The 44,054-nt window shown below is 59.5% G+C and carries 42 protein-coding genes, 1 tRNA gene and 5 pseudogenes; 26 read left to right on the top strand and 22 right to left on the bottom strand.

Annotated features, from left to right (window positions below; translation table 11 throughout):
* From BFQ00_RS02165 to BFQ00_RS02150, 4 genes are all read left to right on the top strand, one after another.
* A partial coding sequence (locus tag BFQ00_RS02165; protein WP_065932500.1) for a substrate-binding domain-containing protein occupies positions 1 to 923 on the top strand: 923 nt, incomplete at its 5' end.
* Entirely contained in the window at positions 920 to 2,419 is a 1,500-nt protein-coding gene (gene araG, locus BFQ00_RS02160; protein ID WP_065932495.1) for an L-arabinose ABC transporter ATP-binding protein AraG, read from the top strand. The genes BFQ00_RS02165 and araG, both read left to right, overlap by 4 nt.
* A gap of 19 nt (positions 2,420 to 2,438) precedes the next feature.
* Entirely contained in the window at positions 2,439 to 3,404 is a 966-nt protein-coding gene (gene araH / locus BFQ00_RS02155) for an L-arabinose ABC transporter permease AraH (RefSeq protein WP_065887792.1), read from the top strand.
* Between the two features lie 187 nt (positions 3,405 to 3,591).
* A complete protein-coding gene (locus tag BFQ00_RS02150) occupies positions 3,592 to 4,395 on the top strand; it encodes an IclR family transcriptional regulator (protein ID WP_065932494.1) in 804 nt (267 codons plus the stop codon).
* Here the strand turns inward: BFQ00_RS02150 and BFQ00_RS02145 are convergent, their stop codons facing one another.
* Positions 4,396 to 5,448 (bottom strand): NAD(P)-dependent alcohol dehydrogenase, encoded by a 1,053-nt coding sequence (locus BFQ00_RS02145; RefSeq protein ID WP_065932499.1) that lies wholly within the window; start codon positions 5,446 to 5,448, stop codon positions 4,396 to 4,398.
* A 181-nt stretch (positions 5,449 to 5,629) separates the two neighbouring features.
* Here BFQ00_RS02145 and BFQ00_RS02140 point away from each other — a divergent pair, with 181 nt between their 5' ends.
* Positions 5,630 to 6,523, top strand: a complete 894-nt coding sequence (locus BFQ00_RS02140) for an AraC family transcriptional regulator (protein WP_065932493.1) — start codon at positions 5,630 to 5,632, stop codon at positions 6,521 to 6,523.
* 60 nt (positions 6,524 to 6,583) lie between these two features.
* On the opposite strand, the gene BFQ00_RS02135 is transcribed toward BFQ00_RS02140, so the two are convergent.
* Complete coding sequence (locus tag BFQ00_RS02135) at positions 6,584 to 8,248, bottom strand: electron transfer flavoprotein-ubiquinone oxidoreductase (RefSeq protein WP_065932492.1); 1,665 nt, start codon at positions 8,246 to 8,248, stop codon at positions 6,584 to 6,586.
* A gap of 506 nt (positions 8,249 to 8,754) precedes the next feature.
* Between BFQ00_RS02135 and BFQ00_RS02130 the strand changes: the two genes are divergently transcribed.
* The 13 genes from BFQ00_RS02130 (at position 8,755) to BFQ00_RS02070 (ending at position 19,836) form a co-directional block, all read left to right on the top strand.
* Positions 8,755 to 9,504, top strand: a complete 750-nt coding sequence (locus tag BFQ00_RS02130; protein ID WP_024076934.1) for an electron transfer flavoprotein subunit beta/FixA family protein — start codon at positions 8,755 to 8,757, stop codon at positions 9,502 to 9,504.
* Positions 9,505 to 9,506: 2 nt separating this feature from the next.
* Positions 9,507 to 10,436, top strand: coding sequence for an electron transfer flavoprotein subunit alpha/FixB family protein (locus BFQ00_RS02125; protein WP_065898126.1), 930 nt, complete (start codon positions 9,507 to 9,509; stop codon positions 10,434 to 10,436).
* A gap of 72 nt (positions 10,437 to 10,508) precedes the next feature.
* Positions 10,509 to 11,324, top strand: coding sequence for a substrate-binding periplasmic protein (locus BFQ00_RS02120; protein ID WP_065932491.1), 816 nt, complete (start codon positions 10,509 to 10,511; stop codon positions 11,322 to 11,324).
* 9 nt (positions 11,325 to 11,333) lie between these two features.
* A complete protein-coding gene (locus BFQ00_RS02115) occupies positions 11,334 to 11,696 on the top strand; it encodes a DUF4398 domain-containing protein (RefSeq protein WP_083208133.1) in 363 nt (120 codons plus the stop codon).
* A complete protein-coding gene (locus BFQ00_RS02110; protein ID WP_065932490.1) occupies positions 11,693 to 12,496 on the top strand; it encodes an OmpA family protein in 804 nt (267 codons plus the stop codon). Before BFQ00_RS02115 ends, BFQ00_RS02110 begins: the two co-directional genes overlap by 4 nt.
* Before the next feature lie 649 nt (positions 12,497 to 13,145).
* Entirely contained in the window at positions 13,146 to 14,585 is a 1,440-nt protein-coding gene (locus BFQ00_RS02105) for an aminotransferase-like domain-containing protein (RefSeq protein ID WP_065895461.1), read from the top strand.
* 94 nt (positions 14,586 to 14,679) lie between these two features.
* The gene (locus BFQ00_RS02100; RefSeq protein WP_065932489.1) at positions 14,680 to 15,171 is read left to right on the top strand and encodes a translation initiation factor 2; all 492 of its coding nucleotides are present in this window, start codon (positions 14,680 to 14,682) and stop codon (positions 15,169 to 15,171) included.
* Between the two features lie 160 nt (positions 15,172 to 15,331).
* Positions 15,332 to 15,586: a YkgJ family cysteine cluster protein gene (locus BFQ00_RS02095; protein WP_065887801.1), complete on the top strand. Its 255-nt coding sequence runs from the start codon at positions 15,332 to 15,334 to the stop codon at positions 15,584 to 15,586.
* Between the two features lie 41 nt (positions 15,587 to 15,627).
* Positions 15,628 to 16,233 (top strand): START domain-containing protein, encoded by a 606-nt coding sequence (locus BFQ00_RS02090; RefSeq protein WP_065932488.1) that lies wholly within the window; start codon positions 15,628 to 15,630, stop codon positions 16,231 to 16,233.
* Between the two features lie 79 nt (positions 16,234 to 16,312).
* Positions 16,313 to 16,573, top strand: coding sequence for a hypothetical protein (locus BFQ00_RS02085; protein WP_065887803.1), 261 nt, complete (start codon positions 16,313 to 16,315; stop codon positions 16,571 to 16,573).
* Between the two features lie 217 nt (positions 16,574 to 16,790).
* A complete protein-coding gene (locus tag BFQ00_RS02080) occupies positions 16,791 to 17,132 on the top strand; it encodes a ribonuclease E inhibitor RraB (RefSeq protein WP_057721151.1) in 342 nt (113 codons plus the stop codon).
* 453 nt (positions 17,133 to 17,585) lie between these two features.
* On the top strand, positions 17,586 to 19,004 hold the full coding sequence (locus BFQ00_RS02075) for a circularly permuted type 2 ATP-grasp protein (RefSeq protein ID WP_065887804.1): 1,419 nt from the start codon (positions 17,586 to 17,588) through the stop codon (positions 19,002 to 19,004).
* Between the two features lie 28 nt (positions 19,005 to 19,032).
* The gene (locus BFQ00_RS02070) at positions 19,033 to 19,836 is read left to right on the top strand and encodes a transglutaminase family protein (RefSeq protein ID WP_065887805.1); all 804 of its coding nucleotides are present in this window, start codon (positions 19,033 to 19,035) and stop codon (positions 19,834 to 19,836) included.
* A 125-nt stretch (positions 19,837 to 19,961) separates the two neighbouring features.
* On the opposite strand, the gene BFQ00_RS02065 is transcribed toward BFQ00_RS02070, so the two are convergent.
* Positions 19,962 to 20,768, bottom strand: coding sequence for a c-type cytochrome (locus tag BFQ00_RS02065; protein ID WP_065932498.1), 807 nt, complete (start codon positions 20,766 to 20,768; stop codon positions 19,962 to 19,964).
* Between the two features lie 647 nt (positions 20,769 to 21,415).
* Here BFQ00_RS02065 and BFQ00_RS02060 point away from each other — a divergent pair.
* From BFQ00_RS02060 to BFQ00_RS02050, 3 genes are all read left to right on the top strand, one after another.
* Positions 21,416 to 22,621, top strand: coding sequence for an acetyl-CoA C-acetyltransferase (locus tag BFQ00_RS02060; RefSeq protein ID WP_065932487.1), 1,206 nt, complete (start codon positions 21,416 to 21,418; stop codon positions 22,619 to 22,621).
* A gap of 16 nt (positions 22,622 to 22,637) precedes the next feature.
* Complete coding sequence (locus tag BFQ00_RS02055) at positions 22,638 to 24,785, top strand: 3-hydroxyacyl-CoA dehydrogenase NAD-binding domain-containing protein (RefSeq protein WP_065932486.1); 2,148 nt, start codon at positions 22,638 to 22,640, stop codon at positions 24,783 to 24,785.
* An 84-nt stretch (positions 24,786 to 24,869) separates the two neighbouring features.
* Positions 24,870 to 25,601 carry an amidotransferase gene (locus tag BFQ00_RS02050; RefSeq protein WP_065932485.1) on the top strand — a complete coding sequence of 244 codons (732 nt, stop codon included), beginning with the start codon at positions 24,870 to 24,872 and terminating at the stop codon, positions 25,599 to 25,601.
* On the opposite strand, the gene BFQ00_RS02045 is transcribed toward BFQ00_RS02050, so the two are convergent.
* From BFQ00_RS02045 to BFQ00_RS02035, 3 genes are all read right to left on the bottom strand, one after another.
* Positions 25,579 to 26,550: a magnesium and cobalt transport protein CorA gene (locus BFQ00_RS02045; protein ID WP_065895469.1), complete on the bottom strand. Its 972-nt coding sequence runs from the start codon at positions 26,548 to 26,550 to the stop codon at positions 25,579 to 25,581. The genes BFQ00_RS02050 and BFQ00_RS02045 overlap by 23 nt on opposite strands.
* 74 nt (positions 26,551 to 26,624) lie before the next feature.
* Positions 26,625 to 27,347 carry a lysophospholipid acyltransferase family protein gene (locus BFQ00_RS02040; RefSeq protein WP_065932484.1) on the bottom strand — a complete coding sequence of 241 codons (723 nt, stop codon included), beginning with the start codon at positions 27,345 to 27,347 and terminating at the stop codon, positions 26,625 to 26,627.
* A 384-nt stretch (positions 27,348 to 27,731) separates the two neighbouring features.
* Positions 27,732 to 28,424, bottom strand: a complete 693-nt coding sequence (locus tag BFQ00_RS02035; RefSeq protein WP_065932483.1) for a crotonase/enoyl-CoA hydratase family protein — start codon at positions 28,422 to 28,424, stop codon at positions 27,732 to 27,734.
* 320 nt (positions 28,425 to 28,744) lie between these two features.
* Here BFQ00_RS02035 and BFQ00_RS02030 point away from each other — a divergent pair.
* Positions 28,745 to 28,834 (top strand) — tRNA-Ser (locus BFQ00_RS02030).
* Positions 28,835 to 29,025: 191 nt separating this feature from the next.
* On the opposite strand, the gene BFQ00_RS02025 is transcribed toward BFQ00_RS02030, so the two are convergent.
* Positions 29,026 to 29,637, bottom strand: a complete 612-nt coding sequence (locus BFQ00_RS02025; RefSeq protein ID WP_065932482.1) for a hypothetical protein — start codon at positions 29,635 to 29,637, stop codon at positions 29,026 to 29,028.
* Between the two features lie 29 nt (positions 29,638 to 29,666).
* Positions 29,667 to 29,909: pseudogene (locus BFQ00_RS29875) on the bottom strand (site-specific integrase); the annotation flags it as partial.
* A 556-nt stretch (positions 29,910 to 30,465) separates the two neighbouring features.
* Here BFQ00_RS29875 and BFQ00_RS02020 point away from each other — a divergent pair.
* Positions 30,466 to 31,137, top strand: a complete 672-nt coding sequence (locus BFQ00_RS02020) for a hypothetical protein (protein WP_065932481.1) — start codon at positions 30,466 to 30,468, stop codon at positions 31,135 to 31,137.
* Positions 31,138 to 31,263: 126 nt separating this feature from the next.
* A pseudogene (locus BFQ00_RS27545) lies at positions 31,264 to 31,595 on the top strand (DNA adenine methylase); the annotation flags it as partial.
* On the opposite strand, the gene BFQ00_RS02010 reads toward BFQ00_RS27545, so the two are convergent.
* The 11 genes and pseudogenes from BFQ00_RS02010 to BFQ00_RS27540 form a co-directional block, all read right to left on the bottom strand.
* Positions 31,542 to 32,069, bottom strand: a complete 528-nt coding sequence (locus BFQ00_RS02010) for a GNAT family N-acetyltransferase (RefSeq protein WP_242527090.1) — start codon at positions 32,067 to 32,069, stop codon at positions 31,542 to 31,544. The pseudogene BFQ00_RS27545 and the gene BFQ00_RS02010 overlap by 54 nt on opposite strands.
* A 135-nt stretch (positions 32,070 to 32,204) precedes the next feature.
* Positions 32,205 to 32,378 (bottom strand): hypothetical protein, encoded by a 174-nt coding sequence (locus tag BFQ00_RS29560; RefSeq protein ID WP_165386121.1) that lies wholly within the window; start codon positions 32,376 to 32,378, stop codon positions 32,205 to 32,207.
* Between the two features lie 563 nt (positions 32,379 to 32,941).
* Positions 32,942 to 33,523, bottom strand: a complete 582-nt coding sequence (locus BFQ00_RS02005) for a DedA family protein (RefSeq protein ID WP_065932497.1) — start codon at positions 33,521 to 33,523, stop codon at positions 32,942 to 32,944.
* A 215-nt stretch (positions 33,524 to 33,738) separates the two neighbouring features.
* Positions 33,739 to 33,975 (bottom strand): annotated as a pseudogene (locus tag BFQ00_RS30280) (methyl-accepting chemotaxis protein); the annotation flags it as partial.
* A gap of 36 nt (positions 33,976 to 34,011) precedes the next feature.
* Positions 34,012 to 34,743: pseudogene (locus BFQ00_RS30275) on the bottom strand (PAS domain-containing protein); the annotation flags it as partial.
* A 534-nt stretch (positions 34,744 to 35,277) separates the two neighbouring features.
* Positions 35,278 to 35,547, bottom strand: coding sequence for a short-chain dehydrogenase (locus BFQ00_RS01995; protein WP_065932478.1), 270 nt, complete (start codon positions 35,545 to 35,547; stop codon positions 35,278 to 35,280).
* 448 nt (positions 35,548 to 35,995) lie between these two features.
* Complete coding sequence (locus BFQ00_RS01990) at positions 35,996 to 36,331, bottom strand: hypothetical protein (protein WP_065932477.1); 336 nt, start codon at positions 36,329 to 36,331, stop codon at positions 35,996 to 35,998.
* A 303-nt stretch (positions 36,332 to 36,634) separates the two neighbouring features.
* The gene (locus tag BFQ00_RS01985; RefSeq protein WP_065932476.1) at positions 36,635 to 37,213 is read right to left on the bottom strand and encodes a DUF4337 domain-containing protein; all 579 of its coding nucleotides are present in this window, start codon (positions 37,211 to 37,213) and stop codon (positions 36,635 to 36,637) included.
* A gap of 54 nt (positions 37,214 to 37,267) precedes the next feature.
* Positions 37,268 to 37,633, bottom strand: coding sequence for a DUF2784 domain-containing protein (locus tag BFQ00_RS01980; protein WP_065932496.1), 366 nt, complete (start codon positions 37,631 to 37,633; stop codon positions 37,268 to 37,270).
* A 49-nt stretch (positions 37,634 to 37,682) separates the two neighbouring features.
* On the bottom strand, positions 37,683 to 38,039 hold the full coding sequence (locus tag BFQ00_RS01975) for a helix-turn-helix domain-containing protein (RefSeq protein WP_065887819.1): 357 nt from the start codon (positions 38,037 to 38,039) through the stop codon (positions 37,683 to 37,685).
* Positions 37,993 to 38,244 (bottom strand): annotated as a pseudogene (locus tag BFQ00_RS27540) (type II toxin-antitoxin system RelE/ParE family toxin); the annotation flags it as partial. The pseudogene BFQ00_RS27540 and the gene BFQ00_RS01975, both read right to left, overlap by 47 nt.
* A gap of 227 nt (positions 38,245 to 38,471) precedes the next feature.
* Between BFQ00_RS27540 and BFQ00_RS01970 the strand changes: the two are divergent.
* A complete protein-coding gene (locus tag BFQ00_RS01970) occupies positions 38,472 to 39,158 on the top strand; it encodes an HAD-IA family hydrolase (RefSeq protein WP_065887820.1) in 687 nt (228 codons plus the stop codon).
* A 196-nt stretch (positions 39,159 to 39,354) separates the two neighbouring features.
* On the opposite strand, the gene BFQ00_RS01965 is transcribed toward BFQ00_RS01970, so the two are convergent.
* Positions 39,355 to 40,101: a 3-oxoacyl-ACP reductase family protein gene (locus tag BFQ00_RS01965; RefSeq protein WP_065932475.1), complete on the bottom strand. Its 747-nt coding sequence runs from the start codon at positions 40,099 to 40,101 to the stop codon at positions 39,355 to 39,357.
* Positions 40,102 to 40,207: 106 nt separating this feature from the next.
* On the opposite strand from BFQ00_RS01965, the gene BFQ00_RS01960 reads away from it, so the two are divergent.
* Positions 40,208 to 41,137, top strand: a complete 930-nt coding sequence (locus tag BFQ00_RS01960) for a LysR family transcriptional regulator (protein ID WP_065932474.1) — start codon at positions 40,208 to 40,210, stop codon at positions 41,135 to 41,137.
* 111 nt (positions 41,138 to 41,248) lie between these two features.
* Here BFQ00_RS01960 and BFQ00_RS01955 read toward each other — a convergent pair whose 3' ends face one another.
* A complete protein-coding gene (locus BFQ00_RS01955) occupies positions 41,249 to 41,977 on the bottom strand; it encodes an aspartate/glutamate racemase family protein (RefSeq protein WP_065932473.1) in 729 nt (242 codons plus the stop codon).
* A 13-nt stretch (positions 41,978 to 41,990) separates the two neighbouring features.
* A complete protein-coding gene (locus BFQ00_RS01950) occupies positions 41,991 to 43,520 on the bottom strand; it encodes an NCS1 family nucleobase:cation symporter-1 (RefSeq protein WP_065932472.1) in 1,530 nt (509 codons plus the stop codon).
* Positions 43,521 to 44,054 lie beyond the last annotated feature (534 nt).

Raw genomic sequence — 44,054 nt, 5'->3', positions numbered from 1 at the left:
CCGCTGAAGAAGTGAAGATCGGCTTCCTGGTCAAACAGGCCGAAGAACCCTGGTTCCAGACCGAATGGGCCTTCGCCGAGAAAGCCGGCAAGGAGCACGGTTTCACCGTGATCAAGATCGCCGTGCCGGATGGCGAGAAAACCCTGTCGGCCATCGACAGCCTGGCCGCCAACGGCGCCAAGGGCTTTGTGATCTGCCCGCCGGATGTGTCCCTCGGCCCGGCGATTGTCGCCAAGGCCAAGGTCAACGGCCTCAAAGTGATGGCCGTGGATGACCGCTTTGTCGATGCCAAGGGCAACTTCATGGAGGACGTGCCGTACCTGGGCATGGCCGCGTTTGAAGTGGGCCAGAAGCAGGGCGCCGCCATGGCCGCCGAAGCGAAAAAACGCGGCTGGGACTGGAAGGACACCTACGCGGTGATCAACACCTTCAACGAACTCGACACCGGCAAGAAACGCACCGACGGTTCGATCAAATCCCTGGAAGAAGCCGGCATTCCCAAGGACCACATCCTCACCGCCGCGCTTAAAACCCTCGACGTGCCCGGCAGCATGGACGCCACCAACTCGGCCCTGGTCAAGCTGCCCAGCGGCGCGAAAAACCTGATCATCGGCGGCATGAACGACAACACCGTGCTCGGTGGCGTACGTGCCACTGAAAGCGCCGGCTTCAAGGCCGCCAACGTGATCGGCATCGGCATCAATGGCACCGACGCCATCGGCGAATTGAAGAAAGCCGACAGCGGCTTCTTCGGCTCGATGCTGCCAAGCCCGCATATCGAGGGCTACAACACCGCGCTGGCGATGTACGAGTGGGTCACCACCGGTAAAGAGCCCGCCAAATACACCGCCATGGACGAAGTGACCCTGATCACCCGCGCCAACTTCCAGGAAGAACTGACCAAGATCGGGCTGTGGAAATGACCGCTGCGGCCCTGCGTTTTGACGGTATCGGCAAAACCTTCCCTGGGGTCAAGGCGCTCGATGGCATCAGCTTCACCGCGCACCCGGGGCAAGTGCACGCCCTGATGGGCGAGAACGGTGCGGGTAAATCGACGCTGCTGAAGATCCTCGGCGGCGCCTATATTCCCAGCAGCGGCACGGTGCAGATCGGCGAGCAGGTCATGGCCTTCAAGAACGCCGCCGACAGCATTGCCAGCGGCGTGGCGGTGATCCACCAGGAGCTGCACCTGGTGCCGGAAATGACCGTGGCCGAGAACCTGTTCCTCGGGCATCTGCCGTCGCGTTTTGGCGTGGTCAACCGCAGCGTGCTGCGCCAGCAGGCGCTGGCGTGCCTCAAGGGCCTGGCCGATGAAATCGATCCCCAGGAAAAGCTCGGCCGCCTGTCCCTGGGCCAGCGCCAATTGGTGGAAATCGCCAAGGCGCTGTCCCGTGGCGCCCACGTGATTGCCTTCGATGAGCCGACCAGCAGCCTCTCTGCGCGTGAGATTGATCGCTTGATGGCGATCATTGCGCGCCTGCGCGATGAGGGCAAAGTGGTGCTCTATGTCTCGCACCGCATGGAAGAAGTGTTCCGTATCTGCACTGCGGTGACGGTGTTCAAGGACGGGCGCTTCGTGCGCACCTTCGAGGACATGAGCGCACTGAGCCACGACCAACTGGTGACCTGCATGGTCGGCCGCGATATCCAGGACATTTACGACTATCGCCCGCGCGAGCACGGCGAAGTGGCCCTCAAGGTCGACGGTCTGCTCGGTCCCGGCCTGCGCGAACCGATCAGTTTCAACGTGCGCAAAGGCGAAATCCTCGGCCTGTTCGGCTTGGTGGGGGCAGGGCGCACGGAACTGTTCCGCCTGCTCAGCGGCCTGGAGCGTGCCAGTGCCGGCAGCCTGGAGTTGTGCGGTGAGCCGCTGCAGTTGCGCTCACCGCGCGATGCCATCGCAGCCGGCGTGCTGCTGTGCCCGGAAGACCGCAAGAAGGAGGGCATCATTCCGCTGTCCAGCGTTGCTGAAAACATCAACATCAGTGCCCGGGGCGCGCATTCGGCGTTCGGCTGGCTGCTGCGTGATGGCTGGGAGAAGGGCAACGCCGACGGGCAAATCAAGGCCATGAAGGTCAAGACGCCGAGCGCCGAGCAGAAAATCATGTACCTGTCCGGCGGCAACCAGCAGAAGGCCATTCTCGGCCGCTGGCTGTCGATGCCGATGAAAGTGCTGCTGCTGGATGAACCCACACGCGGTATCGATATCGGCGCCAAATCGGAGATCTATCAGATCATCCACAACCTCGCGGCCCAGGGTATTGCGGTGATCGTGGTGTCCAGCGACCTGATGGAAGTCATGGGCATTTCCGACCGCATCCTGGTGATGAGCGAAGGCGCCCTCACGGGTGAGCTCCCTCGCGACCAGGCGGATGAAGCACGACTGTTGCAACTGGCACTTCCGCGTACGCGGGCTTGAAGAACAAGAGGGCGCAGGTATGTCTCAGGTAAAAACGGCAAAAGGCTTCTGGCCAGGGTTCAATCAACGCAAGTTTCTCGATGACTGGGTGATGCTGTTGGCCGCCTTGGGCATCTTCGTGCTCAGTGCGCTGTTCATCGACAACTTCCTTTCACCCCTGAACATGCGCGGCCTGGGCCTGGCGATTTCCACGGTGGGCATCGCCGCCTGCACCATGCTGTTCTGCCTAGCTTCCGGGCACTTCGATTTGTCGGTGGGCTCGGTGATCGCCTGCGCCGGCGTGGTGGCGGGCATCGTGATCCGCGACACCGACAGCGTGATGCTCGGCGTGTCGGCGGCCCTGGCCATGGGCCTGGTGGTGGGGCTGATCAACGGCATCGTCATTGCCAAGCTGCGCATCAACGCGCTGATCGCGACCTTGGCGACCATGCAGATCGTGCGCGGCCTGGCCTACATCTTCTCCAACGGCAAGGCGGTGGGGGTGATGGATGAAGGCTTCTTCGTGTTCGGCAACGGCCAACTGATGGGCGTGCCGGTGCCGATCATCATTACCGTGTTGTGCTTTGTGTTCTTCGGTTGGTTGCTCAACTACACCACCTATGGGCGCAACACGATGGCCATCGGCGGTAACCAGGAAGCGGCGCTGCTGGCGGGGGTCAACGTTGATCGCACCAAGATCATCATCTTTGCCGTACACGGCCTGATCGGCGCACTGGCCGGGGTGATCCTGGCCTCGCGCATGACCTCCGGCCAGCCGATGATCGGCCAGGGTTTCGAACTGACCGTGATATCGGCGTGCGTGCTGGGCGGGGTGTCGTTGAGCGGTGGTATCGGCATGATCCGCCATGTGATTGCCGGGGTGTTGATTCTGGCGATCATCGAGAACGCGATGAACCTGAAGAACATCGACACGTTTTACCAGTACGTGATTCGCGGTTCGATCCTGTTGCTGGCCGTCATCATCGACCGCATGAAGCAACGCTGATCCCAGGCCATATAAGGATCAAAATGTGGGAGGGGGCTTGCCCCCGATGGCGGTCTATCAGTGGACAGAGGTGCAAGCTGACCCACCGCTATCGGGGGCAAGCCCCCTCCCACATTGGATGCCCTGTGTTCAGAAGGGCAGCTTTTGCCATAATGGCGCCGTTTTCGTACTTCCCAATAGGCCCGATATGCAGGAAAACGCTCACTTCCCCGTCAAAGACACCGCCCCCACCGGCACCCAGACCCTGCTGCGTGGCCTGGGCGTGGTGCAGGCGGTGGCGGCCGGTGCGCGGGATCTGAAAGAGATCGCCCGCCGTATCGGTACCACCCGCAGCACCACCCACCGCCTGGCCAGTTGCCTGGTGGATGAGCGTTACCTGCGGGTGGTACCGCAAGTCGGTTACCTGCTGGGGCCCAAGCTGATCGAACTGGGGTTCCAGGCGCGCGAAGAACTGCCGCTGGTAAACCTGGCCGTGCCCTATTTGGACGAGTTGTCGGCCCTCACCGGCGACACCATCCACCTGGCGATTCGCGAATACGACGAAGTGCTCTACCTGCACAAGAACCCCGGCCGCAACGGTCCGGAAATGCGCTCGCGGGTGGGCCATCGCATGCCGCTGGCGCGCACCGGCATCGGCAAGGCGTTGATGCTCGATGACAGCGTGGAGGAATGGCAGCGCCTGTACGACGTCAGCCTGCCGGCGGGGGGCAAGAACCTGCAATGGCCGCAGCACCCCGAGCAGTCCTGGGCGCAGTTCGAGCAGCGCATGCATGAATACGTGGTGGGCGGTTATGCGTTCGATCTGGAAGACAACGAACCGTCGATCCGTTGCGTCGCGGCACCGGTGCGCGATGCCAGCCGGCGAATCGTCGCCGGCATCAGCATCGCCAGTACCGTGCCCTACATGCCGCTGGAGAAAATGGCCGAGCTGATCCCTGTGATCAAACAGGTCGCGGCCCGGCTCTCGGCACAACTGGGCGCGAAGGCCTGATCAGGCCTTCAGGGTCGCCATGTCGATGACGAAGCGATACTTCACATCGCCGGCGATCATGCGGGCGTAGGCCTCATTGATCTGGCGGATGTCGAGCATCTCGATGTCGCAGGTAATCCCGTGCTCGGCGCAGAAATCCAGGACTTCCTGGGTTTCGGCAATGCCGCCGATCAACGAGCCGGCCAGCACTTTGCGGCCCAATACCAGTTTGGCGGCATTGACGGGCGGGTCCACCGGCTCGATCAGGCCGACCAGGATATGCACGCCGTCAAAGCGCAGCACGTCGAGGTAGGGGTTCAGGTCGTGCTGCACCGGGATGGTGTCGAGCAGGAAGTCGAAATGCCCGGCGGCGGCTTTCATCTGTTCGGCATCGGTGGACACGATCACATGGTCGGCACCCTGGCGACGGCCTTCTTCGGCCTTGCTCGCCGAGCGCGTGAACAGCGTCACTTCGGCGCCCATGGCCTTGGCGAACTTGATACCCATATGGCCCAGGCCGCCCATGCCGAGAATCCCGACCTTGTCACCGGCCTTCACGCCATAGTGTTTGAGCGGCGAGTAAGTGGTGATGCCCGCGCAGAGAATCGGCGCAGCGCTGGCCAGGTCGAGCTTGGCCGGGATCTTCACCACGAAGTGTTCGCTGACCACGATGCTGTCGGAGTAACCGCCCATGGTGTTGCTGCCGTCCACGCGGTCCGGGGTGGCGTAGGTCATGGTCGGGCCTTCGAGGCAGTATTGCTCCAGATCCGATTTGCAGGCGTCGCAGTGGCGGCACGAATCGACCATGCAGCCCACGCCCACCAGGTCGCCGACTTTATGGGAGGTGACGCTGGCGCCGACGGCAGTGACCTTGCCGACGATTTCGTGGCCGGGCATCAGCGGGTACACCGCGATGCCCCATTCGTTGCGCGCCTGGTGGATATCGGAGTGGCACACGCCGCAGTAAAGAATCTCGATGGCCACGTCATCGGCGCGCGGGCTGCGGCGTTCAAACGACATGGGGGCGAGGGGAGTGGTGGCCGACTGGGCGGCGTAACCGATCGCGGTGTACATGAGGAAACCTCGCAAATGCATTGAAAAGTGAGGCGGGCCATTTTCCTCACCGACCTTGCGTGCGGCCATGGCGATTGCTCCGAGTCTCATGCCTATTCGTCCGACAGTGCCCCTTGTTTGGATGCAGGTGGCGCCAGACCTGCGATGATGTTCTTATCCCTTTTTCGCGAAGTTTTTTGCCATGCTGTTGACCCGCCATCTCGACGCTAACGCCACCCTGGTTTCCTTGATCGAGGGGCTTGCCTCCCGCGACGGCTTTTCGCCGACTCACTTGCCTGGCGTAAAGGTGTTGCGTGCCAGTTGCGACGTGGCGCGTGGGCCGCAGATCTACGAGCCGAGCCTGATGTTCGTGGCTCAGGGCAGCAAGGTCGCCTATCTGGGCCCGCGTACGCTGGAGTACGGCGCCGGTCACTACCTGATCCAGGCCATGCCGGTGCCGTTCGAGTGCGAGACCTTTGCCATGGCCCCCGGAGCGCCTTTGCTCGGCGTGACGGTCGGGATTGATCGCGTGGTGCTGGGGGAATTGGTCATGGCGATGGGCATGCAAGCCGGACCACCGCCGGCGGCGCAGACCCTGGAGTCGATGAGTTCGGTGGTGCTCGATGACGCCATGCGCGGGTGCGTCGAACGCCTGTTGCAGTGCCTGCACGATCCGCTGGAGAGCCGGATCATGGGGCCGGCGCGGGTGCGTGAATTATTGTTCACCGCGTTGCGTGGGCCACAGGCCGATGTGTTACGTGCATTGGTGGAACAGCAAGGGCAGTTTTCGCGGATTGCCACGTCCCTGAACCACCTGCATGCCCATTACGCCGAACCGCTGAATATCGAGACGCTGGCCGGTTTTGCGCACATGAGTGCGTCGACCTTCCACGAACACTTCAAGCGCTGCACCTTGTTATCGCCGGTGCAGTATCTCAAGCGCCTGCGGCTATTGAAGGCCCAGCAACTGCTGCTGGTGGAGGGGGTGAGCGTGGCGCAGGCGGCGCATGGCGTGGGGTATCAGAGTACGTCGCAGTTCAGTCGCGAGTATAAACGCTACTTCCTGCGTAACCCCGGCGAAGAACGGGCCGCCTGAATCTTGCTGACACTCTGGCGTCAAAATGTGGGAGGGGGCTTGCCCCCTCCCACATTTGATTTACATATTCGGGTAAGTCGGCCCACCCGCACCTTCCGGGGTCACCCAGGTGATGTTCTGCGAAGGGTCCTTGATGTCACAGGTCTTGCAGTGCACGCAGTTCTGGGCGTTGATCTGGAAGCGCTTTTCGCCGTCTTCTTTAGTCACCACCTCATACACGCCGGCCGGGCAGTAACGCTGCGCCGGTTCATCGTAGAGCGGCAGGTTGGTGCCGATCGGGATACTCGGGTCTTTGAGCTTGAGGTGGCACGGCTGTTCTTCTTCGTGGTTGGTGCCGGAGATGAACACCGAGCTCAGCTTGTCGAAGCTCAGCTTGCCGTCGGGTTTGGGGTAGTCGATCTTCTGGCTGTCCTTGGCCAGCTTGAGGCAGGCGTAGTCCGGCTTGATGTCGTGCAGGGTGAAAGGAATTTTGCCGCCAAAAATGTTCTGGTCGAGCCAGTTGAAGCCGCCGCCGACGATGGCGCCGAATTTGTGCACCGCCGGGCCGAAATTGCGGCTGGCGAACAGTTCTTCGTACAACCAGCTGGCTTTGAAACCGTCGACATACGCGGTCAGTTCGTCACCGCCTTCGGATTCGGCAAACAGGCGGTCGGCTACCGCGTCGGCGGCGAGCATGCCGGACTTCATCGCGGTGTGGCTGCCCTTGATCTTGGCGAAGTTCAGGGTGCCGAGGTCGCAACCGATCAGCGCGCCACCCTTGAAGACCATCTTGGGCAGCGAGTTCAGGCCGCCTTTGCAGATCGCGCGGGCGCCATAGCTGATGCGCTTGCCGCCTTCCAGGTATTGGGCCAGCACCGGGTGATGCTTGAGGCGCTGGAACTCATCGAACGGCGACAGGAAGGTGTTGCTGTAGGACAGGTCCACGATCAGGCCGACCACCACCTGGTTGTTTTCCAGGTGATACAGGAACGAGCCACCGGTGTTCTCGTTACCCATGATGTCCAGCGGCCAGCCGGCGGTGTGCACCACCAGGCCCGGCTGATGTTTGGCCGGATCGATTTCCCAGATTTCCTTGAGGCCGATGCCGTAGTGCTGGGCATCGGCGTCGCTGTCCAGGTTGAAGCGCTGGATCAGTTGCTTGCCGATATGCCCGCGGCAGCCTTCGGCGAACAGGGTGTACTTGCCGCGCAGCTCCATGCCCGGGGTATACAGGCCTTCTTTGGGCTTGCCTTCGCGGTCCACGCCCAGGTCACCGGTGATGATGCCGCGCACCACGCCGTTTTCATCGAACAGCGCTTCCTGGGCGGCGAAGCCTGGGTAGATTTCCACGCCCAGGTTCTCGGCCTGCTGGGCCAGCCAGCGGCACAGATTGCCCAGGGAAATAATATAGTTGCCTTCGTTGTGCATGGTCTTGGGCACAAAGAAGTCGGGAACCCGGGTGGAGGTATCGCTGCTGCGCAGTACATAGATGTCGTCACGCACCACCGGCGTGTTGAGCGGGGCGCCGAGTGCTTTCCAGTCCGGGAACAGTTCGTTCAGGGCGCGTGGTTCGAACACGGCACCGGAGAGGATGTGTGCGCCCACTTCGGAGCCTTTCTCGACCACGCAGACGCTGATTTCCTTACCGGCTTCGGCGGCCTTCTGCTTCAGTCGGCAGGCGGCGGACAGGCCCGCCGGGCCGGCGCCGACGATGACCACGTCGAATTCCATGTATTCGCGTTCCACAGGCTATCTCCTACTCAAGGCTCAACAGGCTTTTTTTCTAATGGGTGGAGGTTCGGTAGTGTCATGCGGCAACGGCACGACTCACCTTTCTCTCTAGGTGGCGCATTATATCTACACCACTGGCAGCGTCCAATACAAACGTTTGTTTGAATTGCCCGCAGGCTAGGTAAATCAAAGCAACGCGGCTTATGACTGACCATTTTGCCGTATTGACCAGAATAGGCGTTCCGGTCAATATACGGTCGGTTTTGCGCTGACCGTAGGCAGACTGCAGGTTTCAAGAGCACGTCCAAAAGCAAGACAGGTGACGCGTGCCCGGACACTGGCGCGCAGTTTACATGCTGCGATAAAGAATGACCTCTCAGTCACCCCTGACGAACGGTCATCACTTCCCGTGAGCAAGGTCATCCGCCGAGGTTTTTGGAGGTGCCCTTGTGTGCCGATGAGCATCAACCGCCAGGTTCGCCTAGGCGACTTTCTTTTCACCGGAGAGTAACGAGGAATCCATGAAGGTTCTTGTAGCTGTCAAACGCGTTGTCGATTACAACGTGAAAGTTCGCGTCAAGGCGGACAATTCCGGCGTCGACCTTGCTAACGTCAAGATGTCGATGAACCCATTCTGTGAAATCGCCGTGGAAGAAGCCGTACGCCTGAAAGAGAAAGGCGTGGCGACCGAGATCGTCGTGGTTTCCATCGGCCCCACCACTGCCCAGGAGCAATTGCGTACCGCCCTGGCGCTGGGCGCCGACCGCGCCATCCTGGTCGAGTCCGCCGAAGAGCTGACCTCCCTGGCCGTGGCCAAGCTGCTCAAGGCCGTTGTCGACAAGGAACAGCCGCAACTGGTGATCCTTGGCAAACAAGCCATCGACAGCGACAACAACCAGACCGGTCAGATGCTGGCTGCACTGACCGGTTACGGCCAGGGCACCTTTGCTTCCAAAGTGGAAGTGAGCGGCGACAGCGTTGCGGTCACCCGTGAGATCGACGGCGGCGCGCAGACGGTTTCCCTGAAACTGCCGGCCATCGTCACCACCGACCTGCGTTTGAACGAGCCGCGTTATGCGTCCCTGCCAAACATCATGAAAGCCAAGAAGAAGCCGCTTGAAGTGCTGACTCCGGACGCTTTGGGCGTTTCCACCGCCTCCACCAACAAGACCGTCAAAGTCGAAGCGCCGGCTGCACGCAGCGCCGGCATCAAGGTCAAGTCGGTGGCTGAACTGGTCGAGAAACTGAAAAACGAAGCGAAGGTGATCTGAACATGACTATCCTCGTAATCGCCGAACACGATAACAAGGTGCTGGCCCCGGCCACCCTGAATACCGTGGCCGCTGCCGCTAAAATCGGTGGCGACATCCACGTACTGGTAGCCGGTCAGGGCGCTGGCCCGGTGGCTGAAGCCGCTGCGAAAATCGCCGGTGTGAGCAAAGTGCTCAACGCCGACAACGCTGCTTACGCGCACCAGTTGCCGGAAAACGTTGCGCCGCTGGTTGCAGAGCTGGGCGCCGGCTACAGCCACATCCTCGCTGCCGCCACTTCCAACGGCAAAAACATCCTGCCACGCGTTGCCGCGCAGCTGGACGTTGACCAGATCTCCGAGATCATCTCGGTCGAAAGCGCCGACACCTTCAAGCGCCCGATCTATGCCGGTAACGCCATCGCCACCGTGCAGTCCAACGCTGCGGTCAAGGTCATCACCGTGCGCGCCACCGGCTTCGACCCGGTGGCCGCTGAAGGCGGTTCGGCTACCGTTGAAGCCGTCGCCGCTGCCCATGACGCTGGCACTTCCAGCTTTGTCGGCGAAGAGCTGGCCAAGTCGGATCGCCCGGAGCTGACCGCTGCCAAGATCGTCGTTTCCGGCGGGCGTGGCATGCAGAACGGTGATAACTTCAAGCACCTGTACGCCCTGGCCGACAAGCTGGGCGCAGCGGTCGGCGCGTCCCGCGCAGCCGTTGACGCAGGCTTCGTACCCAACGACATGCAGGTCGGCCAGACCGGCAAGATCGTTGCGCCGCAGCTGTATATCGCGGTCGGTATCTCCGGCGCGATCCAGCATTTGGCCGGTATGAAAGACTCCAAGGTGATCGTTGCGATCAACAAGGACGAAGAAGCACCGATCTTCCAGGTGGCTGATTATGGCCTGGTGGCGGACTTGTTCGAAGCCGTTCCCGAGTTGGAGAAGCTGGTCTAATCCAGTCGCTTCACTTATAAAGAGCCCGGTCTTGTGACCGGGCTTTTTTTTGACGTGTAGGAGCACCTCGCCATGCAACTGCGTTCCCTGATCCCGCTGCTGGGCCTTACGCTGCTGCCGACCTTGTCGCTGGCGGCCGGCAAGTGCGAGCGCCTGGTCATTACCGGCAGTCCGGATGCACCGCCGTTGCTGTGGCGCGACCCGCAGGACCCGACTCACCTGATCGGCGCCACCGCCGATGTGCTGCAACAAGTAGCCACGGACCTGGGCCTGAAAATCGACCTGCTTTACGGCGGCAAGCGCTCCATGGCCCTGGAGGAAGTGCGCAGCGGGCGCATGGATATCCTCGCCGATGCGCCGTTGAACCTCGGCGAGCTGGAAAACCTCGACTACATCCACCCGGCGTTGATGCAGATCGATTACCTGGTGTGGACACGCAGGGACTCGCCCCTGGTCTACACCACCGCTGCCGACTTGCACGGCCATAAGGGCGCCGCCTCGGAGCGCGCTCGCCTGAGTGCCGGGTTTGATGCCTTTGCCGGTGAGCAGTTGACCTTGCAGCGTCTGCCCAACCTGACGCCAGCCTTCCAGAAACTGTTGCTGGGGGAGGTGGACTATGTGCTCGCCAGCCGCTATTCCGGCATGGCCATGGCCCAGACCCTGGGCATGAACAATGACCTGGTCGCGCGCGAAGTGCCGATCGACCGGCCCGGCCTGTACCTGGCCATCTCCCACAATTCGGCCTGCAATGATCCGTGGCTGCGCGGACAGCTGGCCAAAAAGATGACAGAATTGCCCGCGTCCGGTGCCGCGGAAGCCGCGTTGCAGCGCAATCTCGAGCGCTGGAAGGCGCAATTGCAACAACCCGTCGGTACCCCAACAAAGTAGGGATTTTCAGTGACTCTTCGACCTCTTTTCGCGGCCCTGGCCGTTGTCGCCCTGGCGGGATGTGCCACCGATCCTGCGCCGATTGAACAAATGCGCCTGACCCAGCAAGCCCTGGAGCAAGCCAACGCAGTGGGCGCCAATACCGATGAATCGCCCGAGCTGAAACTGGCCGAAGAAAAATTTGCCAGAGCCCAGGGCAACATGGCCGACCAGTCCTACAAACACGCCCGCATGCGCGCCGAACAGGCTGAACTGGATGCGCGTCTGGCCGAGGCCAAAGTGCTGACCGGCAAGAGCCAGGAACAATTGAACGTGGTCAACACGCGCATCGCGCGCCTGCGCAAGCAGTTGCAGCTGGGAGAAGCCCAATGATCCGTGGTGTGAGTGTGGCGTTACTGCTGAGCAGCGCGGTGCTGGGCGGCTGTGCCAGCCAGCCCAGTAGCGAGCAGGCGTTGCAACAGGCCGGCAATGACTTTCAGTCGGTCAAGGAAGACGCCAATGTATTGCGCTTCGCGCCCAAGGATGTGATCCGCGCCGGGGAGTCCCTGGCGCGTGCCGATCGCCTCTCCAGCTACTGGGGCAGCGGCGCCGACGTGGTGCATTACGCCTACCTGAGCCAACGCTACAGTGCCATCGCCCGGGAACACACCGAGCAGGGGCTGAACGCCGAGCGCCTTGCCAAACTCGAGCTGGAACGCCAGCGCTTGCAATTGGCCTTGCGTGAAAGCAAGTTGGCCAGCGTGCAGCAGCAGGGCAAGTGGGTCGAACAGCAAATCGCCAGCCTGACCACCCAGACCGAGCGCGGCCTGGTGATGACCCTGGGCGATGTCTTGTTCGATACCGGCGAAGCCGAGTTGCAGAATTCGGCCAACCGTACGGTGTTGAAGGTCGTGCAGTTCCTGCAACTGAACCCCAGGCGCAAGGTGCGCATCGAGGGCTACACCGATGATACCGGGGGCGAACGCGACAACCTGAACCTGTCCCGTGACCGTGCCCAGTCGGTGGCAGATGTGCTGATTGACCTGGGCATCGACGAAAAACGCATCCAGGTCGAGGGGTATGGCGACAAGTACCCGGTGGAGGCCAATGCCTCCGAGCGTGGCCGTGCGCAGAACCGCCGGGTGGAAATTGTGTTCTCCGACGAAAAAGGCCAACTGGGCGCCGCTCGCTAAGAACCAGGCCCGGATCAAAATGTGGGAGGGGGCTTGCCCCCGATTGCAGGGGGCCAGTCACAGATGTGCCTACTGACACTCCCTCATCGGGGCATAGGCATCTACACAACTCTGTAGCGCCCAACCGTAACCACGATGCGAAGCGAGTCGCTCTTGATCTTGATCTGCTTTTGATCTTGATCTCAGGCGCCCCGTTAAACCACGCTGGCCGAACGCAGGCTTGAATCCGTGGGCAACCCGGCAGGACGCCGGGTTAGCCGCACTGGGCCATGGATGGCCCATTGCGGCGGCCCACGGATTCAAGCCTGCGTTCAGGCACACCGAGCCTGGGCGAGGTGCCGAGTGGTGGGGCAAGAGCGTTTTGCTTACTTTTGCGCTTTTCAAAAGTGAGCCGCCGTAAGGGCGGAACCCATACCAGCCGTGACCGCAGAAACGGATATGTACTCGGTCCAATCCAACATCCTGGTCGGCCAGAGGCCGCCATCGGGGGCAAGCCCCCTCCCACATTTCGTCAGGTGTACGCCCTTACAGTTTTTTCTGTCACTGCGGCCCGTGCTCGACTATTGTGGCAACTGTCCCCGTACACTTCTAAACTGTGCCGGTATGTTTCACACAAAAATAAAATACCCGTGAAATCGAGTGCTGCGTCATGACCAATCTGTTGCTCTACCAACGTATTGCCCAGCAATTGGCTGAGGACATCCGGCGGGGTGTCTATCAGCCGGGGGAGCGCGTGCCTTCGGTGCGCAAGATGAGCTCCCAGCTCAATGTGAGCCATGCCACGGTGCTGCAGGCCTATGCCAACCTGGAAGACCAGGGGCTGATCAGGGCGCGGCCGCAATCGGGCTATTACGTGCACCAGACACCGGCACTCACGGCGCCGACGCCGGATATCGCACGGGTTGAACGTCCGGGGTTGGTCACCCGCAGCAGCATCATCCAGCAAGTGTTGGTCGAGTCGCGCCGCGAAGGCGTATTCCCCCTGGGCGCGGCGGTGCCGAGTGTGGATTACCTGCCGGTCCGGGCGTTGCACCAGCAACTGGCCAAGGTCACACGCTTCCAGAGCCCGCGCGCGTTCAGCTACATGTTCAGCCCCGGCTTTGAACCGCTGCGCCGCCAGGTGGCGATTCGCATGCGCGATGCCGGTGTGGTGGTGGACCCCTCCGAAGTGGTGATCACCCACGGCTGCGTCGACGCGTTGCAGATGTCCCTGCGCGTGCTGACGCGCCCCGGCGATCTGATTGCCGCCGAGTCACCGACCTATTACGGTTTGCTGCAACTGGCCGACCTGCTGGGCCTCAAGGTTATCGAGATCCCCAGTGACCCGGCCACCGGCATGAGCCTTGAGGCCCTGCAACTGGCCGCCAACCAGTGGTCCATCAAGGCGTTGGTGCTGACCACGCGCTTGAGCAATCCCTTGGGCGGGACCATGCCCGAAGAGCGGCAGAAACAGTTACTGCGCCTGGCCTCGGATTTCGATATCCAGATCGTCGAGGACGATATCTACGGCGAGCTGATGTTCGAACTGGGTCGCACCAAGGCCCTGAAAGCCTATGACCGTCTTGACCGGGTCATCTATTGCTCGAGTTTTTCCAAGACCTTGTCCCCCGGCGTGCGCATCGGCTGGATGATTGCCGGCAAGTACCAGCAGGAAATCCAGCGTCTGCAGATGTTCAGCACCCACTCGGCGTGCAGCGTCACACAGATGGGCGTTGCCGCTTACCTGGAGAATGGCGGTTACGACCGGCACCTGCGTTACATCCGCCAGGAATACCGCAAGAACCTCAGCGCTTTTCAACTGGCGGTGCAGCAGTATTTTCCGGAAGGCACACAGATGACCCGCCCGACCGGCGGCTTTATTTTGTGGGTCAGTTTGCCAGGAAGGGTCAATACCCAGGAACTGCACGTGCGCGCCCTGCAACAGGGCATCAGTATCGCACCGGGGCTGATCTTCAGTAATACGGAACAGTTCAACCACTGTATCCGGCTCAATTGCGGCACCCCGTGGAACCGCGAAGCAGAGCGTGCGCTGATGACCCTGGGAATGCTGGCCAGCCAGTTGTGCCAGGAGACGGCGGCGGGTATTTGAGGGGGGTAAAAGGGGACAGGATTGATCTCCATGCTTGTCATAATCCGCACAACAAGCGAGCATATGGCCTTCTGCCGTTAATGCTGTTGGCGATATGACCTCTATTTTTCGCGTTGTCTGGATAGTTGGCTTGTTAGGCCTGTGCAACGCTGGCACTGCGCTGGCGGCATCGCCGGTCGCGCAATCCCAGCCCGCCGCAAGCGCCGGGCAGGACGCCGCCGGGCAAAAGCCGGCACCGGTAAAGAAAGCGCCGCAGACGAAGAAAAAAACCGCCAAGTCAAAAAAGCGCGCACCCGTGGCGAGCAAGTCCAAGTCCGCTCGCGAAGTCGCCCAGACCAAACTGCCACCGGCACAGTTGGACCTGTCGTTGCCATCGAACATGGTCAGGCTGTTGCAACCCATCGGCACCATGCCCAAGCCCAAGAGCGTGCCGTTGTTGCCGCCAATGTTCAGTGAAAAACCTTCCGACAACAGCGCATTCCAGATCAATGGCCGCTTGCTCAGCAACGAGATGAAGCTGCAATTGCGTAACGATGAGCGGCGTGATGTGGAAGGTGCCGCGCTGGATTTCGAATTCAAGCGATAAACGTTCGATCATCGGTGACCCACGGCCCTGACCATCTGTCGCAGACTGGTCAGTCATCTTTGTTTTGTGCGAAAAACCCCTGTAGGACCATTTTAAAACGGCTGTTTAAGGGCGTACTCTAGCCCGGCCATCCCATTGAGTCGTCGAGGACCTGCTGGTCATGAAATGCCGTGAAGGCTGTGGCGCTTGCTGCATCGCCCCCTCCATCAGTTCGCCGCTGCCGGGAATGCCCCAGGGCAAACCTGCGGGCGTTCGCTGCCTGCACTTGTCGATCGAACAACTGTGCCAGTTGTTCGGTCAACCGGAGCGGCCGGCAGTGTGCAGCGATTTCAAGGCAGATATCGACGTCTGCGGCAACGACCAGGCCGATGCGATCCGCTTGATCGGCTGGTGGGAGCAGATGACGGCGGCTTGATGGGCTTTACTATCGGAACTTCAACAATAAGGAATACATCGATGGGTTCGCTGAAACGAATGGCTGTGGTCTGTGGTTTTACAATGATGTTCGCCGGTGCTGCCCAGGCCGAGGACTGGCAAGTGGCCAAGGACGAGGACGGGATCAAGGTGTCCCTGAGTGAAGTGGCCGGTTCCAAGTACAAGGCCTATCGCGGGGTGACGGTGATCAAGGCGCCAGTGGCGAAGATCGTTGCGCTGCAGGAGGACGTAGCAGGCGCCTGCAAGTGGATTCATGAGTGCAAATCGCAAAAGCTCGTCGACAAGAAAGGCGATGAGGCCTGGACCTACACCCAGTTCAAGGCGCCGTTCCCGGTGACGGACCGTGATTCGTACATCCATGTCACCACCACAAGGTCCGCTGACGGTACCGTCACCCGCAAACTGGAGGGTGTGCCGACCTACAAGCCTGAAGAAAAAGGCTATGTGCGGGTCGCCCAGGTGCAAGGTGCCTGGACACTGGTGCCCAAAGGCGCCAACGAGACCGAAGTGACCTACCAGGTGCACACCGAGCCGGGCGGCAGCGTGCCGTCGTGGCTGGCCAACAAGTTTGTGGTGGACGCACCGTTCAACACCTTGAAAGCCCTGAAGGAACGCGCCGAGAAGTAAGCGCGGCGAATCCTGTGCCTCCTGCCTTGAGTGGAACGTTTGGTGAGCCCTCAAGGTCCAGATAGATGTGAGCCCACACATGGGTTTTATCGAGGAGGCACCGATGCCGAAGTGGAACATTTCTTTCATCAATGACCGTGGTGAGCCGGTAGTCGAGCAATTTGACTGCGATCATGAGCCGACGCTGGAAGAGGCCGCACAGATGGTGCGCATACGCGTGTCGCCGGTATTGGAAAAGCTGGACCTCAACGATCTTGCCGATCGTGTTCCCGATCCTACGGTCAAGAGCTTGCACGACCAAAATGGTATCAAAGACCTCAGGGTCGAACCCGCCGCCTGAATATTCCCTGCATGCCATCTTTGCGCCTCTGGTGCAGGTGGTAGCTTCGCGCTACTCTGCAATCGAGATCAGCGAATCAATCGCTCAGGTCTGGTCTTGTCAGCTACATGCTTGTTTTCCTGCGGTGGTCATTGCCGTGGTACCCGCGCCAGTAGCGCGCGGGCTTCAGCTTCAGGAAGCACGGAAAGTCTATCCATCAGTCTGAGGAGGACGTTTCATGAGCACAGCCTATCAAGAAGACATCAGCACCAACGTTCTGCGCCGCATGAAAGAAGGCGGCTTCGACTTCTCACGCTTTCACCCCATCGAGTTCTACGCCATTTTTCCTGATGAAGAACGGGCGCGCAGGGCTGCGGGTCGATTTCGTGGAGAATCGCTGAACGCCCAGGTCAGCGCACGCGACGATGGTGCCTGGTACCTGGAGTTGAGCAAAATCATGTCTGCAACCTACGACGGTATAGGAGACTTCGAGCAGGACTTTGAGGCAGTGGTAGAGCCGCTTGGCGGGATCATCGAAGGCTGGGGCGTCAAGCAGGAGGTGCGTGGGTTACCCATGTAGCGTTTATGAGCAACACAGCACATCGGCTGACCTTTGGGTCGGCCGATTTTGTTTGAGCTGCCCGTCAATGTTCGCAACGTGCAGCGCGCTTTGTGTGCGCCCAAAAAAAAGCCACCCGAATAGGGTGGCTGAAAGGGAAGATCGAGGAGCCGATCAGTACACGAGTTGACACGGTACTGGCTGTGCAAAGGGTTTAGCTGTAGGACATGTCCTTTTCAGCCGATGGAGACGATTATCCGCAGGTGCGGGCGGGCAGTGAAATCAACTCTGACTATGCTGGTGATAGTCAGAGGTCGCATCGCCATGAAGCGTGCGGCGAAACTCCGGTGATTACGCGCACCAGGACGGTGCAGCGAGAATCCCAGGGTTGTCCAGGTTTTTGATTTTCAAGTGTTTATGCCGCTGGCACGGGCCTTGCGAAGGTCCTTGCGTCCGGGTGACAAGGAGTACGGCATGATCCGCACTTATTACGATGAAATGTACGATGGGGCAGGGCAGGTCCGGCCCCATTATCGCCAGTTCGCCCGATGGTTGGCCGATACCCCTGCCGAACTGCTGGCCCAGCGTCGGCGCGAGGCCGATTTGCTGTTCCATCGTGCAGGGATCACCTTCACGCTTTATGGGGACGAGCAAGGGACCGAGCGCTTGATTCCCTTCGACACCATCCCCCGCAGCATCCCGGCGAGCGAATGGCGAACGGTCGAGCGCGGCTGTATCCAGCGGGTCAAGGCGCTGAACATGTTCCTCGCCGACCTGTACCACGAACAACGCATCATCAGGGCCGGGATCATTCCCGCCGAACAGGTGCTGGCCAACGAGCAATACCAGTTGGCCATGCAGGGCCTGAACCTGCACCGTGATCTGTATTCCCACGTCTCCGGGGTCGACCTCGTTCGCGATGGCGACGGCACCTACTACGTACTGGAAGACAACCTGCGTACGCCGAGCGGCGTCAGCTACATGCTTGAAGACCGCAAGATGATGATGCGCCTGTTCCCGGAGCTGTTCGCGGCCCAGCGTATTGCGCCGATTGATCATTACCCCAACCTGTTGCTCGACACCCTGAAAAGCGCCAGCCCCCTGGATAATCCCAGCGTGGTGGTGCTGACCCCGGGGCGCTTCAACAGTGCGTTTTTCGAGCATGCCTTCCTCGCCAGGGAAATGGGCGTGGAGTTGGTGGAAGGCGCCGATTTGTTCGTGCGCGATGACCGCGTATTCATGCGCACCACCGACGGTCCCAAGGCGGTGGACGTGATCTACCGCCGTCTCGACGACGCGTTTCTCGACCCCCTGGCCTTCAACCCGGCCTCGATGCTCGGCGTGCCGGGCCTGCTGGCCGCCTACCGTTCGGGCAATGTCGTGTTGGCCAATGCCATCGGCACCGGGGTGGCGGATGACAAATCGGTCTACCCCTTCGTCACCGAGATGATCCGTTTTTACCTGGATGAAGAACCGATCCTGCAGAACGTTCCGACGTTTCAATGCCGTAAGCCCGACGAACTGTCCCACGTCCTGGCCCACTTGCCCGAGTTGGTGGTCAAGGAAACCCAGGGCTCCGGCGGCTACGGCATGTTGGTGGGCCCGGCGTCCACGGCGGCGGAAATCGAGGCGTTCCGCGCACGCATCAAGGCCAAGCCCCACGCCTATATCGCCCAACCCACCCTGTGTTTGTCCACCTGCCCGACGTTTGTTGAAAACGGCATCGCGCCGCGGCATATCGACCTGCGCCCGTTCGTGCTGTCCGGCAAGGAAACACGCGTGGTGCCCGGTGGCCTGACCCGCGTAGCGTTGCGCGAAGGTTCGCTGGTGGTCAATTCGTCCCAGGGCGGCGGCACCAAAGACACCTGGGTGGTCGAGGATGACCTGTGTTGATTAAAAACTGTTCCCCCCTGGAGGCGGCATGAGACTCTCCATCAGCCACGAAACCACTTACCGCTACGAAGACCAGGTGCGCGCCAGCATCCAGTATCTGCGCCTGACGCCCCACGACAGCGAGCGCCAGCACGTGCTCAGCTGGCAGCTTGACCTGCCGCGCCCTGTGCGGGCGCAAGTGGACCCGTTCGGCAACATTTTGCATGTGCTGACGCTGGACGAACCTCACGACTCCATCATTATCGGCGCCCGTGGCCAGGTGGATATCGACGAGCTGCGCGAGGCCGAACATGAGAGCCAGTCGGCCTTTCCGTTCCTGCGCTGCACGCGCCTGACCGAGCCCGACGAAGCCCTGCGCGGTTTTGCCCGGCAGCACTGCCATCAGCGGCGTGACCGCACGGCCCTGATCGACCTGATGCAGGCCTTGAACCAATCGATGCGCTACACGCCGGGCGCCACCCAGGTCGACACCTGCGCGGCTGAAGCCTTCGCCGGCCACGCGGGCGTCTGCCAGGACCATACCCATGCGTTCCTGGCCTGCGCGCGCAGCCTGGGCATTCCGGCGCGGTATGTATCAGGGTATTTGTACACCGAAGACACTACGCACCTGGCCAGCCATGCCTGGGCCGAAGCCTGGCTGGATGACGCCTGGTACAGTTTTGATGTGACCAACCAGTTGGCCCGGCCGGAGCGGCACTTGAAGCTGGCCGTGGGCCTGGACTATCTGGATGCCTGCCCGGTGCGCGGCATGCGCCGTGGGGGCGGGCATGAGCAGATGCATGCCAAGGTGTTCGTGGCGCCGACTCCGGTGATCTCTGTCCAGCAACAATAATCAGCGACTGAACGCAGTTCAAATGTGGGGCTTGCCCCCGATGGCGGAGTGTCAGTCACAGCATCTGTGTCTGACCCCCTGCCATCGGGGGCAAGCCCCCTCCCACATTTTGATCTGCGCAACCCTCAAGGCTGTTGCTTGCGCCCCGCCATATGCCGCAAGTACCCCACCAGCAGATCCAACTCGTCGTCCGGCAACACACTGGCCGCAAACGCCGGCATCTTCGCCTGCGGCCAGTGCCTCAGGCTCTGCGGGTCGCGAATGTACCGCTTGAGGAAATCGCCGCTGAAATATTCAGTGGGGTTGTAGGGAATATTCAGATCCGGCCCCACCTGTGCATCGCCGGCCTCATTAAGGCGGTGGCAGGCCAGGCAGTTCTTCTGAAACAGCGCAAAGCCTTGATTGACCGGGTCATCCGCCGGCAACGTCGGGTCGGGCAACAAGGCGGGGAAGCGCTCGGCGACCGTCTGTAATTGCTTGATCCTGGAGATCTGGAAGGGCCACTGCTCCGGGCTGACATGCCCTGCCTGCGGGTCGGTCCACACCAGATAGAACGGCCCGGCGCTCGGTTTGCCTGGCGTCAGGGCGGGCCAGGGATGGGCCGGGTCTTCCACTGCCAGCCAGGCGCGCGCGCCGTTTTTTTCCAGCAGCGGCGCGGCGGCCAGTTCAGCGGCAAAACCGTCAAGGGCGACTGCTTGCAGATGGCTCGCAGGGTTCAGGCCCTTCAGGAGAACCGCCAAAGGCACTGCGCGATAGGTCATGGTGCGCTTGTAGGAAACATCATCGACAACCTGCACCGTCTGCGCGTCGGGGTGCTTGAGCAGGTCCGTGGTCTGCCAGGTCTTGCTGGCGTGGTCCAGTTCAATGGTCAATTGCGCGGCCCAGGCGGGCAGGGCCAGCAGCAGGGCAACGAAGGCGAGGATCGATTTCAAGGGATAGTCCGGGTTCGCAGTGGCGGAAAAGGCACGATAGCGCAAATCCGCACGCAAAAAGACAGCCCCCGCAACGGGACCGCTATTCGCAATGTCCCGGCAGGTGCTGCCAAAAGCTGCAGTCCCGACGCTGTGGGTGCGCGCAACAGGTCGCTCGCGTCGTCACCCGATAACCTTGGTTAAATTGGGCAAGATCAGAATCAGTGTGGTGGCGAACAGAATAAGTCCCGCCTGACGTACTTTCGAATGTTTGAACATGGCTGACTGCCTTTTGTTGTTATTCCTGAGCGTCAAATGCGTGCCTGTTAATCAAGTATCGCGATCTGGCGTGACATTTTTCTTACAGCGGCTCCAGCAAAACCCGGCAGCAGCTTCTTACAGATTCAACCTTAGAGCCCTCGTTCTTCGGCGCTTAGATCCATTTCATATCAACTAATCACGTTTTCTGCTTAAAACGGCATGAGGCCTAGTGCCATCTTGGCGCCAACCCCAAGGCTAGACAGCTAAAACGATTAACCCGGGGTTTCCCATAGCTGCCTACCGTTCGTCCGAGCGAGGGGGTCAAAAGCAATGAGCGCATCCGTCATTGAAACCGTGTCAATCGGGCCTAAGGTAAGGGCATACGCCCACTGTGGTTCGAGGACATCATGACCCAAGCTTTGATCTTTGATGCGATACGCACGCCCCGTGGCAAGGGCAAGGCCGACGGTGCCCTGCACAGCGTCAAGCCGGTAAACCTTGTCGCCGGTTTGCTCACCGCGCTGGCGCAGCGTTGCGACCTCGACACCCGCCAGGTGGATGACATCGTCCTCGGGTGCGTCACCCCGGTGGGCGATCAGGGCGCCGATATCGCCAAGACCGCCGCGCTGGTCGCGGACTGGGACGTCAGTGTTGCCGGCGTGCAGATCAACCGCTTCTGCGCCTCGGGCCTGGAGGCGGTAAACCTGGGGGCAATGAAAGTACGCTCCGGATTTGAAGATCTGGTGGTGGTCGGCGGCGTCGAATCCATGTCCCGCGTGCCGATGGGCAGCGACGGTGGCGCCTGGGTACTCGACCCGCAAACCAACCTGCACAGCCACTTCACGCCTCAGGGCATTGGTGCCGACTTGATCGCTACCCTGGAAGGCTTCACCCGCCAGGACGTGGACACCTTTGCCCTACAGTCGCAGCAGAAAGCCGCCAGGGCGCGGGCAGACGGTTCCTTCAACAAGTCGCTGATCGCGGTGCAGGACCAGAACGGCATCGTGCTGCTGGACCATGACGAATTCATTCGCGGCGACTCAACCCTCGAGGGCCTGGGCAAGCTCAAGCCCAGCTTCGAAATGATCGGCCAGATGGGTTTTGACGCTACCGCGCTGCGGGTCTACAGCCATGTGGAACGCATCGACCATGTGCACACGCCGGGCAACAGCTCCGGCATCGTGGATGGCGCCGCGTTGATGTTGCTCGGCTCCGAGGCCAAGGGCCGCGAACTGGGCCTGCAACCACGGGCGCGCATTGTCGCCACGGCCGTCACCAGCACCGACCCGACCATCATGCTCACCGGCCCTGCACCGGCCACCCGCAAGGCGCTGGCCAAGGCCGGCCTGCGCGTCGAGGACATCGACCTGTTCGAGGTCAACGAAGCGTTCGCGTCGGTCGTGCTCAAATTCATCAAGGACATGGGCATCGACGCCGCCCGCGTCAATGTCAATGGCGGCTCGATCGCCATGGGCCACCCCTTGGGCGCCACCGGCTGCGCGATCCTCGGCACCTTGCTCGACGAGCTGGAGGTGCGTCGGCAGCGCTACGGCCTGGCCACCCTGTGTGTCGGCGGTGGCATGGGTATCGCCACCATCATCGAACGCCTTTGAGCCCAAGGACACTGTCATGACCGACGCCATTCGTTACGAAAAAGGCCAGGACCAGATCGTGGTGCTGACCCTCGACATGCCCGGCCAAAGCGCCAACACCATGAACGCGGCCTACCGTGAGGCGATGGCGGCCACCATTGCGCGCCTGGAGGCGGAAAAGGACACCCTGGCCGGGGTGATCATCACCTCGGCCAAGAAAACCTTTTTTGCCGGCGGCGACCTCAATGAGCTGATCCAGGTCGACAAAGCCCACGCCAAGGCGTTCTACGCCGACGTCGGCGTGTTGAAGGCCCAACTGCGCAGCCTGGAAACCCTCGGCAAGCCGGTGGTGGCCGCGATCAACGGCGCGGCCCTTGGTGGTGGCTGGGAGATTTGCCTGGCCTGTCATCACCGCATCGCGCTGGACGATACGTCCGTGCAGCTCGGCTTGCCGGAAGTCACCCTGGGCCTGTTGCCGGGTGGCGGCGGGGTGGTGCGCATGGTGCGTTTGCTGGGCCTGGAAAAAGCCCTGCCGTATCTGCTGGAAGGCCAGAAAGTGCGGCCGGTGCAGGCATTGCAGGCGGGCCTGATCGATGACGTGGCGGCAGATCGCGACGAGCTGCTGGCCAAGTCGCGCGCCTGGATCCTGGCGAATCCACAGGCCAGGCAGCCGTGGGACAACAAGGGCTACCAGATTCCCGGGGGCACCCCGTCGAACCCGAAAGTCGCGCAGATGCTCGCCATTGCGCCGTCGATTCTGCGCAGCAAGACCCAGGGCTGTTTCCCTGCACCGGAGAAAATCCTCTGCGCCGCCGTGGAAGGCGCACAGGTGGATTTCGACACCGCGCACCTGATCGAAACCCGCTATTTCACCGAGCTGGTGACCGGTCAGGTGGCGAAAAACATGATCGGCACCTTCTGGTTCCAGCTCAATGAAATCAACGCCGGCCGCTCGCGACCACAAGGTTTTGCGCGGTATGTGACGCGCAAGGTCGGCGTACTCGGCGCCGGCATGATGGGGGCGGGCATTGCTTACGTCAGTGCCTGTGCGGGCGTTGACGTGGTGCTCAAGGACATCAGCCTGGCCGCTGCCGGTAAGGGCAAGGCCCATTCGGCGGCGTTGCTGGACAAGAAAGTCAGCCGTGGGCAACTGACCGCCGAGCAGCGGGAAACCATCCTGGCGCGGATTCACCCTGCACAGGATGACGCCGACCTGGCCGGCTGTGATTGGGTGATCGAAGCGGTGTTCGAAGACCGCGAACTCAAGGCCAGGGTATCGGCCGCCGCACAACGCGTGGTCGGTGCAGACGCGGTGATCGCCTCCAACACCTCGACATTGCCCATCAGCGGCCTGGCGAGTGCGGTGCCCGACCCTGGCAAATTCATCGGCCTGCATTTCTTCAGCCCGGTGGACAAGATGGCCCTGGTGGAAATCATCAAGGGCGCCCACACCAGCGACGAAACCCTGGCTCGGGGTTTCGACTTCGTACTGCAAATCAAGAAAACCCCGATTGTGGTCAACGACAGCCGCGGCTTCTTCACCTCGCGGGTATTCGGCACATTCACCAACGAAGGCATCGCCATGCTCGGCGAAGGCGTGGCCGCGCCGATGATCGAGACCGAAGCGCGCAAAGCCGGTATGCCGGTAGGGCCGCTGGCGGTGTCCGATGAAGTGTCCCTCAGCCTCATGAGCCATATCCGACAGCAAACCGCCAAGGACCTGCAAGCGCAGGGCAAGGCAGCGCCGACCCATCCGGCGACGGCGGTGATCAATCTGCTGGTCAACGACCACAAGCGCACGGGCAAAGCCGCAGGTGGCGGTTTCTATGACTACCCGGCAGGCGCCCGGAAGCGCCTGTGGCCCGAACTCAAGACGCGGTTCGAACAGCCCGATAAACAGATTTCGCCCCAGGACGTGCGCGATCGCTTGTTGTTTATCCAGGCCATCGAAACCGTGCGCTGTGTGGAGGAGGGCGTGTTGATGTCCACCGCCGACGCCAATATCGGTTCGATCTTCGGCATTGGCTTCGCGGCCTGGAGTGGCGGCGCGCTGCAGTTTATCAATCAGTACGGCCTGGACGACTTTATCGCCCGGGCGCGCTATCTGGCCGAGCAGTACGGGGAGCGTTTCGCGCCACCGGCGTTGTTGCTGGAGAAAGCGGCACAAGGCGCAACCTTTTGCTGATCAACCAGGGGCTTGCTTTGCAGATACCTTTCAAGGCACGCTCTGGGGTGTTCAATATTCCCATCGCCGTGTCAGGTATTTTTTATGTCGCTACGCGTCTGCATCCTGGAAACCGATATCCTGCGTCCGGGCCTGATCGATCAGTACCAAGGCTACGGGCAGATGTTCAAGCGCCTGTTCGCCAAGCAGCCGATTGCCGCCGAGTTTGTGGTGTACAACGTGGTGCAGGGTGAATACCCGCCGGATGACGAAGTGTTTGACGCGTACCTGATCACCGGCAGCAAGGCCGACTCGTTCGGCACCGACCCATGGATCCAGACCCTCAAGACCTACGTGCTAAAGCGCTATGAGCGCGGCGACAAGCTGTTGGGTATCTGCTTCGGCCACCAGTTGCTGGCGTTGCTGCTCGGCGGCAAGACCGAACGCGCCAGCCAGGGCTGGGGCATGGGCATCCACGATTACAAGCTCGATGCCAAGGCGCCCTGGATGAGCCCGGAAGTGCCGGAGCTGACGCTGTTGATCAGCCATCAGGACCAGGTCACCACATTGCCGGAAAATGCCACGGTCATCGCCTCGAGTGAGTTTTGCCCCATCGCGGCGTATCACATTGGCGACCAGGTATTGTGCTTCCAGGGCCACCCGGAATTCGTGCAGGACTATTCCCGCGAACTGCTTGAGATTCTTCAGACAACCCTGGGCGAAAAGGTCTACACCAACGGCGTGGCCAGCCTTGAGCGCGACCACCACGGCGCGACCGTGGCGGAATGGATGATGCGCTTTGTGGCGCACAAACCTACAGCCAACCCGACCGTTTGAAGCTCGCCCACAGGCTGGTGCAGCCCACCGCAATAAACCCGAGCACTGCAAAGTAGCCGTAGTGCCATTGCAACTCGGGCATGTTCTGGAAATTCATCCCATAAATTCCCGCCACCGCCGTGGGGAACGCGAGGATCGCCGCCCAGGCGGCGAACTTGCGCTGCACCACACTCTGGCGCGAGGCCTCCAGCAGCACGCCAAGCTCGATGGTCTGGCTGGCAATATCGCGCAGAGTCGTCAAGTCTTCCATCTGCCGCGTGACATGGATCTGCACGTCACGGAAGTAGGGGCGCATGTTCTTGTCGATAAACGGAAAGCTCAGCTTCTGCAACTCCTGGCTGATCTCCACCATCGGCGCCACATAGCGCTTGAGCCGCAGCACGTCGCGGCGCAGGCCGTGGAGGTTCTGAATATCGCGCTCGCTCAGGGAACTGCACAGCACATTGCGCTCCAGTTCATCGATCTCGGCGTGGATCGCTTCGCTGACCGGCTGGTAGTTTTCGGTGACGAAATCCAGCAAGGCATAGAGTACGAAATCTTCCCCATGCTCCAGCAACAACGGACGTGCCTCACAGCGCTGGCGCACAAAACCGTAGGACGCCGAATGCCCGTTGCGGGCGGTGATGATGTAGCCATTGCCGGCGAAGATATGGGTCTCGATAAACTCCAGCTTGCCGTTCTCGCGCACCGGTGAGTAGGTGACGATAAACAGCGCGTCGCCGAAGGTTTCCAGCTTCGGGCGACTGTGTTTTTCCATGGCGTCTTCGATCGCCAGTTCATGCAGGTTGAACTGGTGCTGCAGGTTGGTCAGTTCCTGGGCACTGGGTTCTTCCAGGCCGATCCACACAAAGTGGCCGGGTTTGGCGGCCCAGGCCGCACCTTCGTCGAGGGTGATATCCGTGACTTTCTTTCCGGCGCTGTAGACGGCGGCGGCAACGACTCTACCCATGGTGCTGATCACTTCTTATCTAGAGGACAGGTGTTGGGCAGCTTAGCGTGAATGGCGTTCCCTGAAGTGATCGTTCAAGCGCCTTGCAGTTCGCGATCCATCTGCGCAATGCACGCATCCATCTGCGCCTGGCACGCCAGCATCAACCTCGGAACGTCGTCCGCCGTCATCCCCACAGTAGGAATCGGCGCCAACGAACGTATGAGCACCTCGCCACTGTTCCAGCGATTAAGGCGCATATGCGTGACATAGTTACTGACACACACCTGCACGATCGGCACACCGGCCGCAATCGCCATATGGAACGCGCCCTTTTTGAACGGCAACAGACCTTTGCCGAGGTTGCGCGTGCCTTCCGGAAATACCCAGATGGACGTGTCTTCATGCTGCAGGGTGCGGGTCGTGGTGAGCATGGCACGGCGTGCCTTGTGCGCATTGCCGCGGTCGATCAGCACATTGCCGGCCAGCCAGAACAACTGGCCGAACAACGGCACCCACTTCAGGCTCTTTTTGGCGATGCATACCGTGCGACGCGGCACCACGGTGCCCAGCACGAACAGATCATAGTTGGACTGGTGGTTGGCGATCACCACGCAGGTGCCGGGCTTGTTGCGCAGCGAGTCGACCTCCGTCCTCACCTTCAAGCGCAGTATCCACATGGCGGGCAGTGCATAGAGGCGGGCGCAAAGGCGACTGTTGTCAGGATTGAACGGGCGGCATACCCCTATGAGCACGCCCACTATCCCGGCGAGCATAAAGTGCAGGCCCATCAACAACATACGTAACAGAAAAAGCATCGACACGGCCCATCGAAACAAAAGGTGGCGCAGTGTACGGATGTGCACTGTATTCGGCAATTGCCCCTAAAGACGTAGGAGATAGGCGATGTTTAAGCGCATGTTTCAACATAGGCCGATAAAGGCTGTCTAGAGCGGCGCAGGCTGTTTCGGCTTTGGCTGTAAGAAAAAGCCCGACTCAAGGTTGTAATGTCGTTCAGTTAAGTAAGGCTTTTTGTAGGAGCGAGCTTGCTCGCGAAAAACCACAGGCGCCGCGTTCATTCAGGAAGCACGCGTTATCGTTGACGTTTTTCGCGAGCAAGCTCGCTCCTACAGAGGGCGATGTAGGCTTAACTGAACAGCATTACAACTCGAGGTCGAGCTTTGGCACAGCAGGTTCAGGCATTACATCAGCACATGACCTTGATCCTGGATAATTGCATCGTCCAGCGTCTCCAGCAGCGCCTTGCGCACCTTCAGCTTGGTCTGCTTGTGCGCGTTCATATTGATCTTCTTCAACTGCCGCGCCGCTTCCAGTGCCGCCGCGTGCAATTCTTCCGGCGCCACCACCTTGTCGAGGAAGCCCGCCTGCAAGGCGCCTTGCGGGTCAAACATCTCGGCATTGATCACCGAGCGATGAAACGCCGACTTGCGCAGACGGTCCCGCGCCAACTCGATACCGGCGTGGTGCATCGTCATGCCAATCGCCACTTCATTCAGGCCAATGCTGAACGGACCCTCAACGCCAATTCGATAATCCGCCGACAACAGCAGGAACGCGCCCTTGGCCACCGCATGCCCAGGGCACGCCACGATCACCGGAAACGGATGCGACAACAGGCGACGCGCCAGCGTCGAGCCGGACGTCACCAGGCCGATGGCGTCTTTAGGGCCGGCCGTCATCACTTTCAAATCATAACCACCCGACAGAATGCCCGGCGTGCCCGTGATGACCACCACTGCCCGATCCTGCTCCGCCTGATCCAGCGCCGCATTGAACGCACTGACCACTGCCGGAGAAATGGCATTCACCTTGCCGTTGCTCAGGGTCAGGGTCGCGATACCGTCTTCGAGATGGTAGGCAATCAACTCACTCATGACGCGGTTCCTTATAGGGCTTGTTATAGAAGAATGCAGCAAACGTTACCCAGCGCGCCCGCGCGGGTAAAGCGCCGTGACTGACTGCCCAGTCAGGCTTTTGCTTCACAGCCGGCAGCAGAGCGCCTGAAGCAGGGCACCACAACCAGCGTAGACCATCCCAATCCATGCCCGAGATTGGCACAATCGCCATCGCCCGCAGACCCCGTTCCGGCATAACCGTCTAACCGCATGAAAATTCTGAAAAAAACCTTTGCCATCAGAAAGGCTTTCGACTACATTAGCGCGCCTCGACAGACTGAACTGGTTTGCCGAGATACGGTGAAGTGTCCGAGTGGCTTAAGGAGCACGCCTGGAAAGTGTGTATACAAGAAATTGTATCGAGAGTTCGAATCTCTCCTTCACCGCCAAATTTGAAACGACTAAACCCCTGAAAACATTGAAGTTTTCAGGGGTTTAGTGTTTTCAGGGGTCAAAAAACGCCTATATAGGAACATTCATGGGAACAAGCGATGCCCACTGATTGATGAGAGGGCCGCGCTGAGGAGCGCATTTGGGTGGTGAAAGGACAATCTGGGAACATGGATAGGGCAGAAAAAATCTAATCGAAGGCAAAGGGGAATTCCCAGGCGCAACCGTCTTTCAAACGATCAAACAGCCCTTGCTGGTCGTCCAACGAGCTATGGTCGGCCAAATCCAGGTAATAATTCAGCCCGTCATGCACGTAGTAAACGAGCCATTCGCCCGTTAACGCCCCCCTCTTTTTTCTCTCCTCAATTGCCCCGTAGACAAAAGAGTGTGAAATTCGATTGGCAACAGCCTCTCGATAGCTATCCATATCTGTATCGTCCTCTGCCAATAGAATTCCTCGGAACATGGCTTGCAGTAACCTTTGTTTCTTCGCAAACCCTCCAAACCACCTGTTGTTTATATTTTCGGGCAAGTGATATGCGTCGAAGTAATGTTTGTGCCAAAAGCGCCCCAGAATAGGCCCTCTGAATTTCTCAGCGGCTTTTGTACCTGTAGGCCGGCTGGTGGCTGTTTTTTCGAGAAAAGCAATCTCGTCTAATACCGAAAACTTATTGATCCGCCGCAATAATGATCCGTTGTGTAGGCGCATAGCCGGGCACTGGCTGACACGATCCCAGTAGGGCTGCGCTAGGGTTACATTCTTTTTAAGCAGCAGCGATTCGTATCTATGCAGTAAGGGCATACGTTCATCTCAATGACGCTGTCAGACATCTATAAACCAAGTGCGTGTTGAAGCAAACCAACGATGTCCGTGCCGTCCTCATTGATCCATGTTCCATAGTGCTGTCGGATCATGTTCGCACTGGTGTGGCCCATCTGCTCTGCATCCAGTCAACCGAGGCAACGCCCGTGGTGAGCCGTTGGCTGGCATAGATGTGCCGGCACTGGCCAGGTCCGTGATAACGAACGCGGGCCGCATTTCAAATGCGCTTTGAAGAACCTGTCCCTTACGGCGACTCCACTAATTGCTCCAACACCATTCGGCTGTCGCTTGGTGTCGGTCGAGTGATAGTCTCTTCCGCGCCGTTATTTAGGTTCTGTGCTGCATGGTGCTGCTCCTTGATAGTGGTAGGTGTCGGGAAATTGGCGCTCCTTGACACCATCTTCCGGGCCGGTTTGGCTTGGTGTTGCTCAATGATCGTTATGACTTCGTTTCTGTCTTTCGCATAAGCGAAGGGCAGTTCGCCCTCTGGGCGAGTGATGGGTAGCGCATCTCAGTGAACCGGCAACGCGCGACGGTGTAGCCGTCGTCGGTAATCCAGCGGTTCTGCCGGACTTGCACGCCCCTATTTCGTTTCGGCGCCCATTTCATGCCCAAGTCCCCCCACCTCGCCGCAGGCTAAATGGGTCATTTTTTCTGCACGCCTGCGGAACATTTTCGGTGGTCGTGGCTATGGCTCAGCTCGGAGTGATGAAGTAGTTATAAATCTGCGGAGCTCCGTATGGATTGGGCATCTAGCTAAAAGATCACCGCTGTAGATTGAGCAAAAAACCAACAAAGGGAATTTCAATGGACAACGAAACTATAGCTAGCACCGTCACTTGGCATCTTGAATGCGCAGCGTTTTCCGCCGCTGAGATTATGAGCATCAGGCCTCCTGCCGACATATTTAATATGCGCATGCACTATTCTCTATACGCAGCGAACCTCCTCGGTGCCGTCGACGCGATTCAAGATGCCCTAGGTCCAGATTTTGAAACGTCGATTGAGAGCGCACTTCCCCTTGGCAGCTTTTCAGGCGAACAGGTATTTGGATACCTAAGAGAGTTGCGGAATGGGGTAGTACACCGAGGGGTTGATCTTACTGCCGGCGGGGAGGTGATAGGCGAGTTGGTGTGTGCATTGGCCCCCGCCCAAGTAACTAATCGCGGCGGTAAAAAGGTTTATTTCGCACCCACTCGGTTGCTAGTTGATTTATTCCAACATATCGATCAAAAAATGAAGCCAATTTTAGAAGAGGCTCTTGATTCAGTGCTTTCTGCTTTATCTTCCGCAACATCTGAAGATGACGTTGCCCAGGCCCACGATTTTTTTGAGTCCGTAGACCACATGCCAGAATGGGCAAAACAGGCCGCCAAGCAGTCCATCTGCGCAGAAATGATCACTGTTGTTCGGCGGGGACAACGCGATAAATTAAGATGCTTGCTCAACTTGCCGTTCGGCTTCTCTCTAAGGCAATAGTAGGTCACGTTTTGCTTTTTCTCTGACCCCTTGGTTTCTCGAGAGCAGAGAAGGACACACAATCGGAGGGAAGTTTAGATACACCCCCTAAGGAGGTAGAGACTTTGTTGTTGAGGAGAGCGCCGCCTGGTAGATCGTTTAATTCAACTTTTTCCACCACACGAATGTTATGTCGAGGTCTTTGCTGGCGGCGCCGCGCTTTACTTCATGCGTCCACAGGCTGCGCCGGTTGAAGTTCTCAACGATATCAACGGCGACCTCGTAACGCTGTACCGCGTCGTGCAGAACTACCTGGAAGAGTTCGTGCGCCAGTTCAAGTGGCACTCAGCTCCCGCCAGGTGTTCGAATGGCAGAAGATGACCAGACCGGAAACACTTACCGACATCAAGAGGGCTGCGCGGTTTTTATACCTGCAGCGCCATGTCTTCGCCGGCAAGGTCATCGGGCAGACAGTCGGCGGCAGGTAGCAGCTCAGGAGGGATTTCTACTGGTTCCTGCTCTTGAACAAGCTTATTCAGATCCAAAAACATAACGGGCTCCTTACGAGCTCGGTTTTCTTCTGTGTCCAGAAGAGTCAAACCTATTTTTTCGTAGAATGCGACTGATTGCGCCTTGGAGTCAGTTACCAAAAACCGACATCCTACATGCTGGGCAATGACGTCTGCTGCCATTGCAATGGCGAACTCCATCAGCACCCGACCGATTCCATTACCTGCATAGTCAGCATGGCTTGCTAGCCGAGCAACTTTCAGCGCGGGCATAGACGGATAGCGATTCGCATGCTCACAGTCGTCCAGTGCATAGGTTCCATGCAGCTCAATCTCACTGCAGGTCAACGTAATGTACCCAATTACCCTTGGCCTGGATTTGGCGTCCACGGGAGGAAGGATGGCAACATAAGTAACGGCTACGTTCGCAACCTGGTACTCCATGGCGCTGCCTTGGATGAACGACTTCAAGGGCCTCAGATCAACGTCTGGGCCCATGGAGAATTTGTTTGGTTGGTGAAGCGGATCAAGCTTTTCGATGAAGTAATCGACACCTGGCTGCATTGGCGCTCACTTGAATTAGCGAGCGCGCTCAGCTTGGCTATTGAAAACTTGGCTCAGGAGGGTACGACCACGTGCATACGAGGCTTTGGCTTTTGCGTTGGGTTTGTCTTCACGCATGTGTCGAACAAAGCGCACTGCGTCGCTATCACTCAGCTCAACGCGGCTGAAGGTACCGCTCTTGATTGCCATTGGCATTTCCTTGCAGCGACATCCGCTGCTACAGATCGGCTGTGCCGAACCTTTCGCCGACTCATGTCTAGCGAATAGACCGTTATTAACGGTCGTTGCTCATTTTTGAGTATCCATAGCTGTTATGTCAACTATTCGTTGGATACAGGTTTGGGCGTTCGGTCCTGAATTCGGAATGAGCTTCGGTGGCCGCTGCTTTGATTTTCGCAGAGGTTGAAAGCCTGCGGAACCCTGCACCGAGGCGGTTACTTCTTCGAAGGTTTGGAGGCATTGCTGCAGGTAGAGGAGGGATTTCAAAAGGAATAATTTCAGTCACCACGTCAGTGTATTGGGCTGGAGGCCGCGAATTCCGTGGGGTTCGGTATTACAAAAAGGAGTAGCAGAGAAGCAATTAAAAAAATTGTTACGGAAAGCCCCGTTTTACTGGGCTTTTTTTGTGCCTGCTGGTTTTGTCCCGCCATCTGCCCCCATTCGGACTCTGTAGCGCTTTATCCAGACATACAGGCGGCTATGCGCCTACACACCGGGATGAGTCGCTACATCAGCCACAGGCAGCTCCTGTCTCAGCGTTGCGACGCCCTGGATCGTCTTCGCCAATACCGCACCCCTGCCGCCAGGGCCACCAGCGCTACCACCGCGAGGAAGATCGGCAGGCGATACGGCTTCAGGTCGCCAAAGAAATGCTGCAATGCTTCGCCGGCCCAATAGCCGGCGCCGACGAACAGGGTGGCCCAGATTGCCGCACTTGGCACATTGATCAGGGCGAACTTCCAAGGCGATAGTCCACTGGCACCAATCACGATGGGCCCCACCAGGCGCATGCCGTAGAGAAAGCGCACGGTAAATACCGAGGTCGTCGGATAGCGGTGGATAAGGTTCTCTACCCGTTCGATGGCTGACTGGTGACGTTTGAGTTTGGGCAGCAGGCGCTGCCCGGAATAACGTCCGGTCCAAAACAGCAGTTGATCGCCGAGTATCCCGCCGGCAGTGGCCCACCCGATCACCTGCAGCACTTGCAAAGTGCCCTGGTGCGCAGCCATTCCGCTCAGGATAAGAACGGTCTCGCCTTCGAGCAGGCAGCCCAGGAAGATTACCCAGTAGCCGTAGCCAGCGATCAGCGCATTTAGATCAAGATGTTCGAGCACGGCGTATTCCTTGTCGCTTGGCACGGAAAGGCCGCGCCGGGATTCTTCGCGTTTCCTTTGAGGTATCCGCCAGCAAAAGGTTTCGACAATGTGGCCAGCGCTTCCGGCCGCCGTTCTATGCGGTCATACGGGAGGGGGGATGAGTGCGCGCGTTCACGGCCGTTGGATGCCTGCTGTGGATTAGACAGCAGGCACCAGGACGGTACTTAGCGAGCAATCATCCCGGCAGCTTGTTCGGTCGCTTCAGTCGTACGCGTTGCCAGCTTGCGCACTTCGTCTGCAACGACCGCAAAGCCGCGACCCGCTTCGCCCGCGCGCGCGGCCTCAATCGCCGCGTTCAGTGCCAGCAGATTTGTCTGGTTGGCAATGCTCTGAATCGTCCCGACGATCTGTGACAATTGGGCGATGTTGTTCTCAAGCGTCCGCTGGTGCTTGACCTCAGTGTGCCGCAGCGCCTCCTGCTCATGCTGCAAGTGGACATCCACGAGGGCACCTACTACCCGAAGGGGTGAGCCGCTGGAGTCGCGGCGGGTCTGGCCTCGCGCTCTGAACCACCGATACTCGCCGCTCTTCATCTTCAGGCGATACTCGATATCAAAAGGCGTTTTACCCGATCGGTCGTTCAAATGAGCACCAAATGCGTCGAGGCTTTGTTCCTTATCATCCGGGTGTAGTCGGGATGCCCAGCTGTCCAGGACATCCGGGAACTCCTCCACCGTTTCAAATCCAAGCAGCCGCCGGAACTGCGGAGACCACCAGAAAGGGTTCTTTGGATTGACCGGGTCTCCCGCGATGACTTCCATATCCCACAGACCGTCCGAGAGCATCTCCCTGGCCAGTTCAAATCGGGTGATGATGACGTCGTGCTCCTGGTCTCGCTCAAGCTGATCATGGATATCACGCAGAGAACCCGCGACGCGTAGAGGCATCCCCCGATCATCCCGCAAGGTCTCTCCCTGGGCATAGAACCAACGGTAGGAACCGTCCTTCATCGCGAGGCGATTTTTCACTTTATACGGTGTGTGCCCGGACTTATCGTTCAAGTGGCGGGCAAAAGCGTCGAGGGTGGCTTGCTTGTCCTGTGGATGCAGGCGGTCGGCCCAACTGGCTAACACATTTGGGAAATCGCGCTCATCGTTGAACCCCAGAAGGTTGCGCAGTTGCTGAGACCACCAAAAGCGATTTTTGGGATTCACCGGGTCGCCGGCGACGACCTCCATATCCCAAAGCCCTTCGCTGGAGGCGCGGTTTACAAGATCAAACCGCACCTCATGGGCATGCGCGGACGACGCAGCTTCGCGAAGCAGCTCACGGGCTGCCTCCAATTCCTGCTCAAGCGCATGGATACGGGACTGGGAGTCGCGATCAAGGGAGTCAAAAGCCTTCCACGCATCGAGGACAGCAGCGCGTTCAGCGCACCCGTCTACTTGTGGCGGTACCCGGCGGGTGATTGCAGCAACCAATTGTTGAACAGCGCGACGATCACGGCGCATTTTGAAGACATTAATCATGAAGATTGGACTCGTAGATGTTGCGGGCCCGATCCATGGCACCTTGCCATCTATATCGTCATGAGCGAAAAAAACTGTACACGATTTTTGAGTTGTACATGATTTGATGAGCGTGCCCTGGAGATCGGTGGTCCTTAACGCTCCAGGCGTGCGGCGGTCGCCTGAAAGGTAAACAAGCCCCTGATACTGGGAAAAAATCAGGGGCTTCGTTATTTCTGCGGTTTGAAAATCTGGCGATTCAGGTCAGGCGCAAGGCATGTCCATCCGCCGCCCTATGACGTCCAGCAAATCGCAGCCGTCGCGCAACGGAATTGAGCAGAGCAGTGCGAAATCGCTGAGTACGACAGCATCACTGCTGATCTCACTGCGTAGTGCGAGGTTCTCAAGGACCTGGGTAACGGCGCGAAGACGATAGGTTGCAGCGTCGAGAAGTATTTCCAGCGGCGCCGTGGTGTCGACAAAAAGAGCAGGGGTGGCGCTGTCGTTGTTGGTGAGGGCTATGTACTGGTTCATATGTGCAACTCCGGTTGTCAGAGGAAAGCAGCCACACATTTGTCGCCAAACAAAAGGTGGCAGCTGTACGCAGGTTGGCGAACCGGGACAATCGGAAAAACCGGCAGACCCGAAGGTCTCCCGCGCACAGCTACCGTCGAGCAGCTTATTGCGCGCAGAAGCATCCCGCAAATATGCGAGGACATTTCTGTCGATTTATCGTCGAGTCGCCAAACCCGGTCACCCTATGAGTGACCGGGTGACTATAGGCATGGTGATTTTCAAACGGGAGCCCCGCATTTCTGCAAGGCGTGTAGGACGTTGCCCAAACCCGCACAGCGATGAGAAATGATTCAGGATTGAGCGTCAGCGAGACGGGCGTAACGGATACCGAGGTTCATGGACCATCCTCTGGCGTCAGGCCCATGAAACCTCGCTTGCCAGGCTCAGCGCTCTGGCAGCCGGATACTTATTGTGCGGTTTTCAACTTGATCACATCACCGGAGATCTTGGTGGTGTAGCCATTGAGGACCCAGGCCCAGAACCATTTTTCCTGGATTTGGGTGTTGATCATCGCGTCGCCGCCTTTGGCCTTGATGGCTGCATCCTGAGCGCGGACGAAGCGGCTGTTCTGGCCGATCGGGATAACGCCCAGCAGCATGATGCCGGTGGCGCTGGCTTCGCTGTGGCCGAGCACGGTGTATTGGCTGGCGTCGTATTGCTGGGTTTTCATGGCGGTGCCGGTGCAACCTGCCAGGGTGAGACCAAGAACGGCGGCTGTTGCTACTTTACTGACGTACTTCACGCGTTACTCCATGGACTGAATCTCGAGACTCAATTCTCGAGGCGCGACACTTTAATCGCTCAGGTGGCGGATTGAAATCAGCCAGCCAAGGTTTGTGGAGACGATCAGGCCGCCATCCGGGGGCAAGCCCGAATGCCAGTCAGTTAAGGCTTTTTGTAGGAGCGAGCTTGCTCGCGAAAAACTCACAGGCACCGCGTTCATTCAGAATGCACGCGTTATCGTTGACGTTTTTCGCGAGCAAGCTCGCTCCTACAGAGGGCGACGTACGCTTAACTGACTGGTATTAGATTTTCCTGCGCCCGGTCAGAGATGCAGCCAGGCCAGGCTGCCGAGTACCACGGCCACGCCGCCGGCCGCGTACGCCATGCGCTTGAGCCATTCCTTGCGCGTGAGCAGGGTAATCGCCGCCAGTGAGATCGCGATCTGAATCGCCGTCATCGCCTGGGCCCAGCGATGGTGCTGGTGCAGCGCTTCTTCGGATTTACGGTCCCACTCCAGGGAGGTGGCTTCAAGCTTCTCGGCTTGCTTGCGCACCTCTTCCTTCTGGCTTTTATAGCGCTGGATTTCATCGTTGTAGTGGGCGGCATCCACGCCGGGAATATGCGTGGCCAACTCCGCCAGGTTCTGGCGGCTGGATTTGGCCTGGTAGTAATTCCACTGGTTGGCGGCTTCGGTCTTGATGATCGCGGCGTTGTTCTTGTCCATCGCCGCCTCGCTTTCGCTGGAGCCGGCCTGGTAGCTGAGCATGGCGCCGACGGTGGCCATGATGGCGGTCATCACCGCGATACGACTGGCAAAGGTATCGCCTCGACCGTGGGCCTGTTCGGTGGTGTGTTCGAGGTGCTTTTCGTGGGGGCTGGGGACTTCGAAGGCTTCGGACATGGCGGCGTCTACGAGGGGGCAGAGGGAGCCTGATTCTTCACCAGTGCGGCTGTCTCAAGCCTGTCGATAACGTCGGATCAGGTGCCCATACACCGCAATATTGACCAGCAGCACCAGCGCACCCAGGCCCAACTGGATCTGCGGCGTGAGCCCGGCCGGGTAGATCAGCGCGAGGATGTAATGTTCGATGAAGCCTGCGCCATAACCCTCCTGCCCAGCCATGAGGCGCAACAGGTTTTCCCAGCGGGTGAGCGGGCAGGGCAGGTGAAACACCTCGACGGCAACGCCCCAGGCCGCTGCGGGCAGGTGCAGCCAGATGAGCGGTCGCCATTTGAGCGCCAGCAGGCCACCGAACAGCACGAACAGGATGAAGCATAAATGGAACAGCACCAGGCTGTCGGCGGCTAAACGGTAGAGCATGCTTGGGTTCGCTTTGAGGGCGTCGAAGGCGCGGGCTTTGGGGATGAGGTTATAACTCAAGTTGACAGGCATTTATGCCGAGGGCCTTGGCGATTTTTTCCCGCGTGGTTCGACGTGGTTTGGTGACCGCTTCTTGCTGGGCGAATGCCGATTGTGAAATGCCCAGGCGCTTGGCAACTTCATCCTGGGTGAGGTTCAAGTGCTCGCGCCAGGCCCGTATGGGTGTCGCTCCCTCTACCAGGCGGCTGACGACAGCGTGGGGAATCAGGTCCGGGTCGTTTTGCCGGGCCAGATAATGTTCATAGGGGATCACCACAAAGGCTGGCTTGCCCTCGGTATTGTGGATGATCTGTACGGCAGTAGGTTCGTTCGTCACGTTTCTTGACCTCTTGAATGCTGACCACATGGATGTCGCCGTCCCAGTCGAAAAGGACGCGGTAATTACCCACTCGCAACCGATAGCCGTGTGGATGGTTAACCAACGCCTTGACGTTGACTGCATCCGGCATGCGCTCAAGCGCTGACACCGCATTGCGTACCTGTTGCTGATGGTAGGTATGCAGCCGAAGCAGTTGTTTGACCGATTTGCGGGTCCAGTGGATCGAATTCATTGGAGGTTAATAAGTCTTTTATAAGGTTTGCAAGGTGCATTTTCAGATTGTGGTCAAAGGCAGATCACTGTTCACTCACAAACCCTAGACGGCCGCGGGCGCGCCAGCGGATAAAACTGTTGCGTGGCATGAATGCCTTATCGGGGCTTCACCAAGGTTGCTTGCAGGCAACCAGGGCCGCTATTGTGCTGAATCCTTTTTGTCTTCCCCCCGGGGTTTCTGTTGTGATGAACGCACCGCGTACCGCTGTCCCGATCAAGGCTGTGATTTTCGATATGGACGGTTTGTTGCTGGATACCGAAGGCATCTACACCGAAGTCACGCAAATTATTGCCGAACGCTACGGCCGCACCTATGACTGGAGCATCAAGCAGCACATCATCGGGCGCGGTGCACAGGACCTGGCCGACTATGTCGTCAAGGCGCTGGATTTGCCGATCACACCGGCCGAGTTTCTGGAGATTCGCGAGCCGTTGATGAGCGAGCGGTTTCCCAAAGCCCTGGGCATGCCTGGCGCCGAGACGCTGGTGCGGCATTTAAAGGCGCATAACATTCCGATTGCCGTGGGTACCAGTTCGTCGCGCAACTCGTTCGGCCACAAGACGACGTTGCACCGCGAGTGGTTTGGCCTGTTCGACACCATCGTCACTGCCGACGACCCGGAGGTCGGCGCCGCCAAGCCTGCGCCGGATATCTTCCTCACCGCTGCGCGTCGCCTGGGCGTGGCGCCTGGGGATTGCCTGGTGTTCGAGGACTCGCCATTCGGCGTGACAGCGGCGAAAGCGGCGCACATGACCGCCATCGCCGTGCCCGATGAAGCCATGGCTGACAGTAAATATCAGCATGCCGACCAGATCATTCGCAAACTGGCAGACTTTGATCTGGCGGCCTATGGCTTGCCACCTATGTCCTGATTCAGCACAGGGCTGAAAATGTGGGGGGCTTGCCAGTCAGTAGCGTATACCGCCCTTTGTAGGAGCGAGCTTGCTCGCGAAAAACTCATAGGCACCGCGTTCATTAAGAAAGCACGCGTTATCGTTGACGCTTTTCGCGAGCAAGCTCGCTCCTAGAGACGGCATTAGGGCAAGCCTATGCAGTGTTGTAAAAACCTCAGGCGCTGAACCCTCCATCGATGGTCAGGCTGGCACCGGTGATATAGCCCGCTTCCGGCCCGGCAAGATAGACCACAAAACTGGCAATCTCCTCCACATGGCCATAGCGCCCCACCGCCATCAACCCGATCAAACTCTCGGCAAACTCACTGTTCGCCGGGTTCATATCCGTGTCCACCGGCCCTGGCTGCACGTTGTTGATGGTAATCCCCCGTGGTCCCAGGTCGCGTGCCAAACCCTTGGTCAAACCTACCAGCGCCGCCTTGCTCATCGCGTACGGGCCACCGCCGCCAAACGGCATGCGCTCGGCGTTGGTGCTGCCGATATTGATCACGCGGCCACCTTCGCCCATATGTTTGGCGGCTTCCTGGGTGGCAATAAAGACGCTGCGCACGTTGATCGCCAGGGTCTGGTCGAAGTCTTCCAGCGTGAAGTCTTCCAGCGGGGCGATAGCCAGCACGCCGGCGTTGTTCACCAGGATATCCAGGCGCCCGAAGGCCTCGACGGTGGCGTTGACCGCCGTGCGAATCGCTGTGGCATCGGCGCTGTCGGCTTGGATTGCCAGGGCTTTGCCGCCTGCGCTGATCACGCTGTCCTGCAAGGCTTGCGCCTTGGCGGCCGAGCTGACGTAGGTAAAGGCAACGGCAGCGCCCTGCGCGGCCAGGCGCTTGACGATGGCCGCGCCGATGCCACGGGAACCGCCTTGAACCAAGGCGACTTTGCCAGTGAGGGTTGCAGTAGTCATGTCGATCTCCACGTAGTTGATGAGCCGAGTATCGGCCTCACGCGACCAGGCCGGTAGAGCGTGATTGCTATAGTCTGTGTAAACCAAAAGTTTAGAGTGGCGGGTTATGGAGAGCTTTGGCAGTATCGAATGCTTTGTGCGCAGCGCCGAGGGCGGCAGCTTCGCCGAGGCTGCGCGACACCTCAGCCTGACGCCGGCGGCGGTCGGTAAAAGCGTGGCCAAGCTGGAAGCGCGCCTGGGCGTCAGGCTGTTTCAGCGCAGCACCCGGCGCCTGACCCTGACCGAAGCCGGCAAGCTGTTCCTGGGCGAAGTCAGCGGGAGCCTCACGACGATTCAGAACGCCGTGGCCAACCTGGCCAGCGCCGAGGGGCGACCGGTGGGCACGCTGAAGGTGAGCATGGGCACGGTGTTTGGCAATCGCTATGTGATGCCGTTGCTGGGTGAATTCATGCGGCGCTTTCCGGCGATCAGCCCGGATTGGCACTTCGATAACCGCCAGGTGGACTTGATCGGCCAGGGCTTCGACGCCGCCATTGGCGGTGGCTTTGAACTCCCCCAGGGCGTGGTGGCGCGCACGTTGACCCCGGCGCACCGGGTGCTGGTGGCGTCGCCGGCTTATCTGGCGCAACACCCCGCAGTGCGTGCGCCCGAGGATTTGTCGCGCTGCCACGGCATCCTGATCCGCTCGCCGCAGACAGGCCGGGTGCGCTCATGGCAACTGACCCACCGCGAGCGCGAGCACAGCCCACTGCTGCTCAAGCCCGCCATGACCATGAGTGATTCCGAAGCCGCCTGCTGCGCCAGCGCCCAGGGCCTGGGCATTGCGCTGGTCAGCCTGCCGATGGCCGTGCCGTTCCTCGACAGCGGCGCGGTGGTACGGGTGTTGCCGGACTGGTATGTGGATGACGGCAATATCTCTATCTACTACGCCGAGCACAAGTTGCTGCCCGGCAAGACCCGGGCGTTTGTGGATTTTGTGATCGAGCAGTTTGCCGAGCAGCAATTGGGCCGCAGATTCAGTGCGGTCGCAAAGTAAACAGAATTCCAAGTGTGGGAGGGGGCTTGCTCCCGATTGCAGTGTGTCAGCCAGCAGATTCATTGGCTGATCCACCGCCATCGGGGGCAAGCCCCCTCCCACAGTTGATTTTCAGTGGCTGAATTTGCCGGGCCAGCCCAGGATTTTCTTCGGCCTTGGCGCCGCATAGGTCCTGACCTTGGACGTCGACAACCCCAACCGCACCAGCGACTCAGCGATCGTCACCGCCGCCGTCACCCCGTCCACCACCGGCACCCCGGTGCGCTGGCGAATTTGCTCGTCCAGCCCGGCCATGCCGCCGCAGCCCAGGCAGATCACTTCCGCCTTGTCCTCAAGGATGGCCAGTTCCGCCTGGCGCACGATCGCTTCCATGGCCGCCACCGGGTTTTCTTCCAGCTCCAGCACCGCCATGCCGCTGGCCCGTACCGAGGCGCAGCGCTGGTACAGGCCGGCGAGTTTCAGCCGGTCTTCGATCAGCGGCACCGTGCGGTCCAGGGTGGTCACCACCGAGTAGGCATGGCCCAGGAACATCGCCGTGCTGGCCGCGGCTTCGGTGATATCCACCACCGGCACGTTGAGCAGCTCCTGCAAGCCTTCGCGGCCATGCTCGCCGTAGCCGGCCTGGATCACCGCATCAAACGGCTGATCGTAGGCCATTACGCGGTCCATGACGGCGATGGCGGCCAGGTAGCTTTCAAAGTTGCCCTCCACCGACTCGGCGCCGAAGTAGGGGGTCAGCCCCACAATCTCGGTGCCCGGCGAGGCCACGCTTCTGGCCTGCTCAGCGATGGTCTGGGTGATGGATTCGGTGGTGTTGACGTTGACCACGAGGATGCGCATGGAATGTCCTTGTTTAATGACTGACGTTATCGACGGCAATGCTTTCGCCGCTGACATCGGCGTAGAACGGCTGGCGCTTGGCGATCAGCAGGTACAGCAACCCTGCAATACCGGCGCCAAACAGCCAGGAGAACGGCGAGACGCTGGCAAACCCGGGCAACAACGCCAGCAGGATGGCAATCACCGCTGCCGGAATGAACGCCGCCACCGCGCGCAGATTCACGCCCCGGCTGTAGTAATAAACCCCCTGCGCGTCTTCGCTGTACAGTTGCGGCACATCCACCTGGCTTTTGCGGATCAACCAGTAGTCGACCATGATCACCCCATACAACGGCCCCAGCAGTGCGCCCAGGCCGGACAGGAAATACACGATCACCAACGGGCTGTTGTAGAGATTCCACGGCAAGATCAACACCGCGACGGTGGCGCTGATCAACCCGGCGCGACGGAAGTTCAGGTACTTGGGCGCCAGGTTGCTCAATACGAACGCCGGGGCGACGAAGTTGGCCATGATGTTCACCGCCACCGTGACGATCAGGAAGGCCAGGCAGCCGAGCACGAGAAAGAAGGTATTGGGAATGGCGGCGATGATTTCGGTCGGGCTTTCGATCACTCGGCCATTGAGCTGGAACTGCCCGCCGCACAGCAGCACGGTGATGGCGGCGAACACCAGGATATTCACCGGCAGGCCCCAGAAGTTACCCACCTGGATCGTCCTGCGGCAGGGCGAGGAGCGTGCAAAGTCGCAGAAGTTGAGGATCAGCGTGCCGTAGATCGCCAGCCACAGCGCGCCTCCGGCAAAGATATTGCGCCACATCTCGCCGCCGCTCAGCGGTTCGCGGATCGACCAGGCAATGTGGCCGCCTGCCTGGAAGTACATCCAGCCGGCCAGCGAGGCCACGGTGAGCAGAATCACCGGTCCGGCGAATCCTTCATAGCGACGTACCATTTCCATGCCATAGGCCAGGATCACCAATTGCACCAGCCAGATCGCCACGAAACACGCCCAGCCGAGCGATGACAGGCCGAGAATCGAGTTGTGGTCGTAGTCGGCAAACCCTGGATGAATCGCCGTCAGCAGCACCCGGAAAACCACCGAGGCCAGGTAGGTCTGGATACCGAACCAGGCAATCGCAATCACCGCACGGATCAACGCCGGAATCTGTGCGCCATGGATACCGAAGCTGATACGGCTGATTACCGGGAACGGCACGCCCGTCTTCTGGCCCATGTACCCCGACAGGTTCATGAAAAAGTACACCAGTGCCGCGCCTATCCCCAAGGACAGCAGAATCTGCCAGCCACCCAGGCCCAATGCATACAGGCCGATGGCGAATGAATAGTTGGCGATGTTGTGCACGTCATTGGTCCACAGCGCAAATATGCTGTAGCGCCCCCAGCGACGCCCTTCGGCCTTGGTCGGCGCCAGGTCCTTGTTGTGCAGGCGTGGGCTGAGTACCAGCGTGCCGGGGCTGGCTGCCTCGGGATTCAGGGCGGAGGAGGGCAGATCCAATGCGACGTCATGGGAGAGGCTAGTACGCATTCCGGCGGGCTCCAGCACATCCGCAGCAATGCGGCAGATGGCAAAGTGTATTTAGATTTTGTATTTATTGTATACAAAGCTTAAATACCCTTAAGCCACATGCGTGCCAGCTTTAGATCTATTAAAACCGCGGTTAATTTCGTTTTTATTGGTTGTTGGAATAAATCGCTGAATTTAAAGCGATATAAATTGACCGATCGAACAGCTATTTATTTTCTTGAGGAGGGGGATCGATCTGGGAGGGCAAAAAATTTTAGAAAGGAAGTGTTACGTTTTGGTGCGCTTCAAGCGAGATTGCACACATAAATGGCACCGATAGTTACAGTAGTGTGTACATCTCAATGGTAAAGGCGAGTCCAATGTGGGGAGGGGGCTTGCCCCCGATTGCAGGGGGCCAGTTGCAGATGTGCCTACTGACACTCCCTCATCGGGGCATAGGCATCTACACAACTCTGTAGCGCTCAACCGTAACCACGATGCGAAGCGAGTCGCTCTTGATCTGCTTTTGATCTTGATCTCAGGCGCCCCGTTAAA

Origin of the sequence: Pseudomonas sp. 28 E 9, from assembly GCF_900004785.1 — a bacterium.
Taxonomy (GTDB): Bacteria; Pseudomonadota; Gammaproteobacteria; order Pseudomonadales; family Pseudomonadaceae; genus Aquipseudomonas; species Aquipseudomonas orientalis_A.
Note: the sequence above shows the minus strand (reverse complement) of the source record. Positions and strands in the feature narration are given on the sequence as shown.

Bases quoted from the DNA above. Each gene is read 5' to 3' on its own strand.
- BFQ00_RS02075 (WP_065887804.1), top strand. From the start codon at position 17,586: ATGATCCGCACTTATTACGATGAAATGTACGATGGGGCAGGGCAGGTC.
- BFQ00_RS02045 (WP_065895469.1), bottom strand. From the start codon at position 26,550: ATGGGTAGAGTCGTTGCCGCCGCCGTCTACAGCGCCGGAAAGAAAGTC.
- BFQ00_RS02100 (WP_065932489.1), top strand. From the start codon at position 14,680: ATGACCTCTATTTTTCGCGTTGTCTGGATAGTTGGCTTGTTAGGCCTG.
- BFQ00_RS02055 (WP_065932486.1), top strand. From the start codon at position 22,638: ATGACCGACGCCATTCGTTACGAAAAAGGCCAGGACCAGATCGTGGTG.
- BFQ00_RS02130 (WP_024076934.1), top strand. From the start codon at position 8,755: ATGAAGGTTCTTGTAGCTGTCAAACGCGTTGTCGATTACAACGTGAAA.
- BFQ00_RS02010 (WP_242527090.1), bottom strand. From the start codon at position 32,069: ATGGAGTACCAGGTTGCGAACGTAGCCGTTACTTATGTTGCCATCCTT.
- BFQ00_RS02040 (WP_065932484.1), bottom strand. From the start codon at position 27,347: ATGCTTTTTCTGTTACGTATGTTGTTGATGGGCCTGCACTTTATGCTC.
- BFQ00_RS29560 (WP_165386121.1), bottom strand. From the start codon at position 32,378: ATGGCAATCAAGAGCGGTACCTTCAGCCGCGTTGAGCTGAGTGATAGC.
- BFQ00_RS01955 (WP_065932473.1), bottom strand. From the start codon at position 41,977: ATGCGCATCCTCGTGGTCAACGTCAACACCACCGAATCCATCACCCAG.
- BFQ00_RS01965 (WP_065932475.1), bottom strand. From the start codon at position 40,101: ATGACTACTGCAACCCTCACTGGCAAAGTCGCCTTGGTTCAAGGCGGT.
- BFQ00_RS01980 (WP_065932496.1), bottom strand. From the start codon at position 37,633: ATGCTCTACCGTTTAGCCGCCGACAGCCTGGTGCTGTTCCATTTATGC.
- BFQ00_RS02035 (WP_065932483.1), bottom strand. From the start codon at position 28,424: ATGAGTGAGTTGATTGCCTACCATCTCGAAGACGGTATCGCGACCCTG.
- BFQ00_RS02070 (WP_065887805.1), top strand. From the start codon at position 19,033: ATGAGACTCTCCATCAGCCACGAAACCACTTACCGCTACGAAGACCAG.
- BFQ00_RS02095 (WP_065887801.1), top strand. From the start codon at position 15,332: ATGAAATGCCGTGAAGGCTGTGGCGCTTGCTGCATCGCCCCCTCCATC.
- araH (WP_065887792.1), top strand. From the start codon at position 2,439: ATGTCTCAGGTAAAAACGGCAAAAGGCTTCTGGCCAGGGTTCAATCAA.
- BFQ00_RS02120 (WP_065932491.1), top strand. From the start codon at position 10,509: ATGCAACTGCGTTCCCTGATCCCGCTGCTGGGCCTTACGCTGCTGCCG.
- BFQ00_RS02110 (WP_065932490.1), top strand. From the start codon at position 11,693: ATGATCCGTGGTGTGAGTGTGGCGTTACTGCTGAGCAGCGCGGTGCTG.
- BFQ00_RS01975 (WP_065887819.1), bottom strand. From the start codon at position 38,039: ATGTGGTCAGCATTCAAGAGGTCAAGAAACGTGACGAACGAACCTACT.
- BFQ00_RS02020 (WP_065932481.1), top strand. From the start codon at position 30,466: ATGGACAACGAAACTATAGCTAGCACCGTCACTTGGCATCTTGAATGC.
- araG (WP_065932495.1), top strand. From the start codon at position 920: ATGACCGCTGCGGCCCTGCGTTTTGACGGTATCGGCAAAACCTTCCCT.
- BFQ00_RS02125 (WP_065898126.1), top strand. From the start codon at position 9,507: ATGACTATCCTCGTAATCGCCGAACACGATAACAAGGTGCTGGCCCCG.
- BFQ00_RS01960 (WP_065932474.1), top strand. From the start codon at position 40,208: ATGGAGAGCTTTGGCAGTATCGAATGCTTTGTGCGCAGCGCCGAGGGC.
- BFQ00_RS01950 (WP_065932472.1), bottom strand. From the start codon at position 43,520: ATGCGTACTAGCCTCTCCCATGACGTCGCATTGGATCTGCCCTCCTCC.
- BFQ00_RS02140 (WP_065932493.1), top strand. From the start codon at position 5,630: ATGCTGTTGACCCGCCATCTCGACGCTAACGCCACCCTGGTTTCCTTG.
- BFQ00_RS02060 (WP_065932487.1), top strand. From the start codon at position 21,416: ATGACCCAAGCTTTGATCTTTGATGCGATACGCACGCCCCGTGGCAAG.
- BFQ00_RS01970 (WP_065887820.1), top strand. From the start codon at position 38,472: ATGAACGCACCGCGTACCGCTGTCCCGATCAAGGCTGTGATTTTCGAT.
- BFQ00_RS01985 (WP_065932476.1), bottom strand. From the start codon at position 37,213: ATGTCCGAAGCCTTCGAAGTCCCCAGCCCCCACGAAAAGCACCTCGAA.
- BFQ00_RS02050 (WP_065932485.1), top strand. From the start codon at position 24,870: ATGTCGCTACGCGTCTGCATCCTGGAAACCGATATCCTGCGTCCGGGC.
- BFQ00_RS02025 (WP_065932482.1), bottom strand. From the start codon at position 29,637: ATGCCCTTACTGCATAGATACGAATCGCTGCTGCTTAAAAAGAATGTA.
- BFQ00_RS02090 (WP_065932488.1), top strand. From the start codon at position 15,628: ATGGGTTCGCTGAAACGAATGGCTGTGGTCTGTGGTTTTACAATGATG.
- BFQ00_RS02150 (WP_065932494.1), top strand. From the start codon at position 3,592: ATGCAGGAAAACGCTCACTTCCCCGTCAAAGACACCGCCCCCACCGGC.
- BFQ00_RS01995 (WP_065932478.1), bottom strand. From the start codon at position 35,547: ATGAACCAGTACATAGCCCTCACCAACAACGACAGCGCCACCCCTGCT.
- BFQ00_RS02145 (WP_065932499.1), bottom strand. From the start codon at position 5,448: ATGTACACCGCGATCGGTTACGCCGCCCAGTCGGCCACCACTCCCCTC.
- BFQ00_RS02105 (WP_065895461.1), top strand. From the start codon at position 13,146: ATGACCAATCTGTTGCTCTACCAACGTATTGCCCAGCAATTGGCTGAG.
- BFQ00_RS02080 (WP_057721151.1), top strand. From the start codon at position 16,791: ATGAGCACAGCCTATCAAGAAGACATCAGCACCAACGTTCTGCGCCGC.
- BFQ00_RS02085 (WP_065887803.1), top strand. From the start codon at position 16,313: ATGGGTTTTATCGAGGAGGCACCGATGCCGAAGTGGAACATTTCTTTC.